The organism is Enterobacter sp. 301B, from assembly GCF_003850715.1.
Classification (GTDB): Bacteria; Pseudomonadota; Gammaproteobacteria; order Enterobacterales; family Enterobacteriaceae; genus Enterobacter; species Enterobacter intestinihominis.
The window spans coordinates 110962-168632 of the sequence record NZ_PQTC01000006.1 but is presented as its reverse complement, the minus strand read 5'-3'; the positions used below and the strand labels follow the sequence as shown (position 1 = coordinate 168632).

Below are 57671 nucleotides of genomic sequence, written 5' to 3'. Positions count from 1 at the left end.
CTTACGCTGGTGGATGGTAACATGCTCCTGCCTGCCGCCGAAGATATGTTGCCTGTTGCCTGTCAGCAGCTTGCCGCAGGAAAAACCGTGGCCGTTGAACACGCCGAGCCGGTTTATTTACGAAACACCGTCGCATGGAAGAAACTTCCTGGCCGCGAGTGAATCTCAGTAACAGGAACTGAGAAAAAGGAGTCGCATCATGGCGGTTCAGACTAAAGTTGTACGCTTTTTTATGGCAGGCGCGGTTGCCATAGCACTGAGCGGGTGCGTCACCGTTCCTGATGCGATCAAGGGCACCAGCCCGACGCCACAGCAGGATCTGGTACGCGTGATGAATGCTCCGGAGCTGTATGTCGGGCAGGAAGCGCGCTTTGGCGGCAAGGTGGTTGAAGTGCTAAACCAGCAGGGGAAAACCCGGCTGGAGATTGCCACCGTTCCACTGGACAGCGGCGCACGGCCTGTTCTGGGTGAAGCCTCGCGCGGGCGGATCTACGCTGACGTCAGCGGCTTCCTCGATCCGGTAGATTTCCGCGGGCAGCTGGTGACCGTCGTCGGGCCGATTACCGGTTCGGTGGCGGGGAAAATCGGCAATACGCCATACAAATTTATGACCATGCAGGTGAACGGCTATAAACGCTGGCGTATCGCCCAGCAGGTGGTGATGCCGCCACAGCCAATCGATCCGTGGATGTGGGGTCCGCATCCGTATCGTTACGGCTACGGTGGCTGGGGTTGGTACAATCCAGGCCCTGCACAGGTTCAAACAATTGTAACTGAGTAAGTTACTGTTATTGTTAGGAAAGAGACAGCGGCTCAGCCGCTGTCTCTGTTTTTTTACGGACAAAACGAAAAAAAAGAGTGACGCGCTTCGCAACCTGCAATCTGAACAATTAATAAACTGGTACGCTGAGTTAATATAATGTTAACAAACTGTTTATTATCGGGGCTGTGATGACGACGAACACTCATTTCAGAGGTGATGCATTGAAAAAGGTTTGGCTTAACCGTTATCCCGCGGATGTCCCTGCGGAGATCAATCCTGACCGTTATCAATCCCTGATTGAATTATTTGAACACTCGGTACGGCGCTACGCTGACCAGCCCGCATTTGTGAATATGGGCGAAGTGATGACTTTCCGTAAGCTGGAAGAGCGCAGCCGGGCGTTTGCGGCCTATTTACAGGAAGGGTTGGGCTTGCAGAAAGGGGATCGCGTCGCGCTGATGATGCCAAACCTGCTGCAATACCCGGTGGCGCTGTTCGGGATCCTCAGGGCGGGGATGATCGTGGTTAACGTTAACCCGCTCTATACCCCACGCGAGCTGGAACATCAGTTGAATGACAGCGGTGCGGCGGCGATTGTGATTGTCTCCAACTTTGCCCACACGCTGGAAAAAGTCGTTGAAAAAACCCAGGTTAAGCACGTCATCCTGACGCGCATGGGCGACCAGCTCTCTACCGCGAAAGGTACGCTGGTCAACTTTGTCGTGAAATACGTTAAGCGGCTGGTGCCGAAATACCACCTGCCGGATGCCATCTCTTTCCGCCGCGCGCTGCATGCGGGCTATCGGATGCAGTACGTTAAGCCGGAGATCGTGTCAGAAGATCTGGCTTTCCTGCAATACACGGGCGGTACCACCGGCGTGGCTAAAGGGGCGATGCTGACCCATCGTAACATGCTGGCGAACCTTGAACAGGTGAACGCCACCTACGGGCCGCTACTGCACCCGGGCAAGGAGCTGGTGATCACCGCGCTTCCGCTGTATCACATTTTTGCGCTGACCATGAACTGCCTGCTGTTTATCGAGCTTGGCGGTCAAAACGTATTGATCACCAACCCGCGCGACATTCCGGGGCTGGTTAAAGAGCTGGCGAAATACCCGTTCACCGCCATGACCGGCGTGAACACCCTGTTTAACGCGCTGCTTAACAATAAAGAGTTCCAGCAGCTCGATTTCTCCACGCTGCATCTTTCTGCGGGCGGCGGGATGCCGGTTCAGCAGGCGGTTGCCGAGCGCTGGGTAAAACTCACCGGACAGTATCTGCTGGAAGGCTATGGTCTGACGGAGTGCGCCCCGCTGGTCAGCGTCAACCCGCATGACATCGACTACCACAGCGGCAGTATCGGTCTGCCGGTCCCGTCGACGGAAGCTAAACTGGTGGACGATGAGGGTAACGAAGTGCCTCACGGCGAACCGGGCGAGCTGTGCGTCAGAGGGCCGCAGGTGATGCTGGGCTACTGGCAGCGCCCAGATGCCACGGATGAGATCATCAAAGACGGCTGGCTGTACACCGGCGACATCGCGGTGATGGATGACGAAGGTTTTCTGCGTATCGTCGATCGCAAGAAAGACATGATCCTCGTATCCGGTTTCAACGTCTATCCGAACGAAATCGAAGACGTGGTGATGCAGCACAGCGGCGTGCTGGAAGTGGCAGCGGTGGGGGTTCCTTCCGGCAGCAGTGGTGAAGCGGTGAAGATATTTGTGGTCAAGAAAGATCCTTCTCTTACCGAGGAAGCGCTGATAACGTTTTGTCGCCGGCAGCTGACGGGCTATAAAGTGCCGAAGCTGGTGGAATTCCGCGATGAGCTGCCGAAATCCAACGTCGGGAAGATATTACGACGAGAATTACGTGACGAAGCCCGTGCCAAAGTGGACAATAAGGCCTGAGCTTCACGTTAATCGCCCAGACGCCGGTTAAGCCGGCGTTTTTTATGGGCGCAAACAAAAGAGAGTCCGATTTGAATTACCAGATGATCACTACCAACGACGAGCTGGCTTCGCTGTGCGAGGTGACGCGTGATTTCCCCGCTATCGCCCTGGATACGGAATTTGTCCGTACCCGCACGTACTACCCGCAGCTGGGCCTGATCCAGATGTATGACGGCAAACACGTGTCGTTGATTGACCCCCTCGGCATTACCGACTGGGCGCCAATGCGCGAGCTGTTGCTTGATACCGCCGTGACCAAATATCTGCACGCCGGCAGTGAAGATCTGGAAGTCTTTCTCAATACCTTTGGCATCATGCCGCAGCCGCTGATTGATACCCAGATCCTCGCGGCGTTCAGCGGTCGTCCGCTCTCCTGGGGCTTCGCGGCGATGGTGGAAGAGTACACCGGTCTGACGCTGGATAAGAGCGAATCGCGTACCGACTGGCTCGCGCGCCCGCTGACGGCGCGTCAGCTTGAATACGCCGCGGCAGATGTATTCTACCTGCTGCCGATTGCTGGCCAGCTTATGAAAGAGGCTGAGGCGTCCGGTTGGCTGTCTGCCGCCCTGGACGAGTGCCGCATGACGCAGCAGCGTCGTCAGGAAGTGGTTGATCCGAAAGAGGCCTGGCGTGACATCACTAACGCCTGGCAGCTGCGCACCCGTCAACTGGCCTGTCTGCAACTGCTGGCTGACTGGCGGCTGCGTAAAGCGCGTGAGCGCGATCTGGCGGTAAACTTCGTGGTGCGTGAAGAACACCTGTGGGCGGTAGCGCGCTATATGCCGGGTAGCCTTGGCGAACTGGACAGCATTGGCCTTTCCGGGAGTGAGATCCGTTTCCACGGTAAAACGCTGCTCGCGCTGGTAGAGAAAGCTCAGCAGCTGCCGGAGGACGCACTGCCAGAACCACTGCTTAACCTGATGGATATGCCGGGCTACCGCAAGGCGTTCAAAGATATCAAAGCGCTGGTGCAGACGGTGGCGGGGGAAAGCAAACTGAGTGCCGAACTGCTGGCTTCACGTCGTCAGATTAACCAGCTGCTGAACTGGCACTGGAAGTTGAAACCGCAAAATGGTTTACCTGAACTGGTCGCCGGATGGCGGGGGGAACTGATGGCTGAACGCCTGAATACCCTGCTGGAAGGGTATCCGCGGTAAAGAATTGTAGCCCCGGTAAGCGTCGCGCCACCGGGGAAATTGCCGGGCGGTACGATGCTTGCCCGGCCTACAAAACCACAAACGGATTAACGCGACTCTTCCGCTTCCGGAAGCGTCACGTTCAGCTCCAGAATCGAAATATCCCCGTCTTTTTGCTCCAGCTGAACGGTGACCATTTCCGGGTCAATCTGCACGTATTTGCAGATCACTTCCAGAATGTCTTTGCGCAGCTGCGGCAGGTAGTGCGGTTCGGCGTCGCTACGACGACGTTCCGCCACAATGATTTGCAGACGTTCTTTTGCGATGTTGGCGGTGCTTTTTTTCCGCGAGAGAAAAAAGTCCAGTAATGCCATAACTTATCCTCCGAACAGGCGTTTGAGGAAACCTTTCTTCTCTTCTTCAATGAAGCGGAAAGGACGTTCTTCTCCCAGCAGACGGTCAACGGTATCCGCATACGCTTTACCCGCGTCTGCCTGTGTATCCAGGATCACGGGCTCACCCTGGTTAGAGGCGCGCAATACGGACTGATCTTCCGGGATCACGCCAACCAGTTTGATGCGCAGGATCTCCAGCACGTCTTCCATGCTCAGCATGTCACCTTTGTTCACCCGACCCGGGTTGTAGCGGGTCAGCAGAAGGTGCTCTTTGATCGGCTCCTGGCCATTTTCCGCGCGACGAGATTTCGAGGCCAGAATGCCGAGAATACGGTCGGAGTCACGTACTGACGAGACTTCCGGGTTAGTAGTGATGATGGCTTCATCCGCGAAGTAGAGCGCCATCAGCGCGCCGGTTTCGATACCGGCCGGGGAGTCGCAGACCACGAAGTCGAACTCCATCTTTTTCAGATCGTCGAGCACCTTTTCCACGCCTTCACGGGTCAGCGCGTCTTTATCACGGGTCTGGGACGCCGGGAGAATGTAGAGGTTCTCGGTACGCTTATCTTTAATTAGCGCCTGGTTAAGCGTGGCATCGCCCTGAATGACGTTCACGAAGTCATACACCACGCGACGCTCGCAACCCATGATCAGGTCCAGGTTACGCAGACCGATATCGAAGTCGATTACGACGGTTTTCTTTCCCTTCTGGGCCAAACCAGTAGCGATGGCCGCGCTGGAGGTGGTCTTGCCAACGCCTCCTTTACCCGAAGTCACAACAATAATGCGTGCCATAGAAATTCCTTGTTAAAAGGGATCAATTTAACGGTTGAACGGTCAAAGCGTTATCTGCCAGCTGCAGACGAGCCGCTTTGCCATAAAATTCGGCTGGGATTTTATCGCTCAGCCAATATTCACCTGCGATAGACACCAGTTCTGCCGTCAGGTGAGTACAAAAAATTTGTGCTTCTCGATCGCCGCTGGCGCCCGCAAGCGCACGCCCACGCATCATACCGTAAACGTGAATATTGCCGTCTGCAATCAGTTCTGCGCCCGCACTGACGTGGCTTGTAACAATCAGATCACAGTTTGGCGCATAAATGCGCTGACCGGAACGAACCGGCAGATCAATCAATCGCGTTTTTGTGACTGGGGCTACATTTTGCGCCGAAGGCGGGGGAGCGGGAACGGTTGCAGGCGTTGCGCGCGGGGATTTTTCTCTACCCTCGTTTAACAAGGGCAAACCCGCGCGTTCAATTTCGGCTTTTAACTCTGCGTCTTTACAGCCGCTTATACCCACGATGCGCAACCCCGTGGAGACGACGGCCTGCTGGAGTCGCTTCCAGTTAACCGGCCCCTCAAGGTCGCTTACATTGACGACAACAGGAGCATGCTTAAGAAAAGCGGGAGCCTGCGCGATTTTGTCTTCTAACGCCTGACGAATAACCTCGGGTTTTGCATCATGCAAATGAACCACTGATAAGGTGAAGCTACTGCCTTTAAGCTCGATGGGCGTATTTGACATCCTGGCCTTACTCAATTTGCTATTAACCGCAACACATCGCCGCGATATTCCGAAGAGTATCAGGCATGTTATAGTCAGGAGTATATTGAGGCAAGCAACCACCCATTAATTCAGAGTAAAAACATGTTTTGTGTGATCTACAGAAGTACCAGCCGCGACCAGACCTACCTTTATGTCGAAAAGAAAGACGATTTTTCCCGCGTGCCTGAGGAATTAATGAAAAGCTTTGGCCGACCGCAACTGGCGATGCTGCTGCCGCTGGACGGCCGTAAGAAGCTGGTGAACGCCGATCTGGAGAAAGTCAAAAAGGCGTTAACCGAGCAGGGCTATTATTTACAGCTTCCGCCGCCACCGGAGAATTTATTAAAACAGCATCTTGAGGTGAGCGGAAAGAAATAAGCCCGGGTCATTCCGGGAACAACTCATCAACCGATTAGGGGTCGACCATGTATCAACATCATAACTGGCAAGGTGCATTACTGGATTATCCCGTAAGCAAAGTGATCTGCGTGGGCAGCAACTATGCAAAACATATTCAGGAGATGGGCAGCGCCGTGCCGGATGAGCCGGTTCTGTTTATTAAGCCAGAAACCGCACTGTGCGATATTCGCCAGCCGCTGGTTCTGCCGCAGGGGCTGGGCTCGGTGCATCATGAAGTGGAGCTGGCGGTGCTGATCGGCGCGACGCTGCGCCAGGCGACCGAAGAGCATGTAGAGAAAGCGATTGCGGGTTACGGTGTCGCGCTCGACCTGACCCTGCGCGACGTCCAGAGCAAAATGAAGAAAGCGGGGCAGCCGTGGGAAAAAGCCAAGGGCTTTGACAATTCATGCCCGATTTCCGGTTTCGTTCCGGTGAGTGAATTTACCGACGATCCGCAGAATACGCCCCTCAGCCTGAAGGTCAACGGCGAGATCCGCCAGCAGGGGACGACCGCTGACATGATCCATAAGATCGTTCCGCTGATTGCCTACATGAGCCGCTTCTTCACCCTGAAACCCGGCGACGTGATCCTTACCGGCACTCCGGAAGGTGTGGGGCCGCTGCACAGTGGCGACGAGCTGGACGTCAGTTTTAACGGCCTGTCGCTGAAAACCCGCGTGCTGTAAAAGCACCTTGCCGCCTGAAAAGGGCGGCAAAACTTGCATCAACGTGCCAGACTCGTTATAAGGTGCGCTCTATTTTGACGTGTGGACATCCCGATGAACGACATTCCTTTCTGGCAAAGCAAAACTCTCGACGACATGACCGACGCGGAGTGGGAATCGTTGTGTGACGGCTGTGGGCAGTGCTGCCTGCATAAGCTGATGGATGAAGATTCGGATGAGATCTATTTCACCAACGTAGCCTGCAAGCAGTTAAACATCAAAACCTGCCAGTGCCGCAACTACGAGCGCCGTTTCGACTATGAGCCGGACTGCATCAAGTTAACCCGTGAAAATCTGCCGACCTTTGAGTGGCTGCCGCATACCTGCGCGTATCGCCTGCTGGCGGAAGGTAAAGATCTGCCCACATGGCATCCGCTGTTGACGGGGTCGAAAGCGGCGATGCACGGCGAGCGTATTTCCGTGCGCCACATTGCGGTGAAAGAGTCCGAGGTGCAGGACTGGGAAGACCACATTATGAATCACCCTAATCGGTGATAATAAAAAACCCGCCGAGGCGGGTTTTTTATTGTGCGCAATTTTGTCGAGTGGTGCTGCGCTTACCCGACCTACAAAACTGACGTTGCCGTTTTGCTTTTACCTTCCAAAAAGATCGCGTTTCTTTGGCTTGAACGGCTGGGCAATCAGCACCAGCAGCGCTACCACGAAGTAGGCGACAAAAATGCCCACCAGCCACTGCGGCATCTCCAGCGTCAGAAACTCCCACTGGCGTACAGAGCAGTCACCGGAGGCCACAAACACCTGCGGCAGCCATTTATCCAGCGGCAGCCAGCTCGGGAAGCGGGCCGCAAAGTCGCAGGTCATAAACGGCGACGGGTGAAGCTGCATCTGGGTGTGCTCCCAGGCAAGCGCAATCCCTTTCCCGGCGCTGTACAGCCAGATGGCAATTGCGGCATAGCGTAACGGTGTTTTAGGTGCAATCGCACCTACCAGACCCGCGCCCATAATGCCGAACAGCGCACAACGCTCATAAATACACAGGACGCAAGGTTTCAGCCCCATCACATGCTGAAACCACAGCGCGACCATTTCCAGCGCAAAGGCGGTCAGGGCCATCAACAACCACGCTCCGCGACCGCGTGAGCACTGGTTCAAAAATCGCAACATAATCATTTCCCTGGAACATGCTTAGACAGCGCAGTGTAAACGAATTTTAATGCGCCGCAAGTATACCTGCTTGCAACAACCATTGCGTACAGGGAACGAGAGTAATTTTGATGCACAGCAAACCAACAAGGGTAAGCACCAGCGTGTACGGCAGCGCCATCCAGACCATTCTTCCATAAGAAAGTCGTATGAGTGGCGCCAGCGCCGAGGTCAGCAGAAAGAGGAAGGCCGCCTGACCGTTCGGGGTTGCCACGGAGGGGAGGTTGGTTCCAGTGTTGATCGCCACCGCCAGCAGCTCGAACTGTTCACTGCTGACAATCCCTTGCTCCATCGCGGCTTTAGCCTCATTGATGTATACCGTCCCGACAAAGACGTTATCGGATATAGAAGACAACAGACCGTTAAACAAATAGAACAGCGTTAGCTGCGAATCTGGCGTGGCCTGAAGCACAAACGCGATGATTGGCGCGAACAGATGTTGGTCAATAATCACCGCCACGACGGCGAAAAAAACCGCCAGCAGGGCGGTAAACGGCAGCGCTTCGGTAAAGGCTTTTCCGATAGCATGTTCGTCCGTGACGCCGCTCAGGCTGGTTGCCAGAATAATTACCGACAGACCAATCAGCCCCACCTCGGCAAGGTGGAAGGCCAGCGCAGCGATAAGCCACACGCCGATGATGCCCTGTGCAATCAGGCGCAGCGTCTCCTGGCGCGTGCGTTGTTTGCGGCTCTGCTCGTCAAACTTATGCAGCTCCTGACGGACCTGATCGGGCAACTTCGCGCCATACCCAAAAAGGTTGAATTTTTCGACCAGCACGCAGGTCGCTAAGCCGCAGATCAAAACGGGCACGCTGACCGGCGCCATGCGCAGGAAAAATTCGCCAAAATGCCACTCAGCCGCTTTGGCGATAATCAGGTTTTGCGGCTCTCCGACCATTGTCATCACGCCCCCCAGCGCCGTCCCCACGCCCGCATGCATCATCAGGCTGCGCAGAAACGCGCGGAACTGCTCGAGCACATCGCGGTTGTGCGCCTCAACGTGGCTGTCGTCCTGCAAGTTATCGCCAGGACGAGACGAAGCGACCCGGTGGTAAATACCGTAAAAGCCGACGGCGACGCTGATCACCACCGCCACAACCGTCAGCGCATCCAGGAAGGCAGAGAGGAAAGCCGCGGCGAGGCAAAACGCCAGCGAGAGCAGCGTTTTCGACGGAATGCTCAGCAGCAGACGGGTGAAGATAAACAGCAGAAGCTGCTTCATAAAGTAGATCCCCGCCACCATGAAGATCAGCAGTAGCAGGACTTCAAGATTCGACGCAATCTCGTTTTTAACATGCTCCGCGCTGGTCATTCCAATGATCACGGCTTCCAGCGCCAGCAGCCCGCCGGGCAACAGCGGATAGCACTTCAATGCCATCGCCAGGGTAAAGATAAACTCGGCGACCAACATCCACCCGGCAACGAAGGGATCCAGCAAAAAGATAACGGGATTAACGACCAGGAATACCAGTAGAGTGAGTTTGTACCAGTCAGGTGACTGACCTAAAAAGTTGCGCCACAGCGCGCGCCCAAATGAAATTTCCACGACAGACGTCCTTTCCCCGTCAAATAAGACAAGACATCAGTATACGCAAAAACGGCGGCGGAGAGGGGGATAAAGCCATTTTGTAAATTTCATAAAAATGAAACGGCGATCCCTCTTTTCTGTCTCTGCTGCGCTATCTGCCTCTGCGCGCCTCTGGTATGATGAGTGCAATTTGCTAAAGCTGTGTAATGGAAATCTCACTATGGTCATTAAGGCGCAGAGCCCGGCGGGTTTCGCGGAAGAGTACATCATTGAAAGCATCTGGAATAATCGTTTCCCTGCGGGATCAATTCTACCTGCTGAACGCGAACTCTCTGAACTGATTGGCGTCACCCGTACCACGCTGCGAGAAGTGCTCCAGCGTCTGGCGCGCGATGGCTGGTTGACGATACAGCATGGCAAACCCACTAAAGTGAATAACTTCTGGGAAACGTCCGGGCTGAATATTCTGGAAACGCTGGCGCGTCTCGATCACGAAAGCGTACCGCAGCTGATTGACAATCTGCTTTCGGTGCGCACCAACATCGCTACCATTTTCATCCGCACCGCGTTTCGTCAGCATCCTGAAGATGCGCTGAAGGTGCTTGCCACAGCCAATGAGGTGGAAGATCACGCGGACGCCTTTGCGACCCTCGACTACAACGTGTTCCGCGGTCTGGCGTTTGCTTCCGGCAATCCGGTTTACGGTCTGATCCTGAATGGAATGAAAGGATTATATACACGCATTGGTCGTCACTACTTTGCCAACCCTGAAGCCCGCAGCCTGGCGCTCGGCTTCTACCATAGACTGAGCAAGCTCTGCACCGAAGGGCTGCACGATCAGGTCTATGAAACGGTGCGTCGTTATGGCCACGACTCCGGTGAAATCTGGCACCGAATGCAGAAAACCCTGCCGGGTGATTTAGCGATTCAGAGTCGCTGAAATAAAAAACCTCTCGATTGAGAGGTTTTTTTCGCCCGGTGGCGCTTCGCTTACCGGGCAAAAAAACTACAACGTATTCAACCGCGCCGGACACCGCTCCAGCAGCTCCACGCTGCCATCTTCATTCTGCTGCTCCAGCGACACGTCAAATCCCCACAGGCGATGCACATGCTTCAGCACTTCCTTACGCCCCTTATCCAGCGGTGCGCGGTTGTGAGGGATATAGCGCAGCGTCAAAGAGCGGTCACCGCGCAGATCCACATTCCAGACCTGAATGTTCGGTTCAAGATTGCTCAGGTTGTACTGAGACGACAGGCGCGAGCGGATCTCACGATAGCCCTCTTCGTTGTGGATCGCAGAGATCTCCAGGTAGTTGTTGCGGTCATCATCCAGTACGGTGAAGAAGCGGAAATCACGCATGATTTTCGGCGACATGAACTGGCTGATAAAGCTCTCATCCTTAAAATCACGCATCGCGAAGTGCAGCGTTTCCAGCCAGTCAGAACCGGCAATATCCGGGAACCAGTATTTGTCCTCTTCGGTGGGCGACTGGCAGATACGCTTGATATCCTGGAACATGGCAAAGCCGAGTGCGTAAGGGTTAATGCCGCTGTACCACGGGCTGTTATACGCTGGCTGGAATACCACGTTGGTGTGGCTGTGCAAAAACTCCATCATAAACCGCTCGGTGACTTTTCCTTCGTCATACAGGTGGTTAAGAATGGTGTAGTGCCAGAAGGTCGCCCAGCCTTCGTTCATCACCTGGGTCTGCTTCTGAGGATAGAAATACTGGCTCACCTTGCGCACGATGCGCAAGATCTCACGCTGCCACGGCTCCAGCAGTGGGGCGTTCTTCTCCATAAAGTAGAGCAGGTTTTCCTGCGGCTCGGAAGGGTAACGACGCGCCTCGGCGACGGTTTTCTCCTCCTCACGTTTCGGCAGGGTGCGCCACAGCATATTCACCTGGCTTTGCAGATACTCCTCGCGGCTCTTCTGCCGGGCTTTCTCTTCCTGCAATGAGATCTTCTGCGGACGCTTATAGCGGTCAACGCCGTAATTCATCAGCGCGTGGCAGGAGTCCAGTAGCTTCTCTACCTCGTCCACGCCGTAGCGCTCTTCGCAGTCGGTAATGTATTTGCGGGCGAAGATCAGGTAATCGACGATGGAGCTGGCGTCCGTCCAGCTGCGGAACAGATAGTTATTTTTGAAGAACGAGTTATGTCCATAGCAAGCGTGCGCCATCACCAGCGCCTGCATGGTAATGGTGTTCTCCTCCATCAGATAGGCAATACACGGGTTAGAGTTAATAACGATTTCATACGCCAGCCCCTGCTGTCCGTGCTTATACAGTCGCTCCGTTTCAATGAATTTTTTACCAAACGACCAGTGCGGATAGTTAATCGGCATCCCGACGCTGGAGTAAGCGTCCATCATCTGTTCCGAGGTGATGACTTCAATCTGATGGGGATAGGTGTCCAGACGATAGAGTTTGGCCACCCGGTCGATCTCCGCCAGGTAGACATCCAGCAACTCGAAGGTCCAGTCGGGTCCATCGCTCAGACGGGTGCTGTCCCTTGACATGGAATCTAGTGTAGCCATTAGCGCGCCCTCGTTGTTGGTCGCTCTCTCTGACTGGAGAGCCTCCTTTCAAGCATAGATCACCCCATTCAAATACGCGGGGCGCAGAAATTTTTTCTTTGCGATTTCCCGTTTTCGATACGGCAAAAAAAGCGGTGATCGCAGAATTTTCTACTGGTTAAAAATAACGCGCAGCAGGAGATCCCAAATAAGCGCCATCCCCTGATACAGCGGGATATGTGAGTTGAGTCACCATAAAAAAGTCATATGTTGAATAATATTTTCAGCTAGGTTATCAATCTGTAATTAGATGATTGTTCTTTTGCTCATAATGGAGTGGCTATGCGTGTTGTCATACTGGGAAGTGGTGTCGTTGGCGTAACCAGCGCCTGGTATTTAAGTCAGGCGGGACATGAGGTTACCGTTATCGATCGCGAATCCGGTCCGGCGCTGGAAACCAGTGCGGCGAATGCGGGGCAGATCTCCCCGGGCTACGCTGCGCCGTGGGCGGCCCCGGGCGTTCCGCTGAAGGCGATCAAATGGATGTTTCAGCGACATGCGCCGCTGGCGATAAGCCTTGACGGCACACAGTTCCAGCTTAAGTGGATGTGGCAGATGCTGCGCAACTGCGATACCCGCCACTACATGGAAAACAAAGGGCGCATGGTGCGCCTCGCAGAATACAGCCGCGATTGCCTGAAAGCGCTGCGTTCCTCAACGGGGATCGAATATGAAGGGCGCCAGGGCGGCACACTTCAGCTGTTCCGTACCGCGCAACAGTATGAAAACGCGACCCGCGATATCGCCGTGCTTGAAGATGCGGGCGTACCCTATCAGCTGCTGGAAGCCAGCCAACTTGCCCAGGTGGAGCCAGCACTTGCCGAGGTCGCGCACAAGCTGACGGGCGGTCTGCGTTTACCGAACGATGAAACCGGCGACTGCCAGCTTTTCACCCAGCGTCTGGCGCGCATGTGTGAGCAGGCCGGGGTGAAATTCCGCTTCAATACTTCTGTCGACAAGCTGCTGTCGGAAGGGGAGAAGATTTACGGCGTGAAGTGTGGAGAAGAGGTGATCAAAGCCGATGCTTACGTGATGGCGTTCGGATCCTATTCTACCGCGATGCTGAAAGGGATCCTGGATATCCCGGTCTATCCGCTGAAAGGCTACTCCCTGACCATTCCCGTGAAAGAGGACAGCGGCGCGCCAGTATCAACCATTCTTGATGAAACCTACAAAATCGCCATCACCCGTTTCGATAACCGGATCCGCGTCGGCGGCATGGCGGAAATCGTGGGCTTCAATACCGAACTGCTCAAACCACGTCGTGAAACGCTGGAGATGGTCGTCGGCGATCTCTTCCCGCGCGGCGGTTTCATTGAGCAGGCGACGTTCTGGACCGGCCTGCGTCCAATGACCCCGGACGGCACGCCGATTGTGGGCCGTACGCCTTACAAAAATCTGTGGACAAATACCGGCCACGGTACGCTTGGCTGGACCATGGCCTGCGGTTCGGGCCAGCTGCTTAGCGACCTGATTTCCGGGCGGACGCCGGCAATTCCGTTTGACGATTTAAGCGCCGCACGCTATCAATCAGGGTTTACCCCCTCGCGTCCACAACACCTGCACGGCGCGCATAATTAAGGAGTCGTCATGTCCCGTCCCATTCTGGCCCAGCTGGATTTGCAGGCGCTGAAGGATAACCTGCAAATTGTTCGTCGTGCTGCGCCGGGTTCTCGTGTCTGGTCGGTGGTGAAAGCCAACGCCTACGGTCATGGTATCGACCGTATCTGGAGTGCGCTCGGCGCTACCGACGGTTTTGCCTTGCTGAATCTGGAAGAGGCCATCCTGCTGCGTGAGCGCGGCTGGAAAGGACCGATCCTGCTGCTGGAAGGATTCTTCCATGCGCAAGATCTGCCTCTGCTGGATAAGTACCGCCTGACGACCAGCGTTCACAGTAACTGGCAGATCAAGGCCATTCAGGACGCGAAGCTGCATGCCCCGCTGGATATCTATCTCAAAGTGAACAGCGGTATGAATCGTCTGGGCTTCCAGCCTGAACGCGTGCACACGGTCTGGCAGCAGCTTCGTGCGCTGAAAAACGTCGGTGAGATGACGCTGATGGCGCATTTTGCCGATGCGGAAAAGCCGGACGGCATTGCCGATGCCATGGTCCGCATTGAGCAGGCGGCAGAAGGGCTGGACTGTCCGCGCTCGCTGTCGAACTCAGCGGCAACGCTCTGGCATCCCGAGGCGCATTACAACTGGGTGCGCCCGGGGATCGTGCTGTACGGCGCGTCACCCTCAGGTCAGTGGCAGGATATCGCCAACAGCGGCCTGAAGCCGGTGATGACGTTACGAAGCGAAATTATCGGCGTGCAAACCCTGAAAGCGGGCGATACGGTGGGCTATGGCAGCCGCTATCGGGCAGCGGGCGAACAGCGTATCGGTATCGTGGCGGGGGGCTATGCAGATGGTTATCCGCGCATCGCCCCGAGCGGCACGCCGGTGTGGGTCGATGGCGTGCGTACGGGCACGGTAGGCACCGTCTCAATGGACATGTTGGCTATTGATTTGACGCCATGTCCTCAGGCGGGGATCGGCTCACCGGTTGAGCTGTGGGGCAACGAGGTTAAAATTGATGATGTGGCCGCTGCGGCGGGCACTGTCGGGTATGAACTGATGTGCGCGCTGGCGTCAAGAGTGCCTGTTGTGACGGTGTAACATGTGTGTGTGCCGGGTGGCGGCTTCGCCTTACCCGGCCTACAAAAGCCCGAACGTAGGCCGGGTAAGCGTTAGCGCCACCCGGCAAAAAAGCAGCTACTCCGCCTCCTCCTCCATCGGCCTTACGCCGACTTTGCGCACCGCGTTATCCTCTTTCTCGGCCACCGTCCAGACCATCCCGGCAAACTCCACCTGGTCACCGACGACCGGTGCAGCCCCTAATAATTGCTGAATAATCTCGCCCAGTGTTTGCTGGTTATCGCGATTCTCCAGTCCTCCCTCCAGGCCATAAATCAGCGCCACATCCGCAAAGCGGGCGCTGGCTTCGAGGATAAAATCGCCGAAGAAACGCTGATCCAGCGCCACCGGGGGCGACTGGCTGAACAGCTTGCCAAGGGCAGGCAGGTCGCGCTCGCGGCCAATCACGCAGAGGATATCGTTCTCTCGCAGCCGCGTGCTGCCGGTCGGGTGAAGCAGGGCGTTATCCCGGAACAGGGCGGCAATGCGCGTTTCAGCGGGCATATGCAGATCGCGTAGCGAAGCACCCACGCACCACTTATCGGCGCTTAGCTGATAGACAAACTGTTCCCACGGGTTGTCTGGATGAATATCCAGCCCCACGCGGGAGACCGGCCAGCCAACGGGCGGTACCACCACTTTGGCTTTTTTCGCCGCCCAGCCCAGCGACGTCCCCTGGAACAGCAGCGATACCAGCACCACGAAGAAGGCGACGTTGAAGAACAGACGAGCGTTGTCCAGCCCGGCCATCATCGGGAAAACCGCCAGGATAATCGGCACCGCGCCGCGCAGCCCCACCCAACTGATAAATATCCGCTCACGCAGGTTAAACCCGCGGAACGGCAGCAGCCCGGCAAACACCGACAGCGGACGGGCGAAGAAGATCATCCAGGCCGACAAAAGCAGCGCTGGCACGACGATAGGCAGCAGGTCGGAAGGCGTCACCAGCAGGCCCAGCACCAGGAACATGGCGATCTGTGCCAGCCAGGCCAGCCCGTCAAAGTTTTGCAGTATCGCATAACGGTTACGAATCGGTCGGTTGCCCAGCAGGAATCCACAGAGGTAAACCGCCAGAATACCGCTGCCGTCCAGCGCGGTGGTGACGGCAAAGATCAGGATCCCGCCGCTCAGGGCCAGCAGCGGGTAAAGGCCGGAAGGCAGCGTAATACGGTTGATTGTCTGCTGTAACAGGTAACCGCCGCCGAGACCAATGATAATCCCGAGGCCAAACTGCTGGAGGATGTGCCAGGCGAACATCCAGCTCAGTCCAGTTTCGTGCTGCTGGATCATCTCAATCAGGGTGATGGTCAGGAACACCGCCATCGGATCGTTGCTGCCGGATTCAATCTCAAGCGTGGAGCCAACGCGCTCGTTTAGCCCCTTGCCGCCGAGCAGCGAGAACACCGCCGCCGCATCGGTAGAGCCGACAATCGCGCCAATAAGCAGGCCTTCCATTATATCGAGGTTAAACAGCCAGGCTGCCATCATACCGGTCAGGCCGGAGGTGATTAGCACGCCGACGGTAGCCAGAGACAGCGCCGGGCCTAAGGCAACGCGAAACGAACTTGCCTGGGTGCGCATGCCGCCGTCCAGCAAGATCACCGCCAGCGCGAGGTTACTTACCATATAGGCGAAAGGGTAATTATCGAAGGGGATACCGCCGATTCCGTCAACCCCCGCCAGCATGCCGATAGCCAGGAAAATGACAAGAATAGGTATGCCAAGGCGCGATGAAAATGAACTTAATAAAATGCTGAAGGTTACCAGGATGGAACCCAGAATGAAAAGACTGATTATCGCTGTGGCACTCAATGTCGTCTTACTCCCACCTCAATGTGAACGCTGTTATTAAAACCCTAACATATTAACAACTGTATCTGCGTTTTATTGAGGGGGAATAACGGCTTTTTTATGCCTTTAAGACCGGATGACCGCTGATTGTTAACCGACTGCCTGAATTACCGTGTACAAGGTGCGCCCGGGCACCCAGTGGCAACGTAACGGTTTGCTGCTCATGGCCGAAATTCAGACCGGCGATCACCGGAATATCCAGCCGGGAACGAATGAAATCGACCATCGTCTCCAGCGTGTAGCCCGCGTCGTAGTCGTTGGGGGCTGACCCGCTGAAACTGCCCAGCACAATGGCTGACTGCCGATCCAGGATCCCGGCGTGATAAAGCTGTAACAGCATGCGTTCGACGCGGAACGGGTGTTCGTTGATATCTTCCAGCACCAGAATGCCGTCCTCGATCTGCGGCAGCCACGGTGTCCCAATCAGCGATACCAGCATCGCGAGGTTTCCGCCCCACAGCTGCCCTTCACATTCCCAGTGCGGTCCGTTGCCTTGCCACTCGACGGTGAACGTCGGGTTTTGCAGGGCGCGCCAGAAATGGTCTTGCGTAAACGCATCCAGCTCCGGCGCACCAAAGTTGCCGGCCAGCATCGGACCGCTAAAGGTAATGACGTTATGCAACGCCAGCAGGCCGAGCTGGATCGCCGTGAAATCGCTGTGTCCGCAGATTAACAGCGGATCCTGCTGCTGGCGTGCGGCCAGCCCGGCCCAGTCGATGCTCTCCAGCAGCCGGCTTGCGCCATAGCCGCCGCGCACGGCCAGCACAATAGTGTTTTCACCTTCCAGCGTCGCCAGGCTGTTGATATCGTTCAGTCTCTGCGCCTCCGTACCGGCAAAACGCTGCATGCGGCGGGGGATAATTGTCTGATTTTCTACCTGATGGCCCATTTCCAGCAGGCGCTGAACGCCCCGCTGTGCCGCCTCCTGGTTGATGCAGTAGCCCGACGGTGCGATGAGATGAAACTGAGGCATGGCAATTCCTTGCTGAATGAGAATCTAATTGTCTATATCATGCCGCTTATACGCCGCCTGCTTCAAGGGGCGACGTACCGCGATGACCGGCTATAAGGATAGATGACGTGAAATTGAGATGGTTTGCTTTTTTGATTGTGTTGCTCGCTGGCTGTAGTTCAAAACATGATTATAAAAATCCCCCCTGGAATCCTGAAGTCCCGGTAAAGCGGGCCATGCAGTGGATGCCGATCAGCGAACAAGCCGGGAAGGCCTGGGGCGTGAGCCCGCGCCTGATCACCGCGATCATCGCCGTGGAGTCCGGCGGGAACCCGACGCTGGTGAGTAAATCGAATGCGGTGGGGCTGATGCAGTTAAAAGCCTCTACGGCGGGAAGAGAGGTCTATCGCTACATGGGCTGGAAGGGACAGCCATCCACCAGCGAGCTGAAAAACCCGGAACGTAATATCTCTATGGGAACCGCTTACCTGAGCATTCTGGAGCATGGCATTCTGAAGGGGATTGACGATCCGGAAGTGATGCAATATGCGCTGGTGGTGTCGTACGTTAACGGAGCTGGCGCGCTGCTCCGAACCTTCTCATCCGATCGCAAAGAGGCGATAGAAGAGATTAACGATATGGATAAAGATGAATTCTTCGAACACGTTGTGAAGAATCATCCGTCAGCACAGGCTCCACGTTATATCTGGAAAGTACAGAAAGCAATGGACGCCATGTAACGTCTTTGTCGGGCGGCAGCACGCTGCCCGACGCCTTTCAGCGCACTTTATTCGCGCGTTCCCGCGCTTCACGCTCCAGTGAAAAAATGATGCGCTGTAGTTCGCGCTCGGCGCCTGGACCGACATTCAGAAAGCGAAAACTCAGTCGCGGCGTGGTAATGGTTTCGTTTTTGCCGTCCACCACCTTGCGCTCGCTGATGGCAATCAGCTGGGCGTCAAACCAGAAGCGTCCCCATCCGCCCATATCCAGCTCGATCTGACTAAAACGCATACCTTCCACCAGCCCCTCCGGCTTCGGCATATCCATCAACGCTCCCATGCCGCCCAGCGACAGGTCAAAGAGACGAAAGCGGATCTCTTTTTTGTCCGGCATTTTCGCCTTACAGAAGTAGGCCGGGTGAAGCGGGGCGCTGATGCGAAAATACTCGCGGCGCTGCACGAACCAGAGATTAGCGGGCAGGGGGGTGATAAACGCAGGCAAACCCTGGTACACGATCGTGGTCAGGCGAGGCAGTATAAACTCGACTTTAGCCCCCTGCGTTTCGGCCATCACCGAGAGGTTTTCTGCCTGTAGCGCGGCACGGTTTTCATCGCTCTGGCTACCCAGATCCACGATCAGGTGTTCTGCCGTCACGTCCAGGATCTTGCTGATAAACTGGCTGGTTGACCAGTTGATGCGCAGCGGCACCTCGCCCTTTTTCAGGTCGCGTAACACCCCTAATACAGCCAGCGGATTTTGTTTCAGGAACTGCTCACTGTAGCTACTCACGCCAGATGGCTCCTCGATAGATGACAGACTGTCTCTGGGTTATCGGCACGCTGGCATGAAACTTAATACAAACGATCTGTTTTTCTCCGCTGATATTGATTCGGTAATAAAAATGATAATAATTGTCGTTCCCAATATCATCTAATAATAAGACGACACTATGAGCACCTCACGTTTTGCGTTATGCGCGTTGGCAGGCGCCGTTACGCTGGCATTGCAGACACAGGCTTTCGCAGAAGAACTCACCATCGTGGTAACCGCTACAGAGCAGGGCAGCGCGCTCCCTGCCTGGACCAATAGCGCCACGAAATCAGCCGTTGCGGAAAGTAAAACGCCGCAGGTGATCAACACCATCGCCGCTAAAGAGATTGAGCAGCGGCACGCCAGTTCGGTAAACGAGATCCTGCGCTATGCGCCGGGCGTTTCCACGGAGGTGCGCGGGAGCACCTCTTACATGAGCGAGTACAAAATCCGCGGGTTCAACGTCGATCAGGAGTTCTACAACGGCCTGCAACTTCCCTATAACGTCACCGGGAACACCAAAGCGCGAATCGATCCGCTGCTGATTGAGAGCGTCGATATCCTGAAGGGGCCGTCATCCGTGCTGTATGGCGGCGGCTCCCCGGGCGGGCTGGTCAATATTCAGAGTAAAAAGCCGCAGAAAGAGGCGAAAACGGAACTGGGCTTTAATACCGGAAACCGCAATCTGAAAGAGGGGTACCTGGATTCCACGGGGCAGATTGCGAACAGCGACTGGAACTATCGTCTGCTGGGCAAAGCGACGGAAAGTGACGAACAGGCGCACACCACGCGCTATGAAAACTATCTGGTGGCCCCCTCCGTGACCTGGCAGCCGGATGACAAAACGCGCCTGACCATTGACGCGCTGGCGCAAAATACGCCGAGCCTGACGCCGTCTGATCCGATGCCGCTAAGCTATCTGCGGTCTAAATACGCCGATCGTCGTGACTATGCCGGGGATGAGTGGAGCGGCTTCAAACAGCGCCAGTGGATGCTGGGCTACAGCTTTGAGCATGAGTTTGACAGTGGCTGGGGCTTTAACCAGAAAGCGCGCTACTTTGACGTGGATACCCACCAGCGCAGCGCCTATTCCACCGGGACGGGCAGCGAGGTCTACCAGCTTAACCGCTTCGCCTATACCACGGATGAAGATTTGCAGAGCTTCAACATTGATAACCAGGTTACCCGAACCGTCGCGCTGGGGGACTGGCAACATCATCTGCTGGCGGGCTTTGACTACCAGAAGCTGAACTCTCACTTCCATTATCGTTACGCCTCGTCCACACCGGGTATCGATATGCGCAATCCGGATCACTCGCAGATCGATAACGATGCGCTGGGGCTTGAAACAGCGCAGAAAAACCGTCTCGGCTATCAGCAGAATGGCTATTACCTTCAGGATCAGATTGCGTTTGGCGGGCTTAACGTTCTGGCCAGCCTGCGCTTTGACGACTACCGTTCCGTCACCACCAACTATCTGCAAAACGGTGACAAAGCCTGGGTATCGCAGGATCGCCTCACCAAACGACTGGGGGCGCTTTATGCCTTCGAAAATGGTCTCTCGCCGTTTATCAGCTATTCGGAAGGTTTCGCACCGGTATCGCCGCAGGGTACGCTGACCGCGAAAGACGTTAAGCCCACCACCAGTAAGCAGGTGGAGGGTGGGGTGAAATACCTGCTGGCGGAATATGCAACTACCTTCACCGCCTCGGTGTTTAACATTCGTCAGAAAAATGTGGTGACCAGCGATCCGGGCTTCCTCAACTACCGCCAGACCGGGGAAGTGGAATCGAAAGGCGCGGAGCTTTCCGCTATTAGTCGTCCAACGGATAACCTGACGCTGATTGCCAATTATGCCTACACCCACGCCATCAATACCGAAGATGACAAGTACCAGGGCAAACGACCGACGCAGGTCCCTGAGAACGCCTTTAATCTGTGGGGAGATTACACCTTTGACAGCACGCCGCTGAGAGGGTTAACGCTGGGGGCTGGTGCACGCTACACCGGGCCGATGGAGATCTCGCCAGCCAATGACGCAGGCAAGCTGGGCGGTACGACGCAGTACGATCTGGCGGCATCTTACCGCATGGGCGAACTGGCGCCATCGCTGGAGGGGCTGACGCTGAAAGCGAGCGCGCAGAACGTCACCAACAAAGAGACGCTCACCTGCTATGACGCGACCAACTGCTGGATAGGCCGCGACCGCACCTTCCAGGTCGGGGCGAGCTACAGCTTCTGAAAAAAGCCCAGTGGCGCTACCGCACTGAACAGTCCCCTCGCCCCTTTGGGGAGAGGGTTAGGGTGAGGGGCGCTACTGCGCCGCCTGTTTAGCAGGTGCAACATCATCGTTTGCCGCAGACTGATTCTCCGGTACGCTGTCGCACGGCTTCTCTTTCGGGCAGACCATGTCCAGCATCCTGAGCGTCACACCGTTACTCCAGCCGAAACCGTCCTGCAACGGATACTCACCGCCGCCACCGCCGGTACCTGTCGAAGAGACATCGTACTTCTCAACCAGTTTCTTCTCGCGATCGTAGGTATGCTGAACGTTTTTCAGGAAACGCCAGGTCACGTCCATCGCCACTTTCTGCTGACCATAGTTCTGCAACCCTTCCACCGCTACCCACTGCAACGGCGCCCAGCCGTTCGGCGCATCCCACTGCTGCCCGCTGTTGATGGTGGTGGTAGAAATACCGCCCGGTTTCAGCAGGCGCGATGATGCGGCTGCGGCCACTTTATCGGCGCGATCCTGTGATGCGGCCTTCACATACAGCGGGAAGAGGGCCGCGGCAGTCAGCTGATTACGCACCTTCCTGGTTTTCAGATCGTAATCCGCATACCAGCCCTCTTTATCGTTCCACAGGTGGCTCTCCATGGCTTTCTGACGTGCGGAGGCCAGCGCGTCATATTTACTTGCGCTTGCGGTATCCCCGTCTTCCTGGCTGGCACGGGCCAGCAGTTTTTCCATCTTAAACATCAGCGCATTCAGATCCACCGGCACGATGCTGGTGGTGCGGATGGTACCCAGCTTCTGGGGATCGTCCATCCAGCGGGAGCTGAAATCCCAGCCCGAGGCCGCGGCAGAGCGCAGATCACGGTAAATCTCGGTGGCCGGACGGTTAGGGTTATTTTTGGCGGTGGTCACGTCATCCAGCCACGACTCAGGGCGTGGCGTGTCCAGATCGTCCCAGTAGCGGTTGAGGAGGGAGCCGTCATCCAGCTTCACTACGCGTTTGTTTGCCTGACCAGGCTGGAGCCCATCAGCCCCCTCCATCCAGTAGGCATACTCCTTCTCCATCTGCGGACGGTATTTCTTCAACGCGTCGCTGTCATGCGTGGCCAACAGTTCCACCATCAAAGAAAAGAACGGCGGCTGAGAGCGGCTCAGGTAGTAACTGCGGTTACCGTTAGGGATATGGCCCCAGGTATCAAGCTCGTATGCGAAGTTGTCCACCATGTCGCCGATCTTATCCCAGTGGCCGCTCTCGGCCAGCCCCAGCATGGTGAAATAGCTGTCCCAGTAATAGACTTCGCGGAAGCGTCCTCCCGGCACGACATAGGGTTTTGGCAAAGGCAGGAGGGAGTCCCATTTGTTCGCTTTGTCGGTGGTGCGGGTCAGCACAGGCCACAGATCGTCTATGTGTTCGCGCAGGCTCTGGCCCTCAGGGGGAACATATTTCTCACCCTCCTTCGGCAGGATAAAGTTCATCTCCACGAAGTGACGCAGGTCAAAACCGGACTGGGTATGCTGCATCCGGTAATCCGCCAGGATCATCAGCGGGTCGCTTTTGGGAACGGCATCCGCGAAGGTTTTCTGATCCGGGAACAGTTTGGCGCTCTGAACGTCATTAAAGAGGGGGCCAAGAAGAATATCAGGTGAGCTTTGCTGGCTCGTTGGCTGGTCTTCAGCATAACCAAATGCGGTAACACCGAGTAGTGCGCCTGCCAACGCAAGGGGTAAAAAAGCGGGGCGTCGTGCGCGAGGTCTTATCATCGGTTCGTCTCCTGTCTTCGCTGAGCAGCGTGACCGCTGTTGTCAATTACCTGAAAACCTTAGACGAATATCGATAACTTCGCGTGTTGAATGTCCCATTTTTCGCATAACCAGATAATTCGGGTGCGCTTTCACTACACCAGGGTTGGATTACTTAATTTTTAACCACACCACGGAAAAGCCGGGTAAGCTTCATGCCACCCGGCTTAAGCCCTACAACCCTTTTTTATCCATCAGCACCGCCAAATCCACCAGACGGTTTGAGAAGCCCCACTCGTTGTCATACCACGACAGGATCTTCACCATATTCCCGCCAATCACCAGCGTTGAAAGCCCGTCGATAATGGATGAGCGCGGGTCGCCCTGATAATCACTGGAGACAAGCGGTTCATCGCTGTAGCCCAGGATGCCTTTCAGCGGCCCGCTACCGGCAGCCTGACGGAACGCGTCATTCACCTCTTCGGCGGTCACGTTGCGGCTCAGCGTCACCGTCAGATCGACGATCGACACCACTGGCACCGGCACGCGCAGGGAATACCCGGTGAGTTTACCGTCCAGTTCGGGGATTACTTTCCCGAGCGCTTTTGCCGCGCCGCTGGAATAAGGCACAATCGATAATGCTGCCGCACGCGCGCCGCGCAGATCTTTTTCTGGCTGGTCATGCAGCGCCTGGCTGTTGGTGTAGGCATGCGTGGTGTTCATCAGCCCGTGTTCAATGCCAAACTGCTGGTGCAGCACCTGCGCCGCTGGCGCCAGACCGTTAGTGGTGCAACTCCCGTTACTGACCACAAAATGCTGGGCCGGATCGTACAGCGTGTGGTTCACGCCCATTACCACCGTAAGATCATCATTTTTAGCCGGGGCGGAAATAATGACGCGTTTTGCGCCGCCGCTCGTGATATGCACCGCCGCTTTATCACGTTCGGTGAAGAAACCGGTGGCTTCGATTACCACCTCAACGTCAGCGTCTTTCCACGGAATGTTTGCCGGGTCGCGTTCACTGAATACGGTGATGCGTTGCCCGTCAACCTGTAGCGCGCCGTCCGCCGCTTCCACAGGTACCGGTAGCGTGCCAAGCAGAGAGTCATATTTCAGCAGATGGGCGAGGGTTTTACTGTCCGTCAGATCGTTAATGGCCACAATCTGGAGATCCGGATTGCCCAGCGCCGCGCGCAGGACATTACGTCCGATACGGCCGAAACCGTTAATACCGACCTTAACCATGATGCACTCCTTATCTGTGTTGTCTGGAGTTACTGTAGGTGTCAGGTCGGTTGGCGTAAATGACAAAAAAGGATCAGATTAGGCCATTCTGCGGCAGTGGAAACGCTGGCGATATTCGCCCGGCGTGAGATGAAGCTGCTTTTCAAAAACGCGGCGCAGGTTGATGCTGGTCCCAAACCCGCTTTTTTCGGCAATGACCTCAAGCGGATACGGGGTCTGCTCCAGAAGCTGTCGTGCGGCGGCCAGGCGGGCTTCGGTGACATAACGGGCCGGAGGTACACCGACGTCACGCGTGAACACGCGGGTGAAATTGCGCGGACTCATGGCGACCCGTTCGGCCAGCCTTTCGACGCACAAATCTGCGGTGAGGTTTTGCAGGATCCAGCTTTGCAGTTCGCTAACCGGTCCGGTCGCGCCGGACTGCTCCAGATTATAGCGGCTGAACTGTAGCTGGCCGCCAGGCCGACGCAGATACATCACCATATCCTGCGCCACGTTGCGGGCGAGGGTGAATCCGTAATCATCCTCTACCAGCGCCAGCGTCAGATCAAACCCGGAACTGACGCCGCCGGATGTCCAGACGGGACCATCCTGAACATAGAGCGGGCCGCCCTCAACGTTGACCGCAGGATAGCGGGTTTTCAACGTTTCCAGAAGCCGCCAGTGGGTCGTTGCCCGTCGCCCATCGAGCAGTCCGGCCTGTGCCAGCAGCAGGGCCCCGCCGCAGACAGAGGCGACGCGTCGTGCATGCGGCGCGGCCAGGTGCAGCCAGTCCACCACCGCAGTGCTTTCCTGCTCATTCATGCCACGGCCGGTGATGATAATCGTGTCCAGCGGCTCGCGCGGATCCAGCTCCGGCAGGCGATAGTCCGCCAGCAGATTTAAGCCGGACTGGCCATGGATCACCAGGTGAGGCTGGGTAGTGGCAATAATGATGCGGTAGCGGGGCTGCGCCAGACCGTCCGGGTGCAGACGGTTGGCCTGCATCAGAATGTCGGCTATACCGGCGGCTTCAAACAACATGCCACCATCAGGAACGATTATCAGGATCTTCTTCATGTCATGAAAAGTACCTTTCTTACAATATAAGTCAAGTGGAGGACGTTGACAGTTACCGAGCACGGTTCTGGTCAACCCCGATGCCGGCAACGGCACATATTTTGATACCCACTTAACCTGTTTTTACCGCTCGGCCTGTAAGCTATGGTGCGGGAAAGCAAAGAACTCATAACAAATTTTCATCATGTTTGTAATAAATCGTCGGAGTGGTGGAAAGCAAGCAATAGTGTAGTGACGGTAAAATGCCAAATGAAGTTCGCCTGTCGAAAGCAGCGTCTTTATTAATTACCTGGAAAGGGTGGGTTATATTTTGAGCAATGCCTTGGCGAGCAAGAGTGTAGTCAGGCTTAATTATTCATACGGCCCAGACGAGAGAAAATTATCTTAAGAAGGGGGAGAGCATAAAGTTAATTTGCGGCGTGAAATTAATTTTTTCACACTTACTCTGCTTTCTTATTTTGATGGGACATCGTCCTGAGTATTGACGATATGCTATCGATACAACAAATAATTCGTGTGAGATATATTCATATGCAACTGAAAAATTCTCCGTTCTACTAATTATGGTAGTGGCTGGAATAGTGGTATTACGTTAGTGATAATGGTTCTCTTTTGGATTTTTTTGTCTTTAAATCAGTTAATTGCGTGATTTCTCTATTTTTCAGATTAATCTCAGAGTGAGGCGAATGCCTCATGAATCAGCAGTAGCGAAAAAGGAAATATTGAAAAGGTGATAAGCTCATGTAAACTTGTTTACCGTTTGTCAAAATATGTCAGGATTACGCTGGGCCTTATTCTCGAAGGCTCGTGCGGTAGCTATGCCCAAATAATAGTAACGCCCCGGAAAAACCTGACTATTTTTAACAATAGCACCTAAGTCAAATTTTATCCCCTCTCTTCATCCTCTAAATATCGCTACGGAAAAGCATATGAAACTGCGTGTATTGTTATCACTTCTGTTTGTTATGGCGGTGGCGGGCTGTAAGGCGCCGCAAAAACCAGCGATCACCGATGATACGATTGTGACCAGCCAGGTTAATGGCATCACGCTGACGCACCGTCACGCTGTTACCCCTCCGGCGGAGTTCACTCAGGTGAATGAACCGTATCGCGCTATGTACCCGGCATCCCTGATGAGCCGTCCTGACTACGGTGGAAAAGTGATCCGTACGCTTGAGACCGGAAAAACTTACGTCGTGCTTGGGCAGGTTGAACATTTCTGGATGGCGCTGGCCGATGATGGGAGTGAACAGCTGATTGGTTACGTGCCGATGCGTGCCGTGATCAAGGCCGACCAGTACGAAGCCACCGTGCGTAAACAGGCACTGCGCCCTAAAGCGCGCAAGAAAACCACCTGTGTTGATGTCGATGGCAACAGCAAAGCCTGCAAAGACAGCGCGAACGGTACCTGGATCCTGAACTAAACGGGTTTCACGAGCATATTTTTATGAATAATAAAAATTTCCATCGGATGTGGTTCCCTTTTTTTGCGTTGATTCTCGCGCTGATCGGTGGTTGTACGTCGTCTTCACACAGCGACCCCTCCCGCTACAATCTTCAGTTTCAGGCTCATCCTCAAATCAATGATTCTGCACCGCTTAAGGTCAGAGTATTGCTGCTGAAATCCGATGCGGATTTCATGTCCAGCGACTTCTACTCCTTACAGAACAACGCGTCAGCCACGCTTGGCGCGAATCTGCTGAACAGCGATGTGTTCTTCCTGATGCCGGGCCAGCTTTCGAAAACCCTGAGCGGTCAAAGCTCACCGGAAGCGCGCTATATCGGCGTAATGGCGGAATACCAGGCACTGGACGGCAAAAAATGGCGCGTCTCACTTCCTTTGCCTGTTCCCGGCGAAAACGCGATTTACCAGTTCTGGAAATGGTCCGCAGATGAACTCCAGGCCAGCGTCTTCCTTGACGTAAATGGTATCCGGGTCATCAGCCAGTAACGCCCTTCATAACAGGAAAGAGATCATCATGACGAAAGCAGAAAAGGTCGTCTGGACCGAGGGCATGTTCCTGCGTCCCCACCATTTTCAGCGGACAGAAAGTTACCTCCTCAACCACGTTCGTGAGTGGGGGGCCTTGCAGCGTTCGTATCTCTGGGGCTTTCTCGACCTTGAGCTGGATGAAGCGATGCTTCGCCAGGGCTGTATTGCCCTGAGCTACTGTAGCGGTTTGCTCCCTGACGGCACCTTTTTCCAGGTGCGCAGCGACCGCAACGGTCCGGCCCCGCTAAAAATCCCCGATAATCTTACCAATGAAAAGGTGGTGCTTGCGCTGCCGGTTCGTCGCGGTGGACGTGAAGAGGTGATTTTCAGCGAGGAGCACTCTTCTCTGGCGCGTTTTATTACGTTTGAACAAGAGGTAGAAGACGACAACGCCATGTCGGTCGGGGAAGCGACGGTTCAGTTTGGCCGCCTGCGTCTGACCCTGATGCTGGAGAAAGATCTGACGGCAGAATGGACCGCCATCGGCGTGGCGTGCGTCGCTGAAAAGCGCAACGACAACCACGTGCGGCTGGATAACAGCTACATCCCGCCAATGCTGAACGCCAATAACAGCCCGCAGCTGTACGGCATGATCAATGACCTGCACGGCTTGCTGGTGCAGCGTAGCCAGCAGATCGGCGGCCGCCTGCGCCAGCCGGGGCGTTTCAATACGTCCGAGATGGTTGAGTTCACGCTTCTTTCGCTGATCAATCGCCACCTTGGCGACATCTCACATTTAAAAACGCTGCCGCTGCTTCACCCTGAAGCGCTCTGGCGAAGCTGGCTGCCGTTTGCCACGGAACTCGCCACCTGGACGCCGCAGCGTACCGCAGAGAGCGTACTGCCGGTATACGACCATGACGATCTCGCCCTTTGCTTCGGCAAACTGATGCTGATGCTGCGTCAGGGGCTGTCGCTGGTCATGGAAGATCATGCCATCCAGCTGCCGCTGCACGAACGCTCTCACGGTCTTAACATCGCCACCGTGCCGGAGACCAGCATGGTCCGCGAATTTGGCTTCGTGCTGGCGGTAAAAGCCAATGTCCCCGGCGAACACCTGCAAACCCATTTCCCTGCCCAGATGAAGGTTGCGCCAGTCTCGAAAATTCGCGATCTGGTTCAGCTCCAGCTGCCGGGCATCATGCTTCGGGCAATGCCCGTCGCGCCGCCGCAGATCCCGTGGCATGCAGGCTACAGCTATTTCGAGCTCGAGAGGGGCAGCGAACTGTGGCACGAGATGGACAAGTCTGGGGCATTCGCGCTGCATCTCGCAGGGGAATTCCCGGGTCTCGATATGGAGTTCTGGGCCATCCGTAGCCCGACAGAATAATAAAGCGAGCGCTTAATATGCAGGAACGACAGGATACCGGCAGTGATGCCCTGTTTACCGGAGCCAGTGGGAACAATCAGCTGGTGGCGGCCGCCAATCCGCTGCTCAATGCGATTCCGCAAATCCGTCATTCGGTTTCCCACGACGATCAGGTCGGGCTGCGCCAGCGCCTGATTGACGAAATTCGCCGTTTCGAGGTGCGATGCCAGCAGGCGGGCTTACCATATGAAGTGATTGTCGGCGCGCGCTACTGCCTCTGCACGGCGCTGGACGAAGCCGCCGCTCTGACCCCCTGGGGAAGCAGCGGCGTCTGGTCAAGCAATGGTCTGCTGGTGACGTTTCATAACGAAACCTGGGGTGGCGAGAAGTTTTTCCAGCTGCTGGCACGTCTTTCGCAGAATCCGCGCGAACACATTCTGCTGCTGGAGATGATCAACTACTGTCTGCTGCTCGGCTTTGAAGGCCGCTACCGCGTGCTGGACAATGGCCGGACCCAGCTTGAAACCATCAAACAGCGCCTGTGGCAGATGATCCGTGGCGTTCGCGGCAGCTACCCGCCGCCGCTCTCGCCGCACCCGGAAGATCGCCCCGTTCTGCGCAAGCTCTGGCGGCCGATGATTCCACTCTGGGCGTGCGTGGCGCTGGTCGGCTTTATCGCCTGCCTGTTCTATATCGTGCTGAACTGGCGTCTCGGTGATAACACCAGCCCGGTGCTGGCGAAAATTTACCAGTCCCAACTGCCGGAAACCACGATCCAGCAACCTGCGCGCCAGCTGCCGGCGGTACTGAACCTGCGCGGCTTCCTGAAACCGGAAATTGATGCCGGTCTGGTGGCCGTTAAGGATGAGGCGGATCGCAGCGTGGTGATCCTTAAAGGGGACGGACTCTTTGCCTCGGCCTCAACGGTGGTGCGCGATCGCTATGAGCCGGTCATCGACCGCATCGCCCAGGCGATGAATAACGTCAGCGGCAAAATTCTGGTGGTGGGGTACAGCGACAACGTGCCGATCCGCAGCGCACGCTTCGCCTCTAACTATGAACTCTCGCTTGAGCGCGCCCGTTCGGTGCAAAAACAGCTCCAGGGTAGCCTCTCGCAGCCTGAGCGCGTCAAAGCCGAAGGGCGGGGCGAGATCAACCCGGTAGCGCCTAACACGACGCCTGAAAATCGCGCCCGTAACCGCCGCGTGGAGATTACGCTGCTGGTATCGCCTGACAATACCCAGGCCGAGCTGAACGGATTGCCGCAAGGAAACTAAGGATGCTGACTACTCTACTTTCTATACTGACCAATCGCATTCTGTGGAGCTTCCTGGGCGTAACGGCACTCGCGGCGGTCATCTGGATGATTGGCCCGCTGTTGTCCATCGTGGACACCCGGCCCCTTGAATCAGAGCAGAACCGCGTCATCAGCATTGCGGTGGTCTACCTGATTTGGGCTCAGAGCCACATTCTGCCGCGGCTGTATAACGCCTGGCTGAACCGTAAGCTGATGGACAAGCTTAACGAAAATACCACCAGCCCGGAGGCGGCCGATCCGCAGAAACGTCTGAACAACGAGGAGCAGATCCTTGCTGGGCGTTTCGATGAAGCCGCCCAGATGCTGAAAAAAGCCCACTTCAGCAAAGCGGGACATGGCGCGCAGTGGACGCAGCGCTTCAGTACGCAGTACCTCTATCAGCTGCCGTGGTACGTCATTATTGGCGCGCCGGGTTCAGGTAAAACCACCGCGCTGGCCAACTCCGGGCTGCAATTCCCGCTGGCGGACCGCTTCGGTAAAACCGCGCTGCGCGGCATTGGCGGCACGCGCAACTGTGACTGGTGGTTTACCAACGAGGCGGTTCTGCTGGATACCGCGGGGCGCTACACCACTCAGGAGAGCGAGCAGGTTCAGGACGCCGGGGAGTGGCTGGAATTTATCAACCTGCTGCGTAAATACCGCCGTCGTCAGCCCATCAACGGCGTGATTATCACCATCAGCATTTCCGACCTGCTTTCGCAGTCCGCTGAGGCCTCCCGCCAGCAGGCGGTCAACCTGCGCCAGCGTCTCTCCGAGCTGCATGAACAGCTGGGTATTCGCTTCCCGGTGTATGTGATGGTGACCAAAGCGGATCTGCTTAAAGGCTTCCGCGCCTGGTTTGCGGATTACGACAAAGCCCAGCGCGATCAGATCTGGGGCTTTACGCTGCCGTGGGAGCAGACCAAACACGCCGATTACGACCTGATGGGCAACTTCCAGCAGGAATTTTCCCTGCTGCAACAGCGTCTGGATGCTGGCCTGCCGGAAACCATGCTTAAAGAGCATGACGCCAAAACCCGTGCGGAAGCCTATCTCTTCCCGCAGGAGTTCGCCGCGCTGCGTCCGCTGCTGGCAGACTACCTGAGCACGGTCTTTGCCCGCTCAAACTTCGAAACCGAATTTTCGCCGCGCGGCATCTACTTTGCCAGCGGCACCCAGGAAGGGATGCCGTTTGACCGCGTGATGGGCGAGCTGAACCGCGCGCTCTCCTTACCTGAAGGGGAGGAAAGCACGCGCTGGGATTCGGTAAGCAAAGAGGCGCCGATCCCGGGCGCGAAGGGCCAAAGCTTCTTCATTAAAAATCTGCTGCAAAACGTGATTTTTCAGGAAGCGGGCATCGCCGGGGAAAACCGCTGGTGGGAGCTGCGCAACCGCGCCGTGATGTGGTCCGGCTACGCGGCGCTGCTGGCCCTGCTGGTGATCCTGGGTGGTCTGTGGCTGACCAGCTACGCCAAAAATAAAGCTTATCTGGAAGAGGTAGATGCAAAAGTGCCGATGCTGGAGCAGCAGAGCAAGGCGCTGCAAAACCAGCCCCAGCGCGATCTGTTTGCGCTTCTGCCGCTGCTTAACAGCCTGGTGGATCTGCCGAAAAGCGATGCCTTCGACGTTAACAACCCGCCGGTTTCCCGCCGCATGGGGCTTTATCGCGGGGATGACGTCAGCGATGCCTCGCAGTCTCTGTATCAGAAGGCGCTGGATCAGATGCTGCTGCCTGCCGTGGCGATGCACATTACCACCTGGCTGCGCAACGACAACGGCAGCGACGTGGAGTACAGCTATGAGGCGCTGAAAGCCTATCAGATGCTCTACCAGCCTAAGCATTATGACGGTAAATTCCTGCACTCGTGGGTGATGCTTAACCTGCAACGCAACCTGCCGCAGAACGTGACGCAGGCGCAGCTTCAGGAGCTGGAATGGCACCTGACGCAGCTGCTGGAGCCAAAAATTCAGGCTTCACCGTATGCGCAGGATGAGGATCTGGTGGCCCGTGAAAGGGCGCTGATCAACCAGCAGCCGCTCTCAACACGTGTATATGGCCGCCTGAAACGTCTGCTGGAGCATGATGAGAACCTGAAGCCGGTTTCGCTTTCTGATCTCGGCGGCCCGCAGAGCGAGCTGGTGTTTTCGCGCAAAAGCGGCAAGCCGGTGAGTGAGGGCGTACCGGGCCTCTACACGCCGGACGGCTACTGGAAAAGCTTCAACGACCAGATCGACAGCGTGACCACTGCCCTGCACGAGGACGATGCCTGGGTACTGGGAGCGACCACTGCCCAGGAAGATAAACAGCAGATCGACAACGCCGTGCGTCAGCTCTACATGCGCGACTTTATCGTTAACTGGGATCGCTTTCTCGCTGATATTCAGCTCAACAACAGCGCCGATCTTTCCCAGCGTATCAACACCGCGCGCCTGCTTTCAGGCACCAATTCGCCGCTGCGCCGTCTGGTACTTAACCTGAGCAAGGTGCTGACCCTGTCGCGCACTGCGCCTGCGCCGGAAGATGCGCAGAAAACGGAAGACCAAAGCAACCGCGCCACCCGCACGCTGGAAGCGCTGTTCAGCAACGGTGACAATGCCCCGACGCAGGGCGCGGTTGTGACGCAGGCGCCTGAACAACTGGTGACCGACCACTATGCGCCGATGATTGAGCTGGCGCAGCCGCTGGAGAAGGGCGGTAAGACCATCGTCTTTGATGATTTTCTCAAGCAGGTTGACGAGCTTTATCGCTACCTGACCGCCGTTCAGGATGCGGCAAACAGCGGTATGCCTGCGCCGGGCGGCGATGCAATCAGCCGCCTGCAAGCCAGCGCGGGACGTCTGCCGGGCGGGCTGCAAACCATGTTCAGCAATATGGCCGTCGGCGCCAGCAGCGACACTCAGCGTCGCGATCTGGAGAACGTGCGTAAGCGCATTAACGTGGAAGTGGGTGGGTTCTGTCGTCAGGCGATTGCCGGGCGTTATCCGCTGGTGCGCAGCGCCAGCACTGAGGTGACGCCGGACGATCTCGCCCGCATGTTCGCGCCGGGCACCGGACTGATGGACACCTTTTTCCGCGACAACCTGACCAACAAGGTGGACACCACCCAGGCGAACTGGCGCTTTATGCCAGGCATCGACGGTAAAACGCTGCCGGGCAGTGAAGGGCTGCTGCGTCCGTTCCAGCAGGCGCAGTCTGTCCGCGATGCCTTCTTCGCAAACGGCGCGACCACGCCATCCTTCAAGGTGACGGTGCGCACCGTGCGTATGGACAATACCATTCTGAACCTGACGCTGGACGTGGACGGCCAACTGCTGCGCTACAGCCACGGTCCGCAGGCGGTGCAGATCATGACCTGGCCGGGGCCGGGCGGGACGAACCAGGTGCGTATGCAGCTCGGTCTGGCCAATGGCAGCACCGCAACGCTGGTGACCAACGGTTCCTGGGCGCTGAACCGCTTTTTCGACAAGGCGCGCACCAGCCCTGGCGCGGGTAGCCTGAGCCGTCAGGCCACCTTCAACGTCGACGGACATCAGGTCACGCTGGAGTTTGCCCCGAACAGCATCCGTAACCCGTTCCAGCTTCCCCGTTTCTCATGCCCATAACCGCAAGGACAGCCGTATGACGAATACCCCTGCGATGAACCGTTATAGCTGGTATGGCAAATTACCCAGCGCCGGAGATTTTTTGCAGCGTCGCTTTCCGGATACCCTGCAACGCCAGTGGTCGCACTGGTTTCAGGTCGGCCTGCTGGCCTGGCAACAGGAAGAGCAGCGCAGCGGTGAGCGCCCGTTTTCTAAAGCCCCGGTGTGGAACTTTGTCGTCCCGCCGATGCTTGGTAGCCAGATGATTCAAATGGGCTGCCTGCTGCCGGGCCGTGACAGCGTAGGCCGCCACTATCCGGTATGCCTGCAACTGAGTTTCACCCCGGCCGAGTGGTCATCCCGTCTGCTCGGGCAGGCTGAAAGCTGGTACCAGCAGCTTGGCCGTCTGGGGCTGCACGCGGTGCGTAACAGCTATTCTGCCTCCCAGTTGGATGAAATGCTGATGACCATCCCGGCGCCCCAGCCGGTTGAGCCGCAAAAGCGTTCCGACATTCTCGACGTGATTGGCTATGACGACGAGGGTCAGAGCACGCTGGGCTGGCCGCAGGCGGCGGAGTGTTTTGATCCGCTGCGCCAGACCAGCTACTGGTGGACAAACCGCTGCGACGGCTATCCGCTTTACACCCACGTCCACAGCGGAAACTTCACCGGGCAGCTCTTTACGCTGCTGTTCGATCCGGCAGGCGGCGCCCGTCCGGGCCGCCACGGTCTTTACCCGCCTATGTTTGAATAAGCAGGGATCTTATGAATATCGATGAATTTCTCGCGCCGATAAGCCCCGATAACCCCTGCGGTGAAAACCTGGAGTACGACGCTGATTTCCAGGCCATGGGGCAGGCCAGTCAGGGCAAAGCCGAACAGCAGTTTGGCGACACCATCATTCCGGCAGAGCCTGCCGACTGGAACACGGTGGAAAAACTCGCCACCAGCCTGCTGGGCCGCACCAAAGATCTTCGCGTCATGCTGGCGTTAACCCATGCCTGGACGCGTCGTCGCGGGCTGGCAGGTTACGCCGACGGGCTACTGCTGGTGCAGGAAGCCCTGTCCCGTTACTGGGAGCAACTTTACCCGCTGCTGGAAGAGTATGGCGAAACCGATCCGTTCTACCGCATTAACGCCCTCGCCGGGCTGAGCGATAAATCTGACCTGACGGTAGCGGTGCGTAACGCCTCACTGCTCCGCTCTAACGGCGATGAGATTTCGCTCCGTGACGCCCAGGCGCTGCTTGACGGCAGTAAAACAGAGTGTCCGGATTATCCGGGCGGTCGTCCACGATTAATAGATGAGCTGGCCCGGGGCGATCAGCCAGGCACCGAAGCGGTAATCGTGATCAACGAACGCCTGCTCGCCATCCGCGAACTGCTTACCGGCTATCTCGGGGAAAGTGGCGTACCGGAGATGGAACAGCTGCTGAAAACCGTCGGGCAAGTTTCGAGCGCCTGTCAGGTGACCGATATCAGCAAGTTGCTGCCGAACCGTGACGCGCAGGCTGAGCAGCAAGCCGAGCCGCAGCCGGTGACCGCGTCGCCCGTTCAGCAGGTGACGGACTGGCGCAGCGTGCAGGTGACCAGCCGCGCCGACGCGCAGCTGATGCTGGAAAAAGCGAAACAGTATTTTGCGCAGTACGAACCCAGCCACCCCGCACCGCTGATGATTGAACGGGTGCAGCGGCTGTCTGAACTCAACTTTATGGACATTATTCGCGACCTGGCGCCAGACGGCGTTAACCAACTGGAAAACATCTTTGGACGCCGCGAATGACGCGTCCTGGCATTATGACGACAGGCATGGAGTCTGCCGTTTCACCTTCACCGCGCATCTTTGATGGAGAACATCATGGCAATGAGTAACAGTGGACAGAAATTCATCGCACGCAACCGTGCTCCCCGCGTGCAGATCGAATACGACGTAGAGATCTACGGCGCAGAACGCAAAATTCAGCTGCCGTTTGTGATGGGCGTTATGGCCGATCTGGTTGGCAAGCCGGTGGAAAACCTGCCAGCCGTCGACGAGCGTAAGTTCCTGGAAATCGACATCGACAACTTCGACGAACGCATGAAGGCGCTGAAGCCGCGCGTGGCGTTCCAGGTGGATAACACCCTGACCGGCGAAGGTAAGCTCAACGTCGATCTGACCTTTGACAGCATGGACGACTTCCTGCCGGACGCGGTGGCCCGCAAGGTTGAGCCGCTGAACAAGCTGCTGGAAGCGCGCACCCAGCTCTCTAACCTGCTGACCTACATGGACGGCAAAAACGGCGCGGAAGAGCTGATCGCGAAAATCCTCCAGGATCCGACGCTGCTCAAATCCCTGAGCCAGATGCCAAAAAATGACGAAAGTGCGAAAGGTAGCGAGGAATAATCGATGAGCAACCAGACTCAACAACACGATCAGCAGGCGGGCCAGGCCTTCAGCCAGGACGAGTTCAGCGCGCTGCTGAATAAAGAGTTCCGCCCGAAAACCGATCAGGCGCGCTCTGCCGTAGAAAGCGCGGTAAAAACCCTGGCGCAGCAGGCGCTGGAAAACACCGTGACCTTCTCAAACGATACCTACCGCACCATTCAGAACCTGATTGCCGGTATTGACGAGCAGCTTTCACAGCAGGTGAACCAGATCATTCACCACGAGGAGTTCCAGAAGCTGGAGAGCGCCTGGCGCGGGCTGAGCTATCTGGTGAACAACACCGAAACCGACGAGATGCTGAAGATCCGCTTTATGAGCATCTCCAAGCAGGAGCTGGGCCGCACCCTGAAGCGCTACAAGGGCGTGGGCTGGGACCAGAGCCCGATCTTCAAAAAAATCTACGAGCAGGAGTACGGCCAGTTCGGTGGCGAGCCGTTTGGCTGCATCGTAGGCGACTACTACTTCGACCACAGCCCGCAGGACGTTGAGCTGCTGGGCGAGATGGCGCGCATCGGCTCTGCGGCCCACTGTCCGTTCATTACCGGCACCGCGCCGGGCGTGATGCAGATGGAGTCCTGGCAGGAGCTGGCTAACCCGCGCGACCTGACAAAAATCTTTCAGAACACCGAATACGCCGCCTGGCGTTCACTGCGTGAATCGGAAGATGCCCGTTATCTGGGCCTGGTCATGCCGCGCTTCCTGTCGCGTCTGCCGTACGGCATTCGCACCAATCCGGTCGACAGCTTTGACTTTGAAGAGCAGACCGACGGCGCGAACCACAACAGCTACTCCTGGGCGAACGCGGCTTACGCGATGGCCGCCAACATCAACCGTTCCTTCAAAGAGTACGGCTGGTGCACCTCGATTCGCGGCGTGGAGTCCGGCGGGGCGGTGGAAAACCTGCCGTGCCACACCTTCCCGAGCGATGACGGCGGCGTGGACATGAAATGCCCGACCGAGATCGCCATCAGCGATCGTCGTGAAGCCGAGCTGGCGAAAAACGGCTTTATGCCGCTGGTGCACCGTAAAAACTCCGACTTCGCCGCCTTCATCGGCGCGCAGTCTCTGCAAAAACCGGCCGAGTATCACGACCCGGATGCCACCGCTAACGCGCGCCTGGCCTCCCGTCTGCCTTACCTGTTTGCCTGCTGTCGTTTTGCTCACTACCTGAAGTGCATCGTGCGCGACAAAATCGGCTCCTTCCGCGAGCGCGAAGAGATGGAACGCTGGCTGAACGACTGGGTGATGAACTACGTGGACGGCGACCCGGCTAACTCCTCCCAGGAAACCAAGTCTCGCAAACCGCTGGCGGCTGCGGAAGTGCAGGTGCAGGAAATTGAAGACAACCCGGGCTACTACGCCGCGAAGTTCTTCCTGCGTCCACACTACCAGCTGGAAGGCCTGACCGTTTCCTTGCGTCTGGTATCTAAACTGCCGTCGCTGAAGACGAAGGACGCGTAATGATGATTGCCGGCCCGAAGGGGCCGGCAATTTGAGCGGAAGAGCTTAGCTTGTTTCTGTCAGTGAATAAGGATAGACGGTGAAACATATACTTTTGATCGCGACCAGTTTGCTGGCAGTTTCTACTCTCGCAAGCGCGGAGGCAGGAAATTACAAATACCCTCAAGCGGAAGCATTGCCTCAGGATGACACATCAAACTTCCAACGCGATCCGACGCTGTTAACAGGGTACGATTTAAATCTGAGTGCAGAGCGTTTTGCTAAAGCCTGGCTGTCGAAAACGAATGAACGTGAACGCATTAAGGCAAATATGTATCTTCTCGGCGTAGTCGACGCGTCTGAGGGCACTGCATGGTGCAAGGGCAGGCCTTTTTTGCCAAATACAATACATGAGTTTCTCTATTCTCGTTTTGCGAACTTATCGAAACAGAAAGGCGAGGAGCGCGCTTCAAAAATCATCATTGACGGCATGAAAGAATTACGCCCGTGCAAAAAAGGAGAGTGACAAATGAGACCATTATACGAACAACTTAAACGTCAGCATTACTCTTCAAATCACACACGCGCGGGTTTTGCCTCGGGTGAACAGGTTTTTTCAGAAATTGGCTACGATTATTCGACGATTATCAAGCAACAACCGGCATACGAAAATACCTGTGCGGTAAGAATGAGCCTGGCATTGTTAAAATGCAATGTTGAATTTACAGGGCGTTTACCCATAAAGACCGGTCCCTATAAGGGAAAAACAATCGAGCCTGGCGCAAAATTACTTGCCGATCAGCTTTATAAATCCCATGTGTTTGGCAAGGCAGAAATCTTTAAAGACCGCGAGGCTGGTGCACGCTCAATGTTGGGCCGAAAAGGTGTTGTTTTCTTCAATAAAATTGATGGGTATGGCGGTGGTCATATCGACCTTATCGAGCCTCTGAGTAATAATTCGTTTATATGTAACTCCGATTGCTTTCCGTACTGTCAGGAAATCTGGTTTTGGGAATTAAAATAATTATATTCAGGTGTTTAAAGACCGTATTTCTTTTGCTCACTTGCTTATCTTTTTCTGCTCGCGGTGACAACCCTTACGTTGATTTTTATCAGCAGCAAACATACCGGCAGGTGGTAAAAGATTTGGTCCTGGCGCGCTGCCTTGCGCAGGTTGCAGATAAAGGCAGTCAATTTTCTGCTGATGCGGCCCGCAGTGCGAGTGCATTTATTGAGTGGATGCCGTTTGATGCTGAAAACGGTACTGACAAAGTTAACGCCATTATTGGGAAGTATAAAAACCAAATTAATGGTTTCCACTCGGAGCGTAAACCTGATGTAAAAGGCGTAACCTTAAATTGTCTACGTCTTTATCATAGCGACGAACTGAATAAACTGGTTCCGCAGCTCATCATTGGCGATCCTGATCGTACCTGGATTCAGGATAATCCGCCGTAGTAAAAGACTTCACATTCTTTCCGTTCATTCAGGGGGAATGTAAGACTGTCAAATGACACGGGTCGTTTGATATGAGGCAGAGGTAAAATATGGACGGTTTTATTCAGCCCCATGCTTTCCTGTTTGCCATATAAGGGCTTTTTCGAAAGCAATATTGTTCATCCACGAAGAGTAGATATTATGGCTATTGATATGTTTCTGAAGGTCGAGGGTGTTACGGGCGAATCTAAAGATTCTAACCACACCGGCTGGACTGATATTACCTCCTTCTCCTGGGGCGCGTCCCAGCCGGGTAATATGAGCGTTGGTGGCGGCGGCGGTGCCGGTAAGGTTAACTTTAACGATCTGCACGTTAACGCTCTGATCGACAAATCCACTACAGCAATCCTGAAACACTGCGCAAGCGGTAAGCACCTGACCAAAGTTGAACTGTCCGTCTGCAAAGCGGGTGGTCAGCAGGTTGAATATACCCGCATCACCCTGGAAGACGTTCTCGTGACTTCCGTTCAGTACACCGGTGCCGACAACGGCGATACCGTTGGCGTGACCTATGCATTCCAGGCTGCGAAAGTGAAACAGCAGTACTGGGAGCAGACCACTGCCGGTGGTAAAGGTGCTGAAAGCAGCGCTGGCTGGAACATCAAAGAAAACAAAGAAGCGTAACAGGAGTGGGCCCGAAAGGGCTCACTTTATCCTGTGCTTTTTTAAAAGGGAAAATACTTATGCGTCCTGCTTTTGGTGCCGCCTGGAACAGATTCAGAGAAGTTAATGTCAATGTCGAGACGGTGGGTAAATTATTGGGTGGAAAAGTCCAGCACAATATCGAAGCCGGAATTTTTCAAAATGCATGCCCCATTCGTATGAGCTACGTTTTAAATTATTGTGGCGTTCCAATTCCCGCCAACAGTAGATATGCGACGGTTACGGGGAGTGATAAAAAACGTTACATGTATCGCGTAAAGGATATGATTGCTTTTCTGCCAACTGTACTGGGTAATGCAGATCTGACGGTGACGTCTCCAACACCAGGCCAATTTGCAGGTAAGCAAGGCATTATCATCTTTACCGGTCATGGCTGGAGCGATGCCACTGGACATGTCACGCTCTGGAATGGGAATATTTGCTCCGATGATTGCCATTTTCTGGGTTCTCCCGGTAATGGTTCGTTTATTCCTGGCAGCGCTACGCTCTGGAGCCTGAAATGAAACATTTACTCGCTTTCGTGCTGGCGTTGAATACCTCATATACCTTCGCCCAAACTCTGCCGGACGTTAATACCTTTTCTCAGCAACAGATTTTTGAAAACTGGGTGCAAAATCGCTGTTTCGGAAAGATTGCGGATAGTACGACACTGAAAAATGATGCAAAGGCAAGCGCCGCAGCATGGCTGGAAGCCAGTAACCTGCCTGCCGAGAATTTCGAAAAGGCCGACGAGGTTATTAACACCTTACTGAAACAGAAGCTAGGTGGTACAGCACCGGTAAACTATGAGGTTTTAAAGTGCAGCCTAATTTCCCATAGCGATGCGATTCGCCAACTCAGTGTGCAAAAATAAATCTTCTGCAAAAGCTAAAAAATTAAAAAGAATACAAGGAGTTTCCATGGCAAGTCCGTCAAACGTTGCTCCAGGTTACTGTGTTGTTCAGCAACCCGGCACTCTGGATTTTCAGGCAAGACAGCTATTTGGCAATGTGCGCAATGAAAAATCCGAGTATTTTATGCAATTGAATAAAGACACTGCGTGGCTCAAGCCTGGACAAATATTAATTGTCGCTGATCCACGTAGCGATAATCAAACACAGCAGATTAATAGTTTAGCCATTGCGAAAAAGAAGGTAACCAACGCGCTTGCGACTTTGGACGTGGCCACTGCTGAATTTTTGAAAAATAATTATGATAATATAAAAGCTATAACAGGCTGGGGCGATACAATCGTCGGTGGTGTGAGTGGTGCTGGTGAGTCATATTTTAAGCAAATAGAAAATATTTTAATTAAAATTGAAGCTACCTATCAAAATCAGTACAGAACACAAGGTGCGCTTTTCGGCCAACAGTTTTATGCTGAGCGCAATGCGCTTTTCGCACAATTGAAACCCTTGTTAAATAAAATAACTAAAAAACAGCTTAAGTTTAAAGATAATGCGGATCTTAAGAGAGCATTAGGGCTTTCCACGAAATCAATTGTCCATGAATGGAGTACTGTTGGGATTGGCGCAATCCCAGGTTACTCAACATATATTGACAGAACTGCCAAAATCACCTCTTATCTGAAAGCAGGCGGATGGGTTGCTTTAGGTTTTTCTTTTGTTAACACGTCTAACGAAGTTTATCATGCCTGCACCACTGGAAGAGAAAATGAGTGCAGCAGGGTTGCAGTGACTGAATATAGCAAATTTGGAGGCGGTGTCGCTGGTGCTGCATTAGGCTCATCCCTGGCGGCTCCCATTTGTCTTGCATTAGGTGTACCCACAGCGGGGACAGGAACACTCATCTGTGGTTTAGTGGTTGGTGCAGTCGGGGCTGCGGGTGGAACACAAATCGGTGGGTTTGCAGGAGAACAGCTCAATAACTTAATTTTTAGCGGAGAATAAAGTGATTTTTAATAATATTTACTCTGCTGTTATTATATGTCTTTTTGCTGCCTTTATAATCTTGGTTATTTCATTTTATATAGACTATCGGAAAAAACATCGCCAGGTTAACCAAATATATTCGATATTCACAAATCAACAGTTGCTCAAAAAAGAAGATTAGCAAACCTGGCAAAATCTTGGATTCTGGGGGTTTGGTTTTCTCACCACAATTTTATCACGGATCTTACAGGGTAAGCGTGTGAGACTCACTGAGTGTCGTTGGCTTGAGCCACAGTCGTGCAATGAAATTTTGTCTGCCTTTGAGTTATCATGGGTTAAGTCTTACAGAAGAAAAATCATTATTGCCACTATTATATTTTTAGTGCTGTTAATTCTTTCCATCGTTAATAATATGTAATCCTATTCTGAAATTTAAATGATGCCTTTCTGAATTAACCCCCAAACCCCGCCGTTCTCACCCCCGAGAGCGGCAGCGTTTGAGCGCTAATCATACCAGCAGGAATACGCCATGCGATTCACGATTATTTCTACGAAACCCGGTCATCAGCCGCCGCAAAGCAGCTGTGATTTTTATGCCCCGGGCGGCACCATTGGGCGCGGTACGGATAACAATCTGGTGCTGCCGGATAATGACCGCACCATCTCGCGTTTGCAGGCCATCGTTCACGTCGACGCCAGTGGCGAATGCCGCGTCACGAACCGCGGCAGCGTTACCCGCGTGGTACTGAATGATATCCCGCTGGAGCGTGGGCGTCAGGTTGAGCTTCAGGATGGGGATATTCTCGGTATTGATGATTATCGCATTGAAGTCAGCGAACTCATTCATGACACCCAGCCCGTAAGCCGCATGGCGGCCAGCATGCAGCAGGCGCGCCCAGCGGCGACACCTGCTCCGGCGGCACAACCGAAACCGGCCAGCGCCGCGCCGCGCGGAAAAGCTGAACCTACGGCCGTGCCGTCGGAAATCTGGGACAGCCTGATGCAGGAGTTCTCCATCTCCGACAGCATCTCCAGCAACCGGGCAAAGCCACAGCCCGCGGCCTCCCACGACCCGTTCTCCCAGCCTGCGGCCCCGGAGCGGAATGCCGAAGACCCGCTGGCGATGTTCAACGATGCCGATCCGTCGCTTGAACGTAAAAACGTGGACCCGGACACGCTGTTCAGCGATGAAGCGTTGTTTAAAAAAGAGAGCATCTTTGACGATGTCACCCCTTCAACGCTGGTACTGCCGGACGAAAGCAAACCTGCCCAGCCAAAGGAAGAGGCGTCGGATGAACTCGATCCGTTAGCCCTGTTTGGCGGGTCGGCGAGCGCGCCTGCCGCGCGTCACGATGACCCCCTTGGCCTGATGGGCGGCGCGCCGTTAACCCATCCGGATGAAATCGTGGCTGATAAGCCGGAGCCAAAGCCTGAAGCGCAAGCCGCACAGGAAGAGGATGCGCTGGCCAGTTCACCGCTGTTCGATCCGGAACCGACTGAACCACAGGACGCGCCGCGCGCGGAAGAAGAGCCCGCGCGTCCCGATTACGCTGGCTTCACCATGCCAACGCCGCAGGCCGTGGCGCGCAGCAACGCGCAGGCACCGAAAGGCCGCCTGCGTATCGACCCAGTTAAAAACGCTGCATCGCCTGCTGCCTCAGCGCAGACCGGCGAGCGGGGCGAGGTGCTTCAGGGCGAACTGCTGGAGGCGCTGCTGGAGGGCATGGGCCTGAGCGAAATGCAGCCGGTGCCGCAGTTTGACCGGGAAAATATGCGTCAGCTGGGGCAGATCCTGGGCATGTTCTCGCAGGGAACCGTGGCGCTGCTCTCCTCGCGCTCCATTCTCAAGCGCGGGGTGAAGGCCGATATGACCATGGTGCTTGACGATGCCAACAACCCGTTCAAGCTGCTGCCAACCGGTAAAACGGTCCTGATCCAGATGTTCGGCACGCCGATGCCGGGCTTTATGCCGCCGACCAACTCGGTGCGTGATGCGCTGATCGATCTGCAGGCGCACCAGCTGGGGATGATCTCCGGTATCCGCGCCATTATCGCCGCCATGCTGCAATCCTTTAACCCGGAACAGCTGGAAGAGCAGGCGAAACAGAACGGAATGACGTCGCGCCTGGCGCTGCCGGGCAGCCGTAAAGCCGCGCTGTGGGATTATTTTGTTCGCAGCTATGGCGAGACGGCGGGCGAGATTGAGGACGACTTCCACACCCTGTTTGGCGAAGCCTTCCTCCATGCCTATGACATGGAGGTCAATCAGTACAAAGACTCACAAAGCGGATCCGAAGAAAAATGAATATCGCAACGGCTTCTCTCTCCCGCCAGGGGACGCGCGCCAGCAACCAGGATCAGACGGGAGAAACCATCGGGGAACGTTCAGCCTGCTTTGTCGGCTGTGACGGCATTGCGGGCCTGCCGGGCGGCGAGGTGGCCGCTGAGCTGGCCCGCAATAGCATTATTTCCCGCTTTGATGGCGACAAGCACCTGAATGCTCAGCATATTCGTGACTACGTCCAAACGGCGAACCGTACCATCCTCAGCGAACAACAGGCGGTGCAGGACTATCGCCGGATGGGCACCACGCTGGTCAGCCTGTTTATCGACAGGGATTACCGTCTGGCCTACTGGGCGCACGCCGGTGACAGCCGCCTGTACCTGTTTCGTCGCGGCTGGCTGTGGCACGTCACCACCGACCACAGCCTGGTGCAGCAGATGAAAGATGCCGGGCATCAGACCGACGATCTCAACAGCAACCTGCTGTATCTGGCGCTGGGTATTGAGAATGGCGGACCGGAAGCGAGCTACAGCGATGTCGTGCAGGTTGAAGACGGTGATGCGTTTTTACTCTGCACCGACGGTTTCTGGCACGGCGTCAGCGAAGAGCAGATGAAACAGTCGCTGCACATGGTCAATACGCCACAAGAGTGGCTGACCTTGATGAACCAAATCATTCAAAAGAATGCTGAACAGGAGGGCAAAGCTCAGGATAACTATACCGCCGTGGCGGTGTGGATGGGCAACCCTCAGGACACCACTTTGCTGCATACGCTCTCTGACGCAGCACAATTTCTTCCCTGCGGAACTGATTAGACACACAAGGATTGATATGAAACTTTGGCTATCGGGTTTGGCTCTTCTGACGGTGGCGACCACCGCACAGGCTGAAAACTTCCGCATCGTGCAGTCTCCTGCGCAGAAGCTGGATATCTGGATCGACAACATTAAAGATAACACACCGCAAAGCTGGTGTAAGGCGGACGTGGCGCTGCGTATCGTGGCGAACGGCAAGAAAGAGGTTTCGGTGCTGGAAAACTTCGTGCCGCGCCTTGGCTCGCTGCTGGAGCACCAGTGTAGCAAACTGAATACCCTGAACTGGACGCTTAACGATCCGGAAGGCACGACGCTTGCCCGGGGCACAGCGGCTAAAGCGCAGGACTGGGCGCTGGTGGTGAAACAGCAGGAAACGGCGGCGGCAACGACTACCACCACCACCTCAGGCGCGCTGCTACCGCCTGACCAGAATCCGGAGACGCACACCGTGGCGGCAGATCGTACGCCATGGCAGGAGTTCACCCTTCAGGACGGTTGCCACCTGCGCACCTTCTGGGAGGGCGGTTCCTCCGCGCCAGCGCTGTTTATTCCCGATTCCGACACCACTCGCTGCGGTAACGGCAGCTGGCTCAGCGGCCACACCGTGGTGACGCAGAATCGTAACGGGACGCAGAAAGCGATTCCGGTCACCTACATTCACGGCTTCCCGGTGATGGGACTGAACAACGCGGTCGATCCTGAAAAGGCGCTGATCACCTCCGTTAACAAAGAGCGCATGGTCTTCAGCACCCCGAACAGCGACCAGAGCTGGATGATCCTACCGTACGACAGCACCCTGAACGGCTGGAAGAGCAACGGCACGGTGGCGGTGGAAATCACCCGTGAGATCGCCAGCGACGACGCCAGACTCCAGGCGCGTATCGCAGAGGTGAAGAAGATCTGGAGCGCATGGATTACACCGGGCGCGGAGCTGAACGTTGTTCTGATTGACACGCTGCGTCCGCAGCTACGCGATCCGGCTGTGGGCGCCTGGCGCGCGGCGAATTAAGGAGGGGCTATGAATACGCTTTATCAACGTCTGGCGGGTGAGTCGATTAGCGACGCGCTGCTTCGCCTGGAAGCCGAAATCAAAGCTCGTCCGGCGGATGCCGATCTGCGCGCCGCGTTTGTGCAGTTTCTGATCCTCAGCGGCAACTGGGCGCGCGCCCTGACCCAGCTGAAAAGCTGGCTGGCGCTGAAGCCGCAGGCAAAACCAACCGTAACGCTGCTGGAGCAGGCCATTCAGGGTGAACAGCAGCGGGCGCGCGTGTTCGCGGGAGAGGTACGACCGGCAATGCCCGAGGCGCAGTGGCCGTGGCTGACCACGTTAGCCCAGGCGCTGACCGAAAGCGCAGGGCATGCGCAAACGCTGCGCCTGGCGGCACTCGAACAGGCCCCGGCAAGCCGCGGGCAGGTCACGCTGGAGAATGAAGAGAGCCACACCTTTGAATGGCTGATGGACGGCGATGCCCGTCTGGGGCCGGTGTGTGAAACCCTGGTCAACGGCCGCTATTTCTGGGTGCCGTTCTGCGCCATCGACACGATCCGTTTTCAGGCTCCGGCCAGCGTGACCGATCTGGTGTGGCGTCATGCTCTGGTCCGCCTCACGGACGGCACCGAGCAGGTGTGTCAGATCCCGGCGCGTTATCCGTTTGCTGACGGAGCGCCAGACAGCGTTAAGCTGGGGCGCACCACCGAGTGGCTTCCACTCGACGATGACGGCACCCTGTATGAAGGCATGGGGCAGAAAGCCTGGCTGAGCGAGCAAAGCGAAAGCCCGCTGCTCACCCTGAGCCTGGTGACGTTCGCCGCGGATGGCGCGGATGAGTAATCCCGCTGGCGAAGGCGATCTGCTGCGCAGAGGCTGGCAGGCCCGCAGCAGGCAGGAGAAAGTGGGGGCACGCGACAAAATGCAGCCGTCACTGCTGGATCGCCTGACGGATAACGATCCGGAAAAAAAACGCGAGTCCGCCAACAGTAATCTGATTACCCACGCCGCGCTGCGTCGTAACGTCCTGCGGGATTTACAGTGGTTGTTTAACACCATTAACCACGATGCCTCCAGCGATCTGAGTGGTCTGACGCAGGTGAGCCGTTCTGTCGTTAACTTTGGCGTCGCGCCGCTGGCGGGGAAAAGAATGTCCGATATCGAATGGCACGACATTCAGCGCAAGCTCACCGAAGCGATTATTAACTTTGAACCGCGGATCCTGCCGCAGGGGCTTCAGGTTCGCTGCGTGTCCGATACCTCCTCATTAGATCTGCACAACGTGCTGTCTATCGAAATCAAAGGCCGCCTGTGGTGCGTACCGTATCCGCTGGAGTTTCTCTTTCGCACCGACGTCGATCTTGAGAACGGCCATTTTGAACTGAAGGATGCGGGGTAATTATGGAAAGCAAACTGCTCGAATATTACAACCGTGAACTGGCCTATCTGCGCGAGATGGGCGCGGAGTTCGCCGAACGCTACCCAAAAGTGGCGGGGCGGCTCGGCATGCGCGGCATCGAAGTGGCGGATCCGTACATCGAGCGCCTGATGGAAGGTTTCGCCTTCCTGACCTCCCGCGTGCAGATGAAAATGGACGCCGAATTTCCACGCTTTTCACAGCGTATGCTGGAGATGATTGCGCCAAATTACCTGGCGCCTACGCCGTCGATGGCGATCGCTGAGATTCAGCCCGACAGCAGCCGGGGCGACCTGAGCAAAGGCTTTATTGTGCCGCGCGGCACCATGATGGACAGCCTGGCGCTGAAAAAAACCGGCGTTACGTGCAGCTATACCACGGCGCACGAGGTCAACCTGCTGCCGTTAAAAATTGAGCGGATCGAGCTGGGCGGCGTTCCCGCCGATCTGCCGCTGGCCCAGCTCGGCCTGAGCCAGCGGGGGATCAGCAGCGCTTTACGGATCCGCATTGCCTGCGATGGCCCGCAGCATCTTGGGCATCTGGACTTTGACCGCCTGGAGTTCTTCTTAAGCGGCCCGGACATCGAGGCTCTGAAGCTGCTGGAGCTGGTGATGGAGCACCACGCAGGTATTGTCTGCCAGACGGTCAGCAAGCAGCCCCAGCGCCAGCTGCTGTCGTCTGACGCCCTGCGTCAGGAAGGCTTTGATGCGGATCAAGCGCTGCTCCCGGACGATCTGCGTAACTTCGACGGCTATCGCCTGTTGCAGGAGTACTTTGCGTTCCCGGCGCGTTTTCGCTTCATCAGCCTGAGCGGGCTGGGCAAGCTGATCCAGCGCTGCGAAGACGAAAAAGCGTTTGATATCTTCATTCTGCTCGACAAAAGCGACGATCAGCTGGAGCGCGTGGTGGATGCCAGCCACATGGCGCTGCACTGTACGCCGGTGATCAACCTGTTCCCGAAAGTGGCGGCCCGGCAGAAGCTGAGCGAAAGCCAGCATGAATACCATCTGGTGGTGGATAACATCCGCCCGCTGGATTATGAAATTTATGCTGTGAAAAAAATCTATGCCAGTGCGGATGGTCAGCGGGACGTCCAGACGTTTCGTCCGTTCTGGAGTACCTGGAGCGGAGACGCGGGCAACTACGGCGCCTATTTTTCCCTGCGCCGTGAACAGCGCGTCCTCTCTGAACACGCGCTGCGCTACGGCACACGCACGGGCTATATCGGCTCGGAGGTCTTCGTCTCGCTGGTGGATGCGCAGCACGCGCCGTGGCAGGAGAATTTGCGCTACATTTCCGCCGAGGTGCTGTGTACCAGCCGCGACCTGCCGCTGATGCTCCAGCAGGAGCTTGGGCAGTTTATTATGGCCGACTCCATGCCGGTGAAGGCGTTAACCCTGCGTAAAGGCCCGACGCCGCCGCGTCCGGCGCTGGCGGAAGGGTTCAGTACCTGGCGGCTCATCAGCCAGCTGCAAATGAACTACCTCAGCCTGATGGACAGCGAAAACGAAGAGGGCGCTGCCGCGCTGCGTCAGCTGTTAGGGCTGTACGCTAACCTCGCCGAGACGCCGGTTGCCCGTCAGGTGGATGGCGTTCGTCACTGCGTGCTGGAGCCGGTGCACCGCCGCGTGCCTGAACCCGGCCCGGTGGTGTTCGCCCGCGGGATCGGCATCACTCTGACGGTGGACGAACGCGCCTTTTCCGGTGCCAGCCCGTGGCTTTTCGGCAGCGTGCTGGAACGCCTTTTTGCCCGCCTGGTCTCCATCAACAGCTTTACGGAGTTCACGCTCAAGAGCCAGCAGCGCGGCGAAATTGGCTACTGGGCGCCGCGCATGGGTAAAAGGGCGCTGGTATGAGTGAAGTTGCCCCAGCAACGCTGCGCGTGCATCGCCTGACGCCGCTGCCCGATGCGTTCTGGCGCGGAGTGCGCGAGACGCCGTGGCGCTACGATCTGTTCCAGCTGTTAAGACGCATTGATGCCCAGGGCGGTGAACGTTACCCGCTGGGGCGCGCGCCGCTGCCTAAATTTGAGCCGCTGCGTATTGGTCAGCAGCCTTCAATGGGGTTTGCGCCGTCAACGGTTGCCGAGGTCCGGCAGCGGGAAGAGAACGGACTGCATGAGGTTTCCATTCTGAGCTTCGGCCTGTTTGGTCCTAACGGCCCGCTGCCGGTGCACATGACCGAGTATGCCCGCGAGCGTATTCATCATCATCAGGATCACAGCCTCAGCGCGTTTGCCGACCTCTTTCACCACCGCCTGACGCTGCTGTTTTACCGCGCCTGGGCGGACGCGCAGCCTGCCGTTTCACTGGATCGCGACGACAACAGGCGCTTCGAAGGGTATCTTGCATCGCTGATTGGCATGGGTCAGCCCGGCCAGATGTCGAAAGGCAGCCTGAGCCCGCATGCCCGCTTTACTCACGCCGGGCACCTGACCCGCCACGGGCGGGACCCGGAAGGGCTGGAGAAGATCCTGCGCAACTATTTCAACATTCCGGTCAGGTTGGTGGCCAATGTACCGCAGTGGATGCCGCTCTCAACGCGGGAGCAGGCACAGCTGGGTGAGGGGCGTCGCCTGCCGCGCATGGGGGAGTCCGCTTTTCTTGGCATTGCGGTACGCGACGTGCAGCATAAATTTCGTCTTGAGATTGGCCCGTTGAGCGCAGACGAATACAACCGTTTTCTGCCGGGCGAAGGGTGGGTCACCGAGCTACGCGACTGGGTGCGACAGTACGCCGGGGTGGAATTTGAATGGGAAACACGGGTGATCCTGCGCGCCGATGCGGTGCAGGGCGCCACGCTCGGCAGCGCCGGGCGATTAGGGTACAACACCTGGCTGGGCCTTCAGCCTCAGCCTGTTCCGCGTGGCGATCTGGTGTATCGCGCAGAGCGATAATCCTTCCGTATACCGAATCATTGTTAATGGAAACTAACATGTCAGAAATTAGCCGTGCCGTGCTTTTCGGCAAACTGGATACGCTGTTATTTACCTCTCTGGAAAGCGCGACTGCCTTCTGTAAGCTGCGCGGCAACCCGTACGTTGAGCTGGTGCACTGGCTGCATCAGCTGATGCAGCAGCAGGATGGCGATCTGCAACAGGTCATCCGTCACTTCGCCCTTGATGAACAGCAGCTGACGCGCGATATCGTGGCGGCGCTGGATGCCCTGCCGCGTGGTGCAAGTTCCGTCTCTGACCTTTCCGAGCATATCGACAGCGCCGTCGAGCGCGCCTGGGTCTACGGCTCGCTGAAGTTTGGCGTCAGCCGCATCCGCGGCGGCCATTTGTTGATCGGCATACTGAAAACGTGGAATCTGGCTAACGTGCTGAAAAGTATTTCGGCGCAGTTCACCCGTCTTAACGTCGAGGTGCTGATCGAGCAGTTCGACGCTATTTGCGCCAGCAGCAAAGAGAGCCAGCAGGCCGCCGCTGCTGCGGACGCAGCTGCCGGGGCAGTACCGGCTGCGCAGGGCACGCTGGCGCAGTATGGTCAGGATCTGACGGCGCGCGCCCGGGATGGGAAAATTGACCCGGTGGTGGGGCGCGATGAAGAGATCCGCCAGATGGTCGATATTCTGATGCGTCGTCGCCAGAACAACCCCCTGCTGACCGGGGAAGCTGGCGTCGGGAAAACGGCAGTGGTGGAAGGGCTGGCGCTGCGTATCGCTGACGGCGACGTGCCTGAGCCGCTGCAAAACGTTCAGCTGTGGCTGCTGGATATCGGCATGCTTCAGGCCGGAGCGGGCATGAAAGGGGAATTTGAGGCGCGCCTCCAGGCGCTGATTAACGAGGTGCAGTCCAGCGCCACGCCGATTATTCTGTTTATCGATGAGATCCACACCCTGATTGGCGCTGGCGGCCAGCAGGGCACCGGCGATGCCGCTAACCTGCTCAAGCCTGCCCTGGCGCGTGGGCAACTGCGCACCATCGGCGCGACCACCTGGGCGGAATACAAAAAATACATTGAGAAAGATCCGGCGCTGACCCGCCGTTTCCAGACCGTACAGGTTCACGAGCCGGATGAAGCGAAAGCTGTATTGATGCTGCGCAGCACCGTGTCGCCGCTGGAAACTCATCATCAGGTTTTACTCCTCGACGAAGCGGTCAGCGCGGCGGTGAAACTGTCGCATCGCTATATTCCTGCGCGTCAGCTGCCGGATAAAGCGGTGGCGCTGCTGGATACCGCCTGCGCGCGCGTGGCCGTCAGCCAGAGCGCGCCGCCTGCCCAGCTGGAAGACTGCCTGCGTCATCTGGCGGCCCTGGACGTGGAGCTGGAGATTGCCGAACGTGAAGCGCGCGTGGGGGCGGGCGATCCGGCGCGCGTGGCGACATTAAGCGCCGAACGTGACGCGTTCGAAACCCAACGCGAGGCCCTGGCTCGTCGCTGGGAAGAAGAGCGCACGCGGGTGCAGGAAATTATCCGTCTGCGTGCCGCACTGTTTGCGGCGAGTGATGAGGATACGGCTGAACTGCGCGGCCAGCTGGCAGAACAGCAGCAGGCGCTGAAGACCTTACAGGGTGACGAACCGCTGCTGTTTGCCGCGGTCGATGAAAACGTGGTGGCTGCGGTGGTTTCGGACTGGACCGGGATCCCGCTGGGCCGGATGGTGAAAAATGAGATCGACGCGGTGCTGAACCTGGCTGATACGCTGAACCAGCGGGTTATTGGTCAGCGTCACGGTCTGGATCTGATTGCCCGTCGGGTAAAAACCTCGCGGGCGAAGCTTGACGATCCGAACAAACCGGTCGGCGTATTTATGCTCTGCGGGCCGTCCGGCGTGGGCAAAACCGAAACCGCGCTGGCGCTGGCGGAGTCGCTTTACGGCGGCGAGCAGAACGTCATTACCATCAACATGAGTGAATTCCAGGAAGCGCACACCGTTTCGACGTTAAAAGGTGCGCCTCCGGGCTATGTGGGCTATGGTGAAGGCGGCGTCTTAACCGAGGCCGTGCGCCGCCGTCCCTACAGCGTGGTGTTGCTGGACGAAATTGAAAAAGCGCACCCGGACGTGCACGAGATCTTCTTCCAGGTCTTCGACAAGGGCTGGATGGAGGACGGCGAAGGGCGTCACATTGATTTCCGTAACACCATTATTATTCTGACCTCTAACGTCGGCACCGAGCTGATCGCAGCCATGTGCGCCGACCCGGAACTGATGCCGGATCCTGACGCGTTAAGCGGCGCCCTGCGCCAGCCGCTGCTGGAGGTGTTTCCGCCTGCGCTGCTGGGCCGCCTGCTGGTGGTGCCGTATTACCCTCTGAGCGACGAGATGTTGGGGCAGATTGTGCGTCTTCAGCTCAGGCGCATTCAGCGTCGTCTGGAAGAGAATCACAATATTATTTCTGAATTTGACGACAGCGTGGTCGAACAGATTGTTCAGCGCTGTACCGAGGTTGAGTCGGGCGGGCGTATGGTGGATGCGATTCTGACCAATACGTTGCTGCCTCAGATGAGCCAGATTTTACTTACCGCCAGCCGCAGCGACGAGCAGTACCGACGTCTGCATGTCACCTGCGAGCAGGGCGAGTTCCACTGTCAGTTTGCCGCGTAATAATCATCAAGAGAACTGTAAAAGATGACGGATAATGATAACAATCGGACTGTCCCAAACGCGCTCCCGGTCGGGTACCGTTTCAATGAGTTTGAGATAAAAGAGGTGATTGGCGGCGGCGGATTCGGCATCGTCTATCGCGCCTGGGATCACCAGCTCGAACGCACTATCGCTATCAAAGAGTTTATGCCTTCCTCCCTCGCCGTGCGCGGCGAGGATATGACGCTGGTGCTGCGCAGCGAGCGCTTCGGCAAAGCGTTTTCTGCCGGTCTGAACAGCTTCATCCAGGAAGCCCGCCTGCTGGCGCGCTTTAACCACCCGAACCTGCTGCACGTGCTGCGCTTCTGGGTGCAAAACGACACGGCCTATATGGGGACGCTGTTTTACAGTGGCACCACGCTGTCGCGTCTGCGCGAAGAGAAACCGGAGCTGATTAACGAGGCGTGGATCCGCCGCATGCTGCCAATGCTCTTCGGCGCCATCAAAACGATCCACGATGAGGGCTACCTGCACCGCGACATCTCGCTGGATAACATTCAGATTCAGGATAACGGCCTGCCGGTGCTGCTCGATTTCGGATCGGCGCGCCGCACCATCGGTAATCTCTCGGATGAGACGGAAACCATGCTGCGTCCGGGGTTCGCGCCTATCGAGCAGTATACCGACGACAATGAAAGCGAGCAGGGGCCGTGGACGGATATCTACGCGCTCGGCGCCGTATTGCGCACCCTCATCGTCGGCTCTCCGCCACCGGTCAGCGTGGTGCGTTCGATTCAGGACACCTGCAAACCACTGGTGGAGCTGATGCCGCAGGGGTATTCCATTCCGCTGCTTCAGGCCATCGACAAGGCGCTGGCGCTGCATATGGAAGACCGACCGCAATCCATCGAAGAGTTTGCGGCGCTGATCGAGATGCCCGTCGCCGGTATCGACGAGGTGCTGACCGCGAAGAAGACCGGCACGATGCTGGTGCCGGTGGAAGAGGAGACATCTGCTTCCGCGCTGGACTGGCGACGTTACAAGCTTCCGGGGCTGGTGGCCGCGGGCGTGCTGGTTGGGGTGGTTGCCGGTGCGATGCTGTTCGGCGGCGGCAGCCACGAAACGCCAGCGCAGACGGCGCAAACCCCTGCCGTGAGCCCTCCGGCTGAAACCTCCGCCGCAGCGGAAACCAGACCGGCAACGGCCGACGTGAGCGAGCCGGTAGCGCCACCTGCTACGGCGCAGCAGAGTGCGTCGCCTGTCGACGCCAGCCCGGTCGCGCTGGTCTATATCCGCATGCTTGATGGCGAGACGCTGAAGGTGAACGGCGAGCCGAAAGCGCTGCGTCCGGGGAATAACGGTTACGCATCGCTGAAACTGCCTGCGGGCGAGACCCGCATTGAACTGGAAGGCAATGGAAGAACGCGTACCCAGACGCTGGATATTGCGAAGCCAGGCACCTGGCTGGTGAATCCGTAAGCCTGCGGGTAACAGGACGGAGCGAATGTATAACATCAAGTTTGTCTATCTGTTCCACGAGAACGTCTCGCCAGCGCTGTTTGCGAAAATAATCCGCCCGTCCGTTGCCGGACAGTGGATTATGTCGGTTCCCGACCATTCGCTGCGCTCGTTCTTCACGCGCTACGATCTGCTGCGCACGATCACCGGTGCGAATCCTTATCAGTCCGGGCGCGATACCCGCACGCTGATCGCGCAGGATTTAGAGATGGGCAGAGTGGTTGCCATTGACGAAAGTTTTCGTGACTGGTCATCAGTAACGGAAATTTTTTATATCAACGCCAAAGGGCAACTCCAGGCTGCCTCGCTGGTCGGCCTGGGCTGGTATCCGGTGAGTACGATTGTTGACCGCTACGAAACCATGGTGAGAACGTACGGATCTCGCCCTGCGCCAACGGTACTGCCAAAACAGGTAGTGAAATCTAAAACGGCACAGGTGCCGGATGAACCTACTCCCGGCAAGGACGGTAAAACCTATGCCGGGCAGCTTCAGAATATGACCAAAGCAGAACGCTGGCAGGCGCGTAAGGATCTGATTGCGAAGGGGAGCAATAGCCTTTATCCGGATGCCCAGATCGCCGCGAAACGTCTGGCGGCGAATAATATCGCGGTGGAAAAAGCGAAGCTTGCGGAAAATATTTATAAGACCGTGAACCCGCTGGAAACCACACCGGGCGTGCCGGAGGGATGGACAGATATCAGTAATGACGATGCGCTGTTAGGAAAGTTCGGGCTGAACAAATCCATGCTCTTTGACGATGATACGTCCCCCAATTTTCTGGCGCGCGTCTATCAACCGAAGCCGGAAGTGTTTGGTGCAGATATGAACCCCACGCTGGTATTCAGGGGATCGCGCGAGCCTGGTTTCGCCTCTCTGTCTGAGAATGTCTCCTCTCTACTGACCAAAGGGGAACTGGCGCCGGTGGTAAACGGGGCTGACTGGTCGAATAACTTCTCACAGGGCATGGGTATGGCTTCAGATTATTATAAAAAGGCCGTGAGTATCGGTAAGGAGCTGGCAAGGTCAGGGCAGAATATTGATATTGCCGGTCATTCCCTTGGCGGTGGTCTCGCCTCTGCAACCTCTATGGGCAGCGGGAAAGCGGGGTGGACGTTTAACGCCGCCGGCCTCAATGCCGGAACCGTAGAAAAATACGGCGGTAAGATATTAGGCAGTACGGATAATATCCAGGCGTATCGGGTTGAAGGTGAACTGCTGACGAAGATTCAGGAAGTTAACCCCTGGGAAGATCTGAAAATGATGAAAGGGCATGTCCCTTCGTGGATCCTCAAAGAGGAAATCTCTGCGCTGAGCCCTAATGCTGCCGGAATACCCCATGTTCTTCCCGGTGGAACCGGAAGCGCGCTGGACCGCCACGGAATTAATCAAGCGATTGATTGCATAGAGCAACAGAAGGATGAGGATATTTCGATAATCGGGAGTCGATTGTGAAAAAAGGGTTGATGGCTTTTGTCGCGTTATGTTTTTTATTCATGATTCAGGGGTGTAAGCAGGATATGGACCTTAATCCACAGGACTACTTCAGCGGCCAGCAGCTTGAACTGGCGAAAGCGATTGAGGAAGGCGACGTCGATGCGGTGAAGACGCTTGCGCCAGACAGCGACCTTAATCAACCAGGAAAGCAGGATATGACCCTGCTTTTCTGGGCCCTTGGCAACGCAATTAATGATAAAAAAACGTCGAGCCATTTAAAGGTGATTACGTTGCTAGTTAAGGATGGCGCAGATCCGCTCCAGCCTCGACCGCAGGGAAAAAGCAGTCCTGCTGAATTTGCCCTAAAGGGAGACAGTGCGGACTGGATCGACGCGATGTTGGACGGTGGCCTCTCACCCAACGTGAAAGATAAGGTTTTCCACGAACCGATCGTCTTCCAGTCGCTTAAAGCGAAAAATACAGAGACGCTGGAAGCCATGCTCGATCGCGGTGCTGACGTCAACTCAACCAACTCACTGGATAAAACGCTGGTGTTTGATGCGCTGGATAACCAGTCATACGATCATGTCTTGTTGCTGCTCGATCGGGGAGCGGATCCGTCAATTAAGGCCAAAAATGGCTGGTCGATGAGCAATGCGCTCGCGGACGCGCTGAATGGACTTGACCGAGGCAGTGAGCAATACGAGAAATTAAACGAAATAAAAGAGAAGCTCATCCAGAAGGGGGGCGAATGGCCACCCGCGCCGGTTAAGTGATTGCTCAACTGTCATGAACGCCAGAGATAAGGTTTTCGTTTTCTGGGGATGCATGGATGCCCTGGCCATTGTGCTCTATTGTGCCCAGTCCGTGCGACATGACAGGATCCCTTTTATTTCCGATATACACGCCTTCAGTACGGTTGTGAACACGCTGTCTGCTGGTGGGTATAGCGCTCTGGTTATTCTTTTCTTTATTCTCGATTTCTTGTTGTTACTCTCTTTTATTGCCTCAGCATGGTGCTTCTTCGCCCGGAATTTATACGCGAGCAGACTGGCGCTCTACCAGGAAATACTGCGTCTGGTTGGATTTCGCTACTCAGTTTCCCTTTTCCCCATGGTGTTAAGTTTCACGGGCGTGATGAATGTCTGGCTAAATGGATTTTTACTCATTTTGTCAGAGTTTCTGAAAATCTATTCCCTGTGGATTTATAAATATGAAGGGGAAAGGCCCCCGGTTAAAGAGTAAGACGGCCAATAACCAGAACATTCACGTTTAAAAAAGCATTTCGTTAAAAATATTCTCAGCATAAACCATTACGGAATAAAGATTATGCTCAACCGAATTACCGTTCAGCTCCCGGTTGAGGGGCTGCTTTTCTGGAAACTCTCCGGCCGCGAGGCGATGTCCGAGTCGTTCGCGCTGACGTTGACCCTGCTCGGCACGGATGCACGCCTTGACCGCAGCAGGCTGCTGGGTCAGCCGGTCACGGTGACCATCCCCACCCAGAACCTGCTTACCCCCCGCTATATCAACGGCAAGGTGACGCGCGTGGCGGTGAGCGCCGTGGAGCTGACGGGCACCCGCTATGCGGTCTACCAGCTGACGGTGGAGCCGGACCTGTGGCCGATGAAGCGCGACCGTAACCTGCGGATTTTCCAGGGCCAGACGGTACCACAGATTGTCAAAACCCTGCTGGGTGAGCATCAGGTTAACCTTGAAGACAAACTCACCGGCAGCTACCGGGTGTGGGACTACTGCGTGCAGTATCAGGAGTCGAGCCTGGACTTCATCAGCCGCCTGATGGAGCTGGAGGGGATTGCGTATCACTTCAGCCACGAGGCGGACAAGCACACCCTGGTACTGACCGACGCCGCGACGCAGCATCAGCCGTTCAGCGGCTATGAGGTCATTCCTTACCATCAGACGCCGTCCGGCGGCAGTACGGATGAAGAGGGCATCAGCCAGTGGGCGCTGGAGGACAGCGTGACGCCGGGGATTTACAGCCTCGATGATTACGACTTTCGCAAGCCGAACGCGTGGCTGTTCCAGGCGCAGCAGAACCCGGCGTCACCGAAACCGGGCAGCATCGACGTGTACGACTGGCCGGGCCGCTTTGTGGAGACAGGCCATGCGG

53 protein-coding genes (2 of these 53 only partly in view) are annotated in these 57671 nt (G+C 56.2%); 41 read left to right on the top strand and 12 right to left on the bottom strand.

Annotation, left to right across the window (positions count from 1 at the left end; translation table 11 throughout):
* The 4 genes from tsaB to rnd all read left to right on the top strand — a co-directional run.
* Positions 1 to 162: the 3' portion of a tRNA (adenosine(37)-N6)-threonylcarbamoyltransferase complex dimerization subunit type 1 TsaB gene (tsaB, locus tag C3451_RS09160; protein ID WP_023300348.1), read on the top strand. It extends 534 nt beyond the left edge of the window; only the last 162 of its 696 coding nucleotides appear in the window; its start codon lies beyond the left edge, outside the window; the stop codon is at positions 160 to 162.
* Positions 163 to 199: 37 nt separating this feature from the next.
* Positions 200 to 781, top strand: a complete 582-nt coding sequence (locus C3451_RS09155) for a Slp family lipoprotein (RefSeq protein ID WP_023300347.1) — start codon at positions 200 to 202, stop codon at positions 779 to 781.
* Positions 782 to 984: 203 nt separating this feature from the next.
* Positions 985 to 2670: a long-chain-fatty-acid--CoA ligase FadD gene (gene fadD / locus C3451_RS09150; RefSeq protein ID WP_074134606.1), complete on the top strand. Its 1686-nt coding sequence runs from the start codon at positions 985 to 987 to the stop codon at positions 2668 to 2670.
* A gap of 83 nt (positions 2671 to 2753) precedes the next feature.
* Positions 2754 to 3869, top strand: coding sequence for a ribonuclease D (rnd, locus tag C3451_RS09145; RefSeq protein WP_123059168.1), 1116 nt, complete (start codon positions 2754 to 2756; stop codon positions 3867 to 3869).
* Positions 3870 to 3955: 86 nt separating this feature from the next.
* On the opposite strand, the gene minE is transcribed toward rnd, so the two are convergent.
* From minE to minC, 3 genes are read right to left on the bottom strand one after another with little or no spacing between them, the layout of a single operon-like run.
* Complete coding sequence (gene minE / locus C3451_RS09140) at positions 3956 to 4222, bottom strand: cell division topological specificity factor MinE (RefSeq protein ID WP_003859937.1); 267 nt, start codon at positions 4220 to 4222, stop codon at positions 3956 to 3958.
* Between the two features lie 3 nt (positions 4223 to 4225).
* Positions 4226 to 5038, bottom strand: coding sequence for a septum site-determining protein MinD (gene minD, locus C3451_RS09135; protein ID WP_003859938.1), 813 nt, complete (start codon positions 5036 to 5038; stop codon positions 4226 to 4228).
* A gap of 22 nt (positions 5039 to 5060) precedes the next feature.
* Positions 5061 to 5768 (bottom strand): septum site-determining protein MinC, encoded by a 708-nt coding sequence (gene minC, locus C3451_RS09130; protein ID WP_023300345.1) that lies wholly within the window; start codon positions 5766 to 5768, stop codon positions 5061 to 5063.
* Between the two features lie 123 nt (positions 5769 to 5891).
* Here minC and C3451_RS09125 point away from each other — a divergent pair, with 123 nt between their 5' ends.
* From C3451_RS09125 to C3451_RS09115, 3 genes are all read left to right on the top strand, one after another.
* Positions 5892 to 6167 carry a YcgL domain-containing protein gene (locus C3451_RS09125; RefSeq protein ID WP_006810982.1) on the top strand — a complete coding sequence of 92 codons (276 nt, stop codon included), beginning with the start codon at positions 5892 to 5894 and terminating at the stop codon, positions 6165 to 6167.
* Between the two features lie 47 nt (positions 6168 to 6214).
* Positions 6215 to 6874, top strand: coding sequence for a fumarylacetoacetate hydrolase family protein (locus C3451_RS09120; RefSeq protein ID WP_022648433.1), 660 nt, complete (start codon positions 6215 to 6217; stop codon positions 6872 to 6874).
* Between the two features lie 93 nt (positions 6875 to 6967).
* On the top strand, positions 6968 to 7408 hold the full coding sequence (locus tag C3451_RS09115; protein WP_022648432.1) for a YcgN family cysteine cluster protein: 441 nt from the start codon (positions 6968 to 6970) through the stop codon (positions 7406 to 7408).
* A 99-nt stretch (positions 7409 to 7507) separates the two neighbouring features.
* On the opposite strand, the gene dsbB is transcribed toward C3451_RS09115, so the two are convergent.
* Both dsbB and nhaB read right to left on the bottom strand, forming a co-directional pair.
* Positions 7508 to 8038, bottom strand: coding sequence for a disulfide bond formation protein DsbB (dsbB, locus tag C3451_RS09110; RefSeq protein WP_032622423.1), 531 nt, complete (start codon positions 8036 to 8038; stop codon positions 7508 to 7510).
* Positions 8039 to 8084: 46 nt separating this feature from the next.
* Positions 8085 to 9623: a Na(+)/H(+) antiporter NhaB gene (gene nhaB / locus C3451_RS09105; RefSeq protein WP_023306467.1), complete on the bottom strand. Its 1539-nt coding sequence runs from the start codon at positions 9621 to 9623 to the stop codon at positions 8085 to 8087.
* A gap of 202 nt (positions 9624 to 9825) precedes the next feature.
* On the opposite strand from nhaB, the gene fadR reads away from it, so the two are divergent.
* Positions 9826 to 10545: a fatty acid metabolism transcriptional regulator FadR gene (gene fadR, locus C3451_RS09100; protein WP_045623235.1), complete on the top strand. Its 720-nt coding sequence runs from the start codon at positions 9826 to 9828 to the stop codon at positions 10543 to 10545.
* Between the two features lie 66 nt (positions 10546 to 10611).
* On the opposite strand, the gene C3451_RS09095 is transcribed toward fadR, so the two are convergent.
* A complete protein-coding gene (locus tag C3451_RS09095; protein WP_022648429.1) occupies positions 10612 to 12144 on the bottom strand; it encodes a SpoVR family protein in 1533 nt (510 codons plus the stop codon).
* 321 nt (positions 12145 to 12465) lie between these two features.
* Between C3451_RS09095 and C3451_RS09090 the strand changes: the two genes are divergently transcribed.
* Positions 12466 to 13764, top strand: a complete 1299-nt coding sequence (locus C3451_RS09090; protein WP_022648428.1) for a D-amino acid dehydrogenase — start codon at positions 12466 to 12468, stop codon at positions 13762 to 13764.
* Positions 13765 to 13773: 9 nt separating this feature from the next.
* Positions 13774 to 14844, top strand: a complete 1071-nt coding sequence (gene dadX / locus C3451_RS09085; protein ID WP_022648427.1) for a catabolic alanine racemase DadX — start codon at positions 13774 to 13776, stop codon at positions 14842 to 14844.
* 96 nt (positions 14845 to 14940) lie between these two features.
* Here the strand turns inward: dadX and C3451_RS09080 are convergent, their stop codons facing one another.
* Complete coding sequence (locus C3451_RS09080) at positions 14941 to 16674, bottom strand: potassium/proton antiporter (RefSeq protein WP_063139210.1); 1734 nt, start codon at positions 16672 to 16674, stop codon at positions 14941 to 14943.
* Between the two features lie 97 nt (positions 16675 to 16771).
* Positions 16772 to 17686, bottom strand: coding sequence for a muramoyltetrapeptide carboxypeptidase (gene ldcA, locus C3451_RS09075; RefSeq protein WP_045623229.1), 915 nt, complete (start codon positions 17684 to 17686; stop codon positions 16772 to 16774).
* Between the two features lie 107 nt (positions 17687 to 17793).
* On the opposite strand from ldcA, the gene emtA reads away from it, so the two are divergent.
* Positions 17794 to 18405 carry a membrane-bound lytic murein transglycosylase EmtA gene (gene emtA, locus C3451_RS09070; RefSeq protein ID WP_022648424.1) on the top strand — a complete coding sequence of 204 codons (612 nt, stop codon included), beginning with the start codon at positions 17794 to 17796 and terminating at the stop codon, positions 18403 to 18405.
* A 37-nt stretch (positions 18406 to 18442) separates the two neighbouring features.
* On the opposite strand, the gene C3451_RS09065 is transcribed toward emtA, so the two are convergent.
* Positions 18443 to 19174, bottom strand: a complete 732-nt coding sequence (locus C3451_RS09065) for a flagellar brake protein (protein WP_022648423.1) — start codon at positions 19172 to 19174, stop codon at positions 18443 to 18445.
* Between the two features lie 160 nt (positions 19175 to 19334).
* Here C3451_RS09065 and C3451_RS09060 point away from each other — a divergent pair, with 160 nt between their 5' ends.
* Positions 19335 to 21437, top strand: a complete 2103-nt coding sequence (locus tag C3451_RS09060) for a TonB-dependent siderophore receptor (RefSeq protein WP_045623226.1) — start codon at positions 19335 to 19337, stop codon at positions 21435 to 21437.
* Positions 21438 to 21509: 72 nt separating this feature from the next.
* Here the strand turns inward: C3451_RS09060 and C3451_RS09055 are convergent, their stop codons facing one another.
* The 3 genes from C3451_RS09055 to C3451_RS09045 form a co-directional block, all read right to left on the bottom strand.
* Positions 21510 to 23192, bottom strand: a complete 1683-nt coding sequence (locus C3451_RS09055) for an alpha,alpha-trehalase (protein ID WP_045623225.1) — start codon at positions 23190 to 23192, stop codon at positions 21510 to 21512.
* A gap of 213 nt (positions 23193 to 23405) precedes the next feature.
* Entirely contained in the window at positions 23406 to 24416 is a 1011-nt protein-coding gene (gene gap / locus C3451_RS09050) for a type I glyceraldehyde-3-phosphate dehydrogenase (RefSeq protein ID WP_023306461.1), read from the bottom strand.
* Positions 24417 to 24494: 78 nt separating this feature from the next.
* Positions 24495 to 25475 carry a helix-turn-helix domain-containing protein gene (locus C3451_RS09045; protein ID WP_023300337.1) on the bottom strand — a complete coding sequence of 327 codons (981 nt, stop codon included), beginning with the start codon at positions 25473 to 25475 and terminating at the stop codon, positions 24495 to 24497.
* A 929-nt stretch (positions 25476 to 26404) separates the two neighbouring features.
* Here C3451_RS09045 and C3451_RS09040 point away from each other — a divergent pair.
* The 29 genes from C3451_RS09040 to C3451_RS08900 all read left to right on the top strand — a co-directional run.
* Complete coding sequence (locus C3451_RS09040; protein WP_023300336.1) at positions 26405 to 26899, top strand: hypothetical protein; 495 nt, start codon at positions 26405 to 26407, stop codon at positions 26897 to 26899.
* Between the two features lie 23 nt (positions 26900 to 26922).
* Positions 26923 to 27426: a type VI secretion system lipoprotein TssJ gene (tssJ, locus tag C3451_RS09035; RefSeq protein WP_022648418.1), complete on the top strand. Its 504-nt coding sequence runs from the start codon at positions 26923 to 26925 to the stop codon at positions 27424 to 27426.
* A 28-nt stretch (positions 27427 to 27454) separates the two neighbouring features.
* A complete protein-coding gene (gene tssK / locus C3451_RS09030; protein WP_022648417.1) occupies positions 27455 to 28798 on the top strand; it encodes a type VI secretion system baseplate subunit TssK in 1344 nt (447 codons plus the stop codon).
* Between the two features lie 17 nt (positions 28799 to 28815).
* The gene (locus tag C3451_RS09025) at positions 28816 to 30054 is read left to right on the top strand and encodes a DotU family type VI secretion system protein (protein ID WP_023300334.1); all 1239 of its coding nucleotides are present in this window, start codon (positions 28816 to 28818) and stop codon (positions 30052 to 30054) included.
* 2 nt (positions 30055 to 30056) lie between these two features.
* Positions 30057 to 33677, top strand: coding sequence for a type VI secretion system membrane subunit TssM (tssM, locus tag C3451_RS09020; protein ID WP_045623224.1), 3621 nt, complete (start codon positions 30057 to 30059; stop codon positions 33675 to 33677).
* Positions 33678 to 33693: 16 nt separating this feature from the next.
* Positions 33694 to 34410, top strand: coding sequence for a type VI secretion system-associated protein TagF (gene tagF / locus C3451_RS09015; protein ID WP_006810959.1), 717 nt, complete (start codon positions 33694 to 33696; stop codon positions 34408 to 34410).
* A gap of 11 nt (positions 34411 to 34421) precedes the next feature.
* Positions 34422 to 35438 carry a type VI secretion system protein TssA gene (tssA, locus tag C3451_RS09010; protein WP_045623222.1) on the top strand — a complete coding sequence of 339 codons (1017 nt, stop codon included), beginning with the start codon at positions 34422 to 34424 and terminating at the stop codon, positions 35436 to 35438.
* 75 nt (positions 35439 to 35513) lie between these two features.
* Positions 35514 to 36038, top strand: coding sequence for a type VI secretion system contractile sheath small subunit (gene tssB / locus C3451_RS09005; RefSeq protein ID WP_022648413.1), 525 nt, complete (start codon positions 35514 to 35516; stop codon positions 36036 to 36038).
* 3 nt (positions 36039 to 36041) lie between these two features.
* Positions 36042 to 37541 carry a type VI secretion system contractile sheath large subunit gene (gene tssC, locus C3451_RS09000; protein WP_006810956.1) on the top strand — a complete coding sequence of 500 codons (1500 nt, stop codon included), beginning with the start codon at positions 36042 to 36044 and terminating at the stop codon, positions 37539 to 37541.
* A gap of 79 nt (positions 37542 to 37620) precedes the next feature.
* Entirely contained in the window at positions 37621 to 38046 is a 426-nt protein-coding gene (locus C3451_RS08995) for a Rap1a/Tai family immunity protein (RefSeq protein ID WP_032624078.1), read from the top strand.
* A gap of 3 nt (positions 38047 to 38049) precedes the next feature.
* Entirely contained in the window at positions 38050 to 38544 is a 495-nt protein-coding gene (locus C3451_RS08990; protein ID WP_022648411.1) for a T6SS effector amidase Tae4 family protein, read from the top strand.
* Between the two features lie 32 nt (positions 38545 to 38576).
* Complete coding sequence (locus C3451_RS08985) at positions 38577 to 38978, top strand: T6SS amidase immunity protein Tai4 family protein (protein WP_045623221.1); 402 nt, start codon at positions 38577 to 38579, stop codon at positions 38976 to 38978.
* 180 nt (positions 38979 to 39158) lie between these two features.
* Positions 39159 to 39641 carry a type VI secretion system tube protein Hcp gene (locus C3451_RS08980; protein WP_014884229.1) on the top strand — a complete coding sequence of 161 codons (483 nt, stop codon included), beginning with the start codon at positions 39159 to 39161 and terminating at the stop codon, positions 39639 to 39641.
* A 59-nt stretch (positions 39642 to 39700) separates the two neighbouring features.
* On the top strand, positions 39701 to 40183 hold the full coding sequence (locus tag C3451_RS08975) for a type VI secretion system amidase effector protein Tae4 (RefSeq protein ID WP_023300327.1): 483 nt from the start codon (positions 39701 to 39703) through the stop codon (positions 40181 to 40183).
* Positions 40180 to 40533, top strand: coding sequence for a T6SS amidase immunity protein Tai4 family protein (locus tag C3451_RS08970; RefSeq protein ID WP_045623220.1), 354 nt, complete (start codon positions 40180 to 40182; stop codon positions 40531 to 40533). Before C3451_RS08975 ends, C3451_RS08970 begins: the two co-directional genes overlap by 4 nt.
* Before the next feature lie 46 nt (positions 40534 to 40579).
* On the top strand, positions 40580 to 41569 hold the full coding sequence (locus C3451_RS08965; RefSeq protein ID WP_063153509.1) for a hypothetical protein: 990 nt from the start codon (positions 40580 to 40582) through the stop codon (positions 41567 to 41569).
* Positions 41570 to 42080: 511 nt separating this feature from the next.
* Positions 42081 to 43856, top strand: a complete 1776-nt coding sequence (tagH, locus tag C3451_RS08960; protein WP_124304294.1) for a type VI secretion system-associated FHA domain protein TagH — start codon at positions 42081 to 42083, stop codon at positions 43854 to 43856.
* Positions 43853 to 44650, top strand: a complete 798-nt coding sequence (locus C3451_RS08955) for a protein phosphatase 2C domain-containing protein (protein WP_124304293.1) — start codon at positions 43853 to 43855, stop codon at positions 44648 to 44650. The genes tagH and C3451_RS08955 overlap by 4 nt, the downstream gene beginning before the upstream one ends.
* A 16-nt stretch (positions 44651 to 44666) precedes the next feature.
* Positions 44667 to 45659 carry a hypothetical protein gene (locus C3451_RS08950; RefSeq protein WP_045621074.1) on the top strand — a complete coding sequence of 331 codons (993 nt, stop codon included), beginning with the start codon at positions 44667 to 44669 and terminating at the stop codon, positions 45657 to 45659.
* A gap of 9 nt (positions 45660 to 45668) precedes the next feature.
* Entirely contained in the window at positions 45669 to 46481 is an 813-nt protein-coding gene (locus C3451_RS08945) for a type VI secretion system accessory protein TagJ (RefSeq protein WP_022648404.1), read from the top strand.
* Positions 46474 to 47037: a type VI secretion system baseplate subunit TssE gene (tssE, locus tag C3451_RS08940; RefSeq protein ID WP_045621073.1), complete on the top strand. Its 564-nt coding sequence runs from the start codon at positions 46474 to 46476 to the stop codon at positions 47035 to 47037. The genes C3451_RS08945 and tssE overlap by 8 nt, the downstream gene beginning before the upstream one ends.
* Before the next feature lie 2 nt (positions 47038 to 47039).
* On the top strand, positions 47040 to 48911 hold the full coding sequence (gene tssF / locus C3451_RS08935; protein ID WP_045621072.1) for a type VI secretion system baseplate subunit TssF: 1872 nt from the start codon (positions 47040 to 47042) through the stop codon (positions 48909 to 48911).
* Positions 48908 to 49951, top strand: coding sequence for a type VI secretion system baseplate subunit TssG (tssG, locus tag C3451_RS08930; RefSeq protein ID WP_023300320.1), 1044 nt, complete (start codon positions 48908 to 48910; stop codon positions 49949 to 49951). The genes tssF and tssG overlap by 4 nt, the downstream gene beginning before the upstream one ends.
* Before the next feature lie 38 nt (positions 49952 to 49989).
* The gene (gene tssH / locus C3451_RS08925; RefSeq protein ID WP_045621071.1) at positions 49990 to 52605 is read left to right on the top strand and encodes a type VI secretion system ATPase TssH; all 2616 of its coding nucleotides are present in this window, start codon (positions 49990 to 49992) and stop codon (positions 52603 to 52605) included.
* Between the two features lie 24 nt (positions 52606 to 52629).
* On the top strand, positions 52630 to 54063 hold the full coding sequence (locus C3451_RS08920; protein WP_038416228.1) for a serine/threonine-protein kinase: 1434 nt from the start codon (positions 52630 to 52632) through the stop codon (positions 54061 to 54063).
* Between the two features lie 25 nt (positions 54064 to 54088).
* Positions 54089 to 55555: a hypothetical protein gene (locus C3451_RS08915; protein WP_063139214.1), complete on the top strand. Its 1467-nt coding sequence runs from the start codon at positions 54089 to 54091 to the stop codon at positions 55553 to 55555.
* Complete coding sequence (locus C3451_RS08910; protein WP_074142914.1) at positions 55552 to 56313, top strand: Accessory protein; 762 nt, start codon at positions 55552 to 55554, stop codon at positions 56311 to 56313. Before C3451_RS08915 ends, C3451_RS08910 begins: the two co-directional genes overlap by 4 nt.
* A 52-nt stretch (positions 56314 to 56365) precedes the next feature.
* Positions 56366 to 56782, top strand: coding sequence for a hypothetical protein (locus tag C3451_RS08905; RefSeq protein ID WP_223862212.1), 417 nt, complete (start codon positions 56366 to 56368; stop codon positions 56780 to 56782).
* A gap of 84 nt (positions 56783 to 56866) precedes the next feature.
* On the top strand, positions 56867 to 57671 hold the start of the coding sequence (locus C3451_RS08900; protein WP_045621068.1) for a type VI secretion system tip protein VgrG. Its footprint extends 1778 nt past the window's final position; the window shows 805 of its 2583 coding nt (coding positions 1–805); it begins with the start codon at positions 56867 to 56869; its stop codon lies off the right edge, out of view.

Bases quoted from the DNA above. Each gene is read 5' to 3' on its own strand.
- C3451_RS09090 (WP_022648428.1), top strand. From the start codon at position 12,466: ATGCGTGTTGTCATACTGGGAAGTGGTGTCGTTGGCGTAACCAGCGCC.
- C3451_RS09125 (WP_006810982.1), top strand. From the start codon at position 5,892: ATGTTTTGTGTGATCTACAGAAGTACCAGCCGCGACCAGACCTACCTT.
- tssF (WP_045621072.1), top strand. From the start codon at position 47,040: ATGGAAAGCAAACTGCTCGAATATTACAACCGTGAACTGGCCTATCTG.
- C3451_RS08975 (WP_023300327.1), top strand. From the start codon at position 39,701: ATGCGTCCTGCTTTTGGTGCCGCCTGGAACAGATTCAGAGAAGTTAAT.
- C3451_RS09060 (WP_045623226.1), top strand. From the start codon at position 19,335: ATGAGCACCTCACGTTTTGCGTTATGCGCGTTGGCAGGCGCCGTTACG.
- tssG (WP_023300320.1), top strand. From the start codon at position 48,908: ATGAGTGAAGTTGCCCCAGCAACGCTGCGCGTGCATCGCCTGACGCCG.
- C3451_RS08970 (WP_045623220.1), top strand. From the start codon at position 40,180: ATGAAACATTTACTCGCTTTCGTGCTGGCGTTGAATACCTCATATACC.
- C3451_RS08965 (WP_063153509.1), top strand. From the start codon at position 40,580: ATGGCAAGTCCGTCAAACGTTGCTCCAGGTTACTGTGTTGTTCAGCAA.
- tssH (WP_045621071.1), top strand. From the start codon at position 49,990: ATGTCAGAAATTAGCCGTGCCGTGCTTTTCGGCAAACTGGATACGCTG.
- tssB (WP_022648413.1), top strand. From the start codon at position 35,514: ATGGCAATGAGTAACAGTGGACAGAAATTCATCGCACGCAACCGTGCT.
- C3451_RS08990 (WP_022648411.1), top strand. From the start codon at position 38,050: ATGAGACCATTATACGAACAACTTAAACGTCAGCATTACTCTTCAAAT.
- minE (WP_003859937.1), bottom strand. From the start codon at position 4,222: ATGGCATTACTGGACTTTTTTCTCTCGCGGAAAAAAAGCACCGCCAAC.
- C3451_RS08915 (WP_063139214.1), top strand. From the start codon at position 54,089: ATGTATAACATCAAGTTTGTCTATCTGTTCCACGAGAACGTCTCGCCA.
- tssJ (WP_022648418.1), top strand. From the start codon at position 26,923: ATGAATAATAAAAATTTCCATCGGATGTGGTTCCCTTTTTTTGCGTTG.
- dsbB (WP_032622423.1), bottom strand. From the start codon at position 8,038: ATGTTGCGATTTTTGAACCAGTGCTCACGCGGTCGCGGAGCGTGGTTG.
- C3451_RS08955 (WP_124304293.1), top strand. From the start codon at position 43,853: ATGAATATCGCAACGGCTTCTCTCTCCCGCCAGGGGACGCGCGCCAGC.
- minC (WP_023300345.1), bottom strand. From the start codon at position 5,768: ATGTCAAATACGCCCATCGAGCTTAAAGGCAGTAGCTTCACCTTATCA.
- tagH (WP_124304294.1), top strand. From the start codon at position 42,081: ATGCGATTCACGATTATTTCTACGAAACCCGGTCATCAGCCGCCGCAA.
- C3451_RS09055 (WP_045623225.1), bottom strand. From the start codon at position 23,192: ATGATAAGACCTCGCGCACGACGCCCCGCTTTTTTACCCCTTGCGTTG.
- C3451_RS09040 (WP_023300336.1), top strand. From the start codon at position 26,405: ATGAAACTGCGTGTATTGTTATCACTTCTGTTTGTTATGGCGGTGGCG.
- tssM (WP_045623224.1), top strand. From the start codon at position 30,057: ATGCTGACTACTCTACTTTCTATACTGACCAATCGCATTCTGTGGAGC.
- tssC (WP_006810956.1), top strand. From the start codon at position 36,042: ATGAGCAACCAGACTCAACAACACGATCAGCAGGCGGGCCAGGCCTTC.
- tssA (WP_045623222.1), top strand. From the start codon at position 34,422: ATGAATATCGATGAATTTCTCGCGCCGATAAGCCCCGATAACCCCTGC.
- C3451_RS09045 (WP_023300337.1), bottom strand. From the start codon at position 25,475: ATGAAGAAGATCCTGATAATCGTTCCTGATGGTGGCATGTTGTTTGAA.
- minD (WP_003859938.1), bottom strand. From the start codon at position 5,038: ATGGCACGCATTATTGTTGTGACTTCGGGTAAAGGAGGCGTTGGCAAG.
- C3451_RS09095 (WP_022648429.1), bottom strand. From the start codon at position 12,144: ATGGCTACACTAGATTCCATGTCAAGGGACAGCACCCGTCTGAGCGAT.
- dadX (WP_022648427.1), top strand. From the start codon at position 13,774: ATGTCCCGTCCCATTCTGGCCCAGCTGGATTTGCAGGCGCTGAAGGAT.
- C3451_RS08950 (WP_045621074.1), top strand. From the start codon at position 44,667: ATGAAACTTTGGCTATCGGGTTTGGCTCTTCTGACGGTGGCGACCACC.
- C3451_RS08905 (WP_223862212.1), top strand. From the start codon at position 56,366: ATGGATGCCCTGGCCATTGTGCTCTATTGTGCCCAGTCCGTGCGACAT.
- C3451_RS09120 (WP_022648433.1), top strand. From the start codon at position 6,215: ATGTATCAACATCATAACTGGCAAGGTGCATTACTGGATTATCCCGTA.
- gap (WP_023306461.1), bottom strand. From the start codon at position 24,416: ATGGTTAAGGTCGGTATTAACGGTTTCGGCCGTATCGGACGTAATGTC.
- C3451_RS08980 (WP_014884229.1), top strand. From the start codon at position 39,159: ATGGCTATTGATATGTTTCTGAAGGTCGAGGGTGTTACGGGCGAATCT.
- C3451_RS09115 (WP_022648432.1), top strand. From the start codon at position 6,968: ATGAACGACATTCCTTTCTGGCAAAGCAAAACTCTCGACGACATGACC.
- tagF (WP_006810959.1), top strand. From the start codon at position 33,694: ATGACGAATACCCCTGCGATGAACCGTTATAGCTGGTATGGCAAATTA.
- ldcA (WP_045623229.1), bottom strand. From the start codon at position 17,686: ATGCCTCAGTTTCATCTCATCGCACCGTCGGGCTACTGCATCAACCAG.
- C3451_RS08920 (WP_038416228.1), top strand. From the start codon at position 52,630: ATGACGGATAATGATAACAATCGGACTGTCCCAAACGCGCTCCCGGTC.
- tssK (WP_022648417.1), top strand. From the start codon at position 27,455: ATGACGAAAGCAGAAAAGGTCGTCTGGACCGAGGGCATGTTCCTGCGT.
- C3451_RS09025 (WP_023300334.1), top strand. From the start codon at position 28,816: ATGCAGGAACGACAGGATACCGGCAGTGATGCCCTGTTTACCGGAGCC.
- fadR (WP_045623235.1), top strand. From the start codon at position 9,826: ATGGTCATTAAGGCGCAGAGCCCGGCGGGTTTCGCGGAAGAGTACATC.
- C3451_RS09155 (WP_023300347.1), top strand. From the start codon at position 200: ATGGCGGTTCAGACTAAAGTTGTACGCTTTTTTATGGCAGGCGCGGTT.
- C3451_RS08945 (WP_022648404.1), top strand. From the start codon at position 45,669: ATGAATACGCTTTATCAACGTCTGGCGGGTGAGTCGATTAGCGACGCG.
- rnd (WP_123059168.1), top strand. From the start codon at position 2,754: ATGATCACTACCAACGACGAGCTGGCTTCGCTGTGCGAGGTGACGCGT.
- tssE (WP_045621073.1), top strand. From the start codon at position 46,474: ATGAGTAATCCCGCTGGCGAAGGCGATCTGCTGCGCAGAGGCTGGCAG.